At 71.3% G+C, this 43,169-nt stretch carries 39 protein-coding genes; 22 read left to right on the top strand and 17 right to left on the bottom strand.

From position 1 onward, the window contains the following. Positions 1-44: 44 nt before the first annotated feature. From DMH12_RS16710 to DMH12_RS16730, 5 genes are all read left to right on the top strand, one after another. Positions 45-629, top strand: coding sequence for a winged helix-turn-helix domain-containing protein (locus DMH12_RS16710; protein ID WP_125492376.1), 585 nt, complete (start codon positions 45-47; stop codon positions 627-629). A 59-nt stretch (positions 630-688) separates the two neighbouring features. Next, positions 689-1,720, top strand: a complete 1,032-nt coding sequence (locus tag DMH12_RS16715; RefSeq protein WP_125492377.1) for an SDR family oxidoreductase — start codon at positions 689-691, stop codon at positions 1,718-1,720. Between the two features lie 51 nt (positions 1,721-1,771). After that, positions 1,772-3,031, top strand: coding sequence for a sensor histidine kinase (locus DMH12_RS16720; protein WP_125492378.1), 1,260 nt, complete (start codon positions 1,772-1,774; stop codon positions 3,029-3,031). Continuing rightward, positions 3,022-3,675 carry a response regulator transcription factor gene (locus tag DMH12_RS16725; RefSeq protein WP_125492379.1) on the top strand — a complete coding sequence of 218 codons (654 nt, stop codon included), beginning with the start codon at positions 3,022-3,024 and terminating at the stop codon, positions 3,673-3,675. Before DMH12_RS16720 ends, DMH12_RS16725 begins: the two co-directional genes overlap by 10 nt. Before the next feature lie 144 nt (positions 3,676-3,819). After that, entirely contained in the window at positions 3,820-5,370 is a 1,551-nt protein-coding gene (locus tag DMH12_RS16730) for a DUF1996 domain-containing protein (RefSeq protein WP_125492380.1), read from the top strand. Between the two features lie 82 nt (positions 5,371-5,452). Here DMH12_RS16730 and DMH12_RS16735 read toward each other — a convergent pair whose 3' ends face one another. Next, positions 5,453-5,893: a hypothetical protein gene (locus DMH12_RS16735; RefSeq protein ID WP_125492381.1), complete on the bottom strand. Its 441-nt coding sequence runs from the start codon at positions 5,891-5,893 to the stop codon at positions 5,453-5,455. Between the two features lie 94 nt (positions 5,894-5,987). On the opposite strand from DMH12_RS16735, the gene DMH12_RS16740 reads away from it, so the two are divergent. The 5 genes from DMH12_RS16740 (at position 5,988) to DMH12_RS16760 (ending at position 11,318) form a co-directional block, all read left to right on the top strand. Next, positions 5,988-6,539: a tetratricopeptide repeat protein gene (locus tag DMH12_RS16740; protein WP_125492382.1), complete on the top strand. Its 552-nt coding sequence runs from the start codon at positions 5,988-5,990 to the stop codon at positions 6,537-6,539. 62 nt (positions 6,540-6,601) lie between these two features. Continuing rightward, a complete protein-coding gene (locus DMH12_RS16745; RefSeq protein ID WP_125492383.1) occupies positions 6,602-8,533 on the top strand; it encodes a hypothetical protein in 1,932 nt (643 codons plus the stop codon). A gap of 101 nt (positions 8,534-8,634) precedes the next feature. Next, positions 8,635-9,516 (top strand): metal-dependent hydrolase, encoded by an 882-nt coding sequence (locus tag DMH12_RS16750; RefSeq protein ID WP_125492384.1) that lies wholly within the window; start codon positions 8,635-8,637, stop codon positions 9,514-9,516. Next, entirely contained in the window at positions 9,513-10,571 is a 1,059-nt protein-coding gene (locus DMH12_RS16755; protein ID WP_125492385.1) for a PDR/VanB family oxidoreductase, read from the top strand. The genes DMH12_RS16750 and DMH12_RS16755 overlap by 4 nt, the downstream gene beginning before the upstream one ends. 81 nt (positions 10,572-10,652) lie before the next feature. Continuing rightward, a complete protein-coding gene (locus tag DMH12_RS16760; protein WP_185832360.1) occupies positions 10,653-11,318 on the top strand; it encodes a TetR/AcrR family transcriptional regulator in 666 nt (221 codons plus the stop codon). 9 nt (positions 11,319-11,327) lie between these two features. Here DMH12_RS16760 and DMH12_RS16765 read toward each other — a convergent pair whose 3' ends face one another. From DMH12_RS16765 to DMH12_RS16795, 7 genes are all read right to left on the bottom strand, one after another. Next, the gene (locus DMH12_RS16765) at positions 11,328-11,681 is read right to left on the bottom strand and encodes a 5-carboxymethyl-2-hydroxymuconate Delta-isomerase (RefSeq protein ID WP_125492387.1); all 354 of its coding nucleotides are present in this window, start codon (positions 11,679-11,681) and stop codon (positions 11,328-11,330) included. Positions 11,682-11,731: 50 nt separating this feature from the next. Further along, positions 11,732-17,149, bottom strand: a complete 5,418-nt coding sequence (gene pulA / locus DMH12_RS16770) for a pullulanase-type alpha-1,6-glucosidase (RefSeq protein WP_185832357.1) — start codon at positions 17,147-17,149, stop codon at positions 11,732-11,734. 133 nt (positions 17,150-17,282) lie between these two features. Then, positions 17,283-18,653 (bottom strand): alpha-amylase family protein, encoded by a 1,371-nt coding sequence (locus DMH12_RS16775; RefSeq protein ID WP_185832358.1) that lies wholly within the window; start codon positions 18,651-18,653, stop codon positions 17,283-17,285. Positions 18,654-18,797: 144 nt separating this feature from the next. Further along, entirely contained in the window at positions 18,798-20,492 is a 1,695-nt protein-coding gene (locus tag DMH12_RS16780) for a glycoside hydrolase family 13 protein (protein WP_125492389.1), read from the bottom strand. 119 nt (positions 20,493-20,611) lie between these two features. After that, the gene (locus DMH12_RS16785) at positions 20,612-21,523 is read right to left on the bottom strand and encodes a sugar ABC transporter permease (protein ID WP_125492390.1); all 912 of its coding nucleotides are present in this window, start codon (positions 21,521-21,523) and stop codon (positions 20,612-20,614) included. A gap of 13 nt (positions 21,524-21,536) precedes the next feature. Next, the gene (locus DMH12_RS16790) at positions 21,537-22,541 is read right to left on the bottom strand and encodes a carbohydrate ABC transporter permease (protein WP_125492391.1); all 1,005 of its coding nucleotides are present in this window, start codon (positions 22,539-22,541) and stop codon (positions 21,537-21,539) included. Between the two features lie 106 nt (positions 22,542-22,647). Further along, entirely contained in the window at positions 22,648-23,919 is a 1,272-nt protein-coding gene (locus DMH12_RS16795) for an extracellular solute-binding protein (RefSeq protein ID WP_125492392.1), read from the bottom strand. 378 nt (positions 23,920-24,297) lie between these two features. Here DMH12_RS16795 and DMH12_RS16800 point away from each other — a divergent pair, with 378 nt between their 5' ends. Continuing rightward, positions 24,298-25,332: a LacI family DNA-binding transcriptional regulator gene (locus DMH12_RS16800; protein ID WP_125492393.1), complete on the top strand. Its 1,035-nt coding sequence runs from the start codon at positions 24,298-24,300 to the stop codon at positions 25,330-25,332. Positions 25,333-25,418: 86 nt separating this feature from the next. After that, positions 25,419-26,273 carry a phosphatase PAP2 family protein gene (locus DMH12_RS16805; RefSeq protein WP_125492394.1) on the top strand — a complete coding sequence of 285 codons (855 nt, stop codon included), beginning with the start codon at positions 25,419-25,421 and terminating at the stop codon, positions 26,271-26,273. Positions 26,274-26,297: 24 nt separating this feature from the next. Here DMH12_RS16805 and DMH12_RS16810 read toward each other — a convergent pair whose 3' ends face one another. Beyond that, positions 26,298-29,291, bottom strand: coding sequence for a bifunctional [glutamine synthetase] adenylyltransferase/[glutamine synthetase]-adenylyl-L-tyrosine phosphorylase (locus tag DMH12_RS16810; protein ID WP_125492395.1), 2,994 nt, complete (start codon positions 29,289-29,291; stop codon positions 26,298-26,300). A gap of 208 nt (positions 29,292-29,499) precedes the next feature. Between DMH12_RS16810 and DMH12_RS16815 the strand changes: the two genes are divergently transcribed. Then, on the top strand, positions 29,500-29,946 hold the full coding sequence (locus DMH12_RS16815) for a VOC family protein (protein ID WP_125492396.1): 447 nt from the start codon (positions 29,500-29,502) through the stop codon (positions 29,944-29,946). 19 nt (positions 29,947-29,965) lie between these two features. Here the strand turns inward: DMH12_RS16815 and DMH12_RS16820 are convergent, their stop codons facing one another. The 3 genes from DMH12_RS16820 to DMH12_RS16830 all read right to left on the bottom strand — a co-directional run bounded on the left by DMH12_RS16820 (position 29,966) and on the right by DMH12_RS16830 (position 33,107). Next, a complete protein-coding gene (locus DMH12_RS16820; RefSeq protein ID WP_185832359.1) occupies positions 29,966-31,720 on the bottom strand; it encodes an NAD+ synthase in 1,755 nt (584 codons plus the stop codon). Between the two features lie 95 nt (positions 31,721-31,815). Beyond that, a complete protein-coding gene (locus DMH12_RS16825) occupies positions 31,816-32,442 on the bottom strand; it encodes a DUF305 domain-containing protein (protein ID WP_125492398.1) in 627 nt (208 codons plus the stop codon). Beyond that, positions 32,439-33,107: a DUF3105 domain-containing protein gene (locus DMH12_RS16830; RefSeq protein ID WP_125492399.1), complete on the bottom strand. Its 669-nt coding sequence runs from the start codon at positions 33,105-33,107 to the stop codon at positions 32,439-32,441. The genes DMH12_RS16825 and DMH12_RS16830 overlap by 4 nt, the downstream gene beginning before the upstream one ends. A gap of 292 nt (positions 33,108-33,399) precedes the next feature. Between DMH12_RS16830 and glnA the strand changes: the two genes are divergently transcribed. After that, the gene (gene glnA, locus DMH12_RS16835; protein WP_125492400.1) at positions 33,400-34,761 is read left to right on the top strand and encodes a type I glutamate--ammonia ligase; all 1,362 of its coding nucleotides are present in this window, start codon (positions 33,400-33,402) and stop codon (positions 34,759-34,761) included. Positions 34,762-34,874: 113 nt separating this feature from the next. Here glnA and DMH12_RS16840 read toward each other — a convergent pair whose 3' ends face one another. From DMH12_RS16840 to DMH12_RS16850, 3 genes are all read right to left on the bottom strand, one after another. Beyond that, positions 34,875-35,705: an NmrA/HSCARG family protein gene (locus DMH12_RS16840; RefSeq protein WP_125492401.1), complete on the bottom strand. Its 831-nt coding sequence runs from the start codon at positions 35,703-35,705 to the stop codon at positions 34,875-34,877. 145 nt (positions 35,706-35,850) lie between these two features. Next, on the bottom strand, positions 35,851-36,057 hold the full coding sequence (locus DMH12_RS16845; RefSeq protein ID WP_125492402.1) for a hypothetical protein: 207 nt from the start codon (positions 36,055-36,057) through the stop codon (positions 35,851-35,853). Positions 36,058-36,206: 149 nt separating this feature from the next. Further along, positions 36,207-36,449 (bottom strand): hypothetical protein, encoded by a 243-nt coding sequence (locus DMH12_RS16850; RefSeq protein ID WP_221763130.1) that lies wholly within the window; start codon positions 36,447-36,449, stop codon positions 36,207-36,209. Positions 36,450-36,790: 341 nt separating this feature from the next. On the opposite strand from DMH12_RS16850, the gene DMH12_RS16855 reads away from it, so the two are divergent. After that, positions 36,791-37,000: a hypothetical protein gene (locus DMH12_RS16855; protein WP_125492403.1), complete on the top strand. Its 210-nt coding sequence runs from the start codon at positions 36,791-36,793 to the stop codon at positions 36,998-37,000. A gap of 30 nt (positions 37,001-37,030) precedes the next feature. Here the strand turns inward: DMH12_RS16855 and DMH12_RS40250 are convergent, their stop codons facing one another. Then, the gene (locus DMH12_RS40250) at positions 37,031-37,354 is read right to left on the bottom strand and encodes a DUF397 domain-containing protein (RefSeq protein WP_125492404.1); all 324 of its coding nucleotides are present in this window, start codon (positions 37,352-37,354) and stop codon (positions 37,031-37,033) included. Between the two features lie 776 nt (positions 37,355-38,130). Next, the gene (locus DMH12_RS16875) at positions 38,131-38,673 is read right to left on the bottom strand and encodes a flavoprotein (protein ID WP_125492405.1); all 543 of its coding nucleotides are present in this window, start codon (positions 38,671-38,673) and stop codon (positions 38,131-38,133) included. Between the two features lie 116 nt (positions 38,674-38,789). Here DMH12_RS16875 and DMH12_RS16880 point away from each other — a divergent pair, with 116 nt between their 5' ends. From DMH12_RS16880 to DMH12_RS16910, 7 genes are all read left to right on the top strand, one after another. Continuing rightward, positions 38,790-39,974, top strand: a complete 1,185-nt coding sequence (locus DMH12_RS16880; RefSeq protein WP_125492406.1) for a helix-turn-helix domain-containing protein — start codon at positions 38,790-38,792, stop codon at positions 39,972-39,974. 225 nt (positions 39,975-40,199) lie between these two features. Further along, positions 40,200-40,397, top strand: a complete 198-nt coding sequence (locus tag DMH12_RS16885) for a hypothetical protein (protein ID WP_125492407.1) — start codon at positions 40,200-40,202, stop codon at positions 40,395-40,397. Then, positions 40,394-40,762: a DUF6415 family natural product biosynthesis protein gene (locus tag DMH12_RS16890; protein ID WP_125492408.1), complete on the top strand. Its 369-nt coding sequence runs from the start codon at positions 40,394-40,396 to the stop codon at positions 40,760-40,762. The genes DMH12_RS16885 and DMH12_RS16890 overlap by 4 nt, the downstream gene beginning before the upstream one ends. Next, on the top strand, positions 40,759-40,971 hold the full coding sequence (locus tag DMH12_RS16895) for a hypothetical protein (RefSeq protein ID WP_125492409.1): 213 nt from the start codon (positions 40,759-40,761) through the stop codon (positions 40,969-40,971). Before DMH12_RS16890 ends, DMH12_RS16895 begins: the two co-directional genes overlap by 4 nt. Before the next feature lie 218 nt (positions 40,972-41,189). Continuing rightward, positions 41,190-41,426 (top strand): DUF397 domain-containing protein, encoded by a 237-nt coding sequence (locus tag DMH12_RS16900; RefSeq protein ID WP_125492410.1) that lies wholly within the window; start codon positions 41,190-41,192, stop codon positions 41,424-41,426. A gap of 73 nt (positions 41,427-41,499) precedes the next feature. Then, the gene (locus DMH12_RS16905) at positions 41,500-42,027 is read left to right on the top strand and encodes a hypothetical protein (protein WP_260474232.1); all 528 of its coding nucleotides are present in this window, start codon (positions 41,500-41,502) and stop codon (positions 42,025-42,027) included. A 117-nt stretch (positions 42,028-42,144) separates the two neighbouring features. Next, positions 42,145-42,933 (top strand): JmjC domain-containing protein, encoded by a 789-nt coding sequence (locus tag DMH12_RS16910; protein ID WP_312023939.1) that lies wholly within the window; start codon positions 42,145-42,147, stop codon positions 42,931-42,933. Positions 42,934-43,169: the final 236 nt, after the last annotated feature.

The raw sequence follows: 43,169 nt of genomic DNA on the forward strand, positions 1-43,169 counted from the left end.
GGAAACGCACCCGGGTCTTCTCCTTGTTCGCTTGGCGGGGCGCGATGCCCTTGTCCGGGTCCGGCGTTGCCCCCACCCCCGCCGCCGGCCTGCCCGGCTCCGGCGGTCCCCGGCACCGGCTGCGCGCCGTCGACCGCGACGAGGTGGTGGACGTCGCGGACCTGCTGCCGCCGGGCGCCACCTGGCTGCCCGCACCCCCGCACGCCCTGCCGTCGCTGCCGGGGCGCCCGCCGATGGTCGGCTACCTGGTGCTCGTCCCGGCCGACCAGCAGGCGCCGTTCCCGCCCGAGACCGGACCGACGGCCGTGCCGTCCCGGCCGGACGCGCAGGACGGCGACGCGCTCGTCCGGATCGACGCCGCCCGGCGCACCGCGTCCGTGGACGGACGGGAACTCGACCTGACGTACCTGGAGTTCGAACTGCTCGCCCACCTCGTGACGCATCCTCACCGGGTGCACACCCGCGACCAGCTGGTCACCACGGTGTGGGGCTACGGGCACGTGGGCGACGGCCGGACCGTCGACGTGCACGTGGCCCGGCTGCGGCGCAAGCTCGGCGCGGCGCACCGGCAGACGATCCAGACCGTGCGGCGCGTCGGCTACAAGTACACGCCGTCCACGGGGCGCTGAGCGTCTGCTGTCGGCAGAGCCCCGTTCCCCGCGGGCGGCGGGCCGGGCACAGTGACCGCATGAGGCTACTGGTGCTGGGCGGTACGGAGTTCGTGGGGCGGGCCGTGGTGGAGGCGGCGCTCGGGCGCGGCTGGGAGGTGACCGTCTTCCACCGCGGGCTCCACGCGCCGCCGCCCGGGGTGCGGGCGCTGCACGGTGACCGCACCGCGCCCGACGGGCTCTCCGCCCTGGCCGACGGCTCCTGGGACGCCGTCGTCGACACCTGGTCGGCGGCGCCCCACGCGGTGCGGGACACGGCGCGGCTGCTGCGCGAGCGCGTCGGCCGGTACGTGTACGTGTCGAGCTGCTCGGTCTACGCCTGGGCCCCGCCCGCCGGGTACACCGAGGAGGCGCCGCTGGTCGACGGCGCCTCGGCGGACGCCGGCCGGCTCGACTACGCCCGGGACAAGCGCGGCGCCGAACTCGCCGTGTCGGCCGCCTTCGGCGCGGACCGCTCGGTGCTCGTCAGGGCCGGGCTGATCCTCGGCCGCTACGAGAACATCGGCCGCCTCCCCTGGTGGCTGAACCGCGTCGCGCGCGGCGGCCCGGTCCTCGCGCCCGGCCCGCACGGCCTGCCCCTCCAGTACATCGACGTCCGCGACCTCGCCGACTGGGTGCTCGGCGCGGTCGAGCGGGAGCTGAGCGGCCCCTACAACCTGGTCTCCCCGCCGGGGCACACCACCATGGGCGCCCTGCTCGAAGCCTGCGTGCGGACGACGGGCGGCGCCGCGGAGCTGCGCTGGACCGACCCCGGCACCCTGCTCGCCGCCGGTGTCGAGCCCTGGAGCCAGCTGCCGGTGTGGACACCGCCGGGCAGCGAGCTGCACGACGCCGTGCAGAGCGCGGACGTCTCCCGGGCGCTGGCGGCGGGCCTGCGCTGCCGGCCCGCCGAGGACACCGTCGCCGACACCTGGAGCTGGCTGCGCGACATCGGCGGCACGGCACCCCACCGCCCCGACCGCCCGCCGGTCGGCCTGGACCCGCAGACGGAGGCGGAGATCCTCGCCGTGGCGGACGGGCCCGGCGCAGGTGTACCTGGCACCACCCCCTGAGCGGGTGCCCGGCCCAGTGACCGGCGCCGCCGCCTCCGCAAGACTGACGGCATGAGCATCGAGACGAAGAACGGGAACCGTTCGGAACGCACCCGGGGTGTGGCGCTGTCGGCCGTGCGGGGACTCGCGGTCGCACTGATCGCCCTGCCCGGGGCGGTGCTGTGCTTCTGCCTGGCGCTGGTGTCGATCGCCCTCGTCCCGATCGGCGTCGGCATCGTCACCACGCCGTGGGTGCTGACCGGGGTACGGGCGTTCGCGGACTGGCGGCGGCTGCTCGCCGCCCGGTGGGGCGGGGTGCGGATCCCGCGGGCGTACCGGCCGCTGCCCGCGGACGCCAACCCGTGGGCGCGCACCTTCGGGATGCTCCGTGACCCGGCGACCTGGCGGGACCTGCTGTGGCTGCCCGTCGACATGACGGCGGGCTTCGTCACCGCGCTGCTGGCCTTCGCGCTGGCGCTCTACCCGCTGGAGGGCTTCGCGATCGCCGCCGGGCTGTGGCGGGTGCTGCCCGAGGGGTACTGGTACGGGTTCGTCCGGGTCACCGACCAGACGTCCGCCCTCTACGCCGCCGGCCTCGGGGCGGTGCTGCTGGCCGCCGCCTACTGGCTCACCCCGCTCCTGCTGCGCGCCCACTTCCGGCTCACCGGCGCGGTCCTCGGCTCCGGCCAGGGGGAACTGGCCGAGCGGGTGCGGGTGCTGACCGAGACCCGTCGCGACGCCGTCGACACCTCCGCCGCCGAACTGCGCCGCATCGAGCGGGACCTGCACGACGGGGCGCAGGCCCGGCTGGTCGCCATGGGCATGGACCTCGGCACCGTCGAGGCGCTGCTGGAGAAGGACCCGGCCAAGGCCCGGGAACTGCTCGCGCAGACCCGTGCCTCCTCCGCCGAGGCCCTGACCGAGCTGCGCGAACTCGTGCGGGGCATCCACCCGCCGGTGCTCGCCGAACGGGGTCTCGGCGACGCCGTGCGGGCCCTGGCGCTGCGGCTGCCCGTAGCGTCCGAGGTGAACGTGGACCTGCCCGGCCGCGCCGAGGCACCGGTGGAGGCCGCCGCCTACTTCGCGGTCAGCGAGGTCCTCACCAACGCCGTGAAGCACTCCGGCGCCGACCGGCTCTGGATCGACATGCACCGGGCCGAGGGACGGCTGCGCGTCACCGTCACCGACAACGGCAAGGGCGGCGCGGTGGTCGGAGCGGGGTCGGGGCTGGCCGGAGTGGAGCGGCGGCTCGGTACATTCGACGGCGTCCTGGCCGTCAGCTCGCCCGCGGGCGGCCCCACCATGGTCACCATGGAGATCCCTTGCGCGTAGTCCTGGCCGAAGACCTGTTCCTGCTGCGCGACGGCCTGGTCCGGCTCCTCGAGGCCCACGACTTCGAGATCGCCGCGGCCGTCGAGACCGGCCCCGAGCTGTCCCGGGCCCTGGCCGAACTGGAACCGGACGTCGCGGTGGTCGACGTACGGCTGCCGCCCACGCTCACCGACGAGGGGCTCCAGTGCGCCCTGAAGGCCCGCCGCGACCGCCCGGGGCTGCCGGTCCTGGTGCTCTCCCAGCACGTGGAACAGCTCTACGCGCGCGAGCTGCTGGCCGACGGCAACGGCGGGGTGGGGTATCTGCTCAAGGACCGGGTGTTCGACGCCGAGCAGTTCGTGGACGCCGTGCGGCGGGTGGCGGCGGGCGGTACGGCCATGGACCCGCAGGTCATCCAGCAGCTGCTCAGCCGGCGTGCGGCGGAGGACCGGCCGCTGGAGCTGCTGACGCCCCGGGAGCTGGAGGTGCTGGAACTGATGGCGCAGGGCCGGACCAACGCGGCGATCGCCGGGCGGCTCGTCGTGACGGAGCGGGCGATCGCGAAACACACCGCGAACATCTTCGCCAAGTTGAGCCTCGAGGTTTCGGACGACGACAACCGCCGTGTCCTGGCGGTTCTCGCCTATCTGGACCGCGGACGCTGACCTTTTCACCCCTCTCACGCGTCCCACGGGCCCCGGCAATCTCCGTGACGGGTGAACACCCCTGCGGCGGCTTCCGTATCCATGGGAGCCGCTTCACTCCTGTCGGGCGCCCTCGATGCCCCGCAAGGAAGTCAGAGGAGTTCCATGGGACGCAATACAAGAAAACGCCGTTCGCCGCTGGCCACCAAGGTCGTAGCCGGGGCGGCGGCCCTGGCGGTCGGCGGGGGCGGGCTGGTCTGGGCCAACTTCTACGCCTCGGCGCACGAGTCGGAGTCGTCGCACAACCGCACCAGGTCCGCGGGGGCGCAGGTCGCCACGATCCAGTGCCCGGACGTCGGCCAGAAGCTGCGGAAGGTGCCGAGGGGAGCGCGGGCCGGCGTCGACAAGGAACTGGCGCAGCTCGACAAGCAGATCACCGAGGCATACGCACGGCTCGCGTCGACGCGCCAGGCACAGTCCGGTGACGCGAGCTACGTCCAGAACGCCATCCTCGGCCCCCTCAAGTCCAAGCGGACCGCCGCCCTGGACCGGATCGGGACCAACATCCGGCGGGTGGGCGGCAACGCCCCGCAGGGTCTCGACCGCTTCGCCGAGTGCCGGGGCATGGGCGTCGACCAGCCGAACGACGGCAACGGGAACGGCGACGAAGGGAACGGCCAGGACGACCAGAACAACGGCGGCCAGGGCCAGGACGACGGTCAGGACGGCGGCCAGGGCCAGGACGACGGTCAGGACGGCGGTCAGAACCAGGACGACAACGGCAACGGTGCCGCGGGTCCGGTGGCCGACGACTTCATCGACATCAACGATGTCCAGCCGGGCACCCGCGACAGCCAGAACGGTCTGGCCGCCAACGGCGACAGCGGCTCAACCGGCTCCTTCACCACGGACTGCGGCGTCAACGAGAACAACCTGTTCAACAGCGACAACCTGATCGCCGCCCCGGGTGTCGACAACGGCGCGCACCACGTGCACGACTACGTCGGCAACCAGGACAACGACGCCTTCTCCAGCGACCAGGACCTGGCCAACGCCGACACCTCGTGCCAGAACCAGGGCGACAAGTCCACCTACTACTGGCCGGTGCTGCGGCTCCAGGACGGCACCGAGGAATTCGACGCCAACGACCAGGGCGGTGGCGCCGAGGGCAACATCGGCAGGATCCTGAAGCCGGCTCAGGCGGAGCTGAAGTTCGCCGGCAACCAGCAGGGCGACGTGGTCGCGATGCCGCAGTTCCTGCGCATCATCACCGGCGACGCCAAGTCCCTGACCAACGGCGAGGCGAACTCCAACAGTTCGTGGAGCTGCACCGGCTTCGAGGACCGGCAGGTCACCGACAAGTACCCGCTGTGCCCCGAGGGCAGCCAGGTGGTGCGCACGTCCAACTTCCAGAGCTGCTGGGACGGGCAGAACATCGACAGCGCCAACCACCGCGACCACATGGCGTTCGTCCAGCAGGACGGCAGCTGCCCGAACGGCTTCCAGGCCATCCCGCAGCTCCAGGTCCGCCTGGTGTACGACATCCCCACCCCGACCGTCGAGAACGGCCAGGTGCAGAATCCGTACGCCGTGGACAGCTTCCCGGAGCAGCTGCACAAGCCCATCACCGATCACAACGACTTCATCAACGTCATGGACGAGAACCTGATGAACGAGGTGGTCGACTGCATCAACGCCGGTGAGGACTGCCAGTAGTCCCACCTGGAGCCGGGTGAGCAGGCAAGCGGGCCGGTGGCGGATCTTCCGCCACCGGCCCGCTTCGTCCTCCCCGGATCGGTCAGCCGCCGTGCCCGGCGTGTTCGCCGCCTCCGCCCGAATGGCCACCGCCGCCGTGCACCGTTCCCTGCTCCAAGGTTCCGCCGAGCCTGCCGCGCAGGCCGGCCACCACGTCCTCGTGGCCGACGGCGACCCACTTGCGGCCGACGAGGTAGAAACCGCCGTAGTCCTTGGCCGTGTTGATCCACTCCCGCTGGCCGCGGTCGGTGGAGAAGGTCGCGAGGACGTACTTCTCGTCGCCCTGCTCGCAGATGGCCTGACGGATGGTGTCTGCGTCGGTCTGCATGTTCGGGGCGCACTTCGCCTCGGCGGCCAGGTGTTCCAGGCTGCCGGTCGCCGTCTCCGGCACGGCGGCCTCGCCGTCACCGCCGGATCCGCAGCCCGTCAGCGCCAGTACCGCCGCCAGGGCGGCCGTCGCGAGCATCGGTCGGGTCAGCCTCATGTGTTCCTCCGGTCCGTTCCGGCGACATGCCGCACGGAGCCCCGGCGAGGGGCTCTGGTCATCGGTACGGGCGCGGGGCCCGAAGTATTCACGGATGCGGGTGACCTTCTGGTGGCACCCGTGCGAAAGTGGCGCCGTGGACCAGGACTGGGAAGACCGCGTGAACGCCGCCTGGACGGCGTTCGACGCCTACGCCGAAGACGACGCCGCCGAGTTCCGGGCGGTGATCGACGCCCTCGCCGACGAACTGCCGGCGGACAGTCCGCTCGCCCTGTTCGAGAGGGCCTGCGCCTGGGACTCCACCGGTCACTCCGACCGCGCCGTGCCCCTGTACCGGGAGGCCCTGGAGCGCGGACTGGGCGACGCGAGCGCGTACAAGGGGCGCCGGGCGAAGATCCAGCTCTCCAGTTCCCTGCGCAACACCGGGCACCCGGAGGAGGGCGTGAAGCTGCTCTCGCCGGAACTGGTCGCGCCCTCGGACGAGTTGGACGACGCCGTACGGGCCACGCTGGCGCTCTGCCTGTCGAGCATGGGCCGCGACCGGGAGGGCCTGTCGCTGGTGCTCGGCGCCCTGGCCCCCCATCTCCCGCGCTACCAGCGGTCGATGGCCGCCTACGCCCGGCTGCTGGTGGAGCCGGAGGAGTAGCCCTCCCCCGCGCCGGTGACGGCCCACGGTGACCATCGCCCCGTTCGCTCGTTCTGCTGAACGTGCAGCCACAGGATGTCGCCCCGCGCCCCGCACCGCCCGCAACCTCCTCGGCCGACCCGGTCGTCGACGTCGAGCAGGCCGAGGCGGCGCTCGTCGAGCACTATCCGCGCCTGGCCCGGCTGGCCTATCTGGTGCTGCCGCCGGGGCTCGGCCGCGGCCGCCGCGTCCTGACCGCGCACGCCCTCACCCAGCGCGCGCTGCCCCGCGGCCGGACGACGACCCCGGTGATCCCGGCCCAGTCGACCGGTCAGGAGGTCGACCCCGGCTACGCCCTGGTCCGCCTGCGGGTCGTCCGTACGGCACTGGAGGCGGGCCGTCCGCTGCGTCGGCGGGCCTGGCCCACGCGGGCCCAGCTGCCGCCCCTGCTGCCGCACGTCCGCGGTCTCAAGCTGTTCCCGCGTTCCGGCGGCGCCGACGAACTCGCCCTGGACCAGCGGCTGTCCGCGCTCTCCGGACCGGCCCGGGCGGCCTACGCGCTGCGGGGCCTGGAGGGGCTCTCCGAGGACGGTGTCCGCCAGGTGCTCCGGGCCGCCGGGGCCGAGGACGTGGACGGCGCCCTGCGGGAGGCCGGCGCGCTGCCGGACGCGTACGCGCTGCTCGGCTCCCCCGAGTTCGACCCCTGCTCCCTCCAGGCCCGGCCGACCGATCTGCTGCGCCGGCGTCGGCACACGAAGGCCGCGCTGGTCGCCGGTGCGGCCCTGGTGGTGTGCGGGGCGCTGCTGGGGCTGCCCGGCGACGGCTGGGGTCCGGACGGTGCCGCCGCCCCGGCGTACGCGCAGAACCCGGCGGCCCGGGCGGCCCTCGATCCCGGCAGGCTCACGAAGGTGGCCCCCACCGCGTGGGAGACGTCCGCGCGCACGGACTTCTCGGTGTGGCCGGCCCGCGGTGACCGCACCGGCGACGAGGAGCTGCTGCGCCGCGCCCTGGCCGTCTGGGCGCGGCCCGGCGAGAGCGTGGGGGTGTCCGCGACGCCGGGCACCGCGACCGGCGGCCCGGCCGGGCCGCCGCAGCTGCTGTACGCCGGGGACGTCGACAACGCGCGCGTGGTGATCCTCCACGACGGTCTGCGCCTCGTCCGGTACGCCGAGCCGAAGGACGGCACGGCCGGTGCCGCCCTGGACCTGGCGCGGACCGACGGGGCCGACCGGGCGGGGGCGACCGCGGTGGTCCTGGGCCGGACCGACGGCAACGTCCGCTACCTGACGGCGCCCTGGGTGACGAGGGCGGCCGGGCGGGACCTCGGCAAGCCGGACGCCGGGGCGCGGCAGCTGGCGCTCACCGACGGTGTCACCGCGCCGCTGGCCAGCCCGGTGCAGCAGCGGTCGGGCGCGTGCGCGTCCTGGAACGTGCTGGAGCTGACCGACGGCGCGGGCACCCGCGTGGTGACCGACCTCGGCGAGCTGGTCCCGGCCCGTCTGACCACCGGCCGACCCGGCTCGGTGCGGGACGCCTCGGGCCCTGAGGCGCTGCGCTCCTGGGCGCCGTACGCCTGCTCGTTGGGCGCGGTGCGCGGGCAGGGGGTGCGGTCGGTGAACGCCTGGGAGTTCGCGAAGCAGCCGCTGCCCGACTCGACCGGGTCGGGCGCCTGGGTGTGCACCCGCGCCGAGACCTGGCGCGGCGACGGGGCCCGGGTGCTGGCCCAGTTCCGCACGCCGGGCGGCACGCAGGGGGCGGTGGCGGCCAAGGCGCAGTCCGTGCCCGCCTGCGGCGAACGCGACCCGCACGTGCTGGCCGGGGTGCTGTGGAAGTCGGCCGGCGGGCACTGGTACCTGCTCGCCGCAGGCAGCCGCGACACCGAGTCGATCGAGGCGACGGGCGGCATCAGCGACTCGGCGGACGGCAACCTGCTGACGGCGAAGGCCGAGCAGGGTGCCCGCGCCGAGCTGAAGGGCATGCTGGAGGGCGGCCGGACCATCGGCGGGCTGCGCTAGCGGCCCCCGGGCCACCGCCCCCACCACGTCTGCTGACATCCGCGTCAACAAGTGGCGGCACGAGGGTTCCCCAGACCCTTACCCGTCAGTACATTGACGCCATGTCTAACACGCATGTCCCGCTCAAGGCCCGCAAGGTGTCCTTCGCCTGGGAGGCCACCCCGCTGCACTGGGTGCCGGGGGACCCGTTCACGACGCACACCATCAACGTGCTGCACCTGCTGCTGCCCGCCGGGGAACGCTGGTTCGTGCACGTCTACAAGCAGGTGCTGCCGCTCATCCGGGACGAGCGGCTGCGCGAGGACGTCATCGGGTTCATCGGGCAGGAGGCGATGCACTCCCAGGCCCACGACGAGGTGCTGCCGCACCTGCGGGACCAGGGGCTCGACCCGACGCCGTACACCGCGCAGGTCGACTGGCTCTTCGAGAAGCTGCTCGGCGACCGCACCCTGCCGCCGGGCCGGCCGCGCCGCTGGTGGCTGATGGAGCGGGTGGCGCTGATCGCGGCCATCGAGCACTACACGGCGTTCCTCGGCGACTGGGTGCTCAACGCCGAGGCGCTCGACCGGCACGGCGCCGACCCGACCATGCTGGACCTGCTGCGCTGGCACGGCGCCGAGGAGGTCGAGCACCGGTCGGTGGCCTTCGACCTCTTCGAGCACCTCGACGGGGGGTACGCGCGGCGGGCCCGCACCTGGGCGACCGCGTTCGCGGCCCTGGTGTTCCTGTGGCAGCGCGGTGCCCGGTTCTTCATGGCGAACGACCCGACGCTGACCGACGGCCGCGCCACCTTCGGCGACTTCCACCGGCGCGGGCGCAGTGGCCTGCTCCCCGCCACCGGCGCCGTACTGCGCTCCATACCCGGCTATCTGAGCCGGGACTACCACCCGTCCCGCTTCGGCTCCACCGAGCAGGCCGTGGCCTATCTCGCGGCCTCCCCCGCCGCCGTGGCCGCCGAGAAGACCCAGGAGGCGTCCGCATGAGGACCAGAACGACGGCTCTGCTGCTCGCGGCCGGTGCCGCGCTCGTCGCCCGGCGCGCGCTGCGGCGCCGCGTCCAGGGCTCTCCGCTGTGGCCGATGCCCGCCCTGGACCCGCCGGTCTCGGGACGGCCGCGCTCGCGCGCGCTGACGCTGCTGGTCACCTCGCGGGAGCTGGTGGCCGACGGGGTGGTCCGGATCCGCCTGGAGGGTCACGACCTGCCGCGCTGGGAGCCGGGGGCGCACCTGGACCTGGTGCTGCCGTCGGGTCTGGTGCGGCAGTACTCGCTGTGCGGCGACCCCGAGGACACCTCGTCGTACACCGTCGCCACACGGCTGGCCGAGGACGGGCGGGGCGGTTCGCGCGAGGTGCACGAGCAGGTGCAGGAGGGCACGGAGCTGGAGGTGCGCGGGCCGCGCAACCGCTTCCCGCTGGTCGAGGCGCCCGCGTACGTCTTCGTCGCCGGCGGCATCGGCATCACGCCGGTGCTGCCGATGCTGCGGGCGCTGCCGGAGGGCGCCGAGTGGCGGTTGCTGTACGGCGGCCGGACACGGGCCTCGATGCCGTTCCTGGAGGAGATCGAGAAGCTGGACCGGGACGGCGGGAGGGTCACCGTGGTCGCCGAGGACGAGGACGGGCGGCCCGGGCTCGACGCCTTCCTGGCTCAGCTGCCCGAGGGCACGGCCGTGTACTGCTGCGGCCCGGAGGGGCTGATCGCGGCCGTCGAGGAACGCCTCCCGGCGGGCACCGCCCTGCACCTGGAGCGGTTCGCGCCGCGCACGACGGCGGGCGGTGACGCGGAGTTCGAGGTCGAACTGCACCGCAGCGGGCGCACGCTGACCGTGCCCGGCGACTCGTCGGTGCTGGCCGCCGTACGGGCCGAGCTGCCGGGCACCCCGTACTCCTGCGAGCAGGGCTGGTGCGGGACCTGCCAACAGAAGGTGCTGGAGGGCGAGATCGATCACCGGGACGAGCTGCTGACCGACTCCGAGCGCGACGACTCGATGCTCATCTGCGTGTCCCGTGCCCGCGGCACCCGGCTGGTGCTCGACATGTGAACGCCGATGTCCGGTCCGGCCCGTTCGGGGGCTGGATTCGATCGGTAAGGTGTTCGTATGACTACCGGGGTACGCCGCAGAATGGGCGTCGAGGAGCGGCGGCAGCAGTTGATCGGCGTCGCGCTCGAACTGTTCAGCCGCCGCTCGCCGGACGAGGTGTCCATCGACGAGATAGCGTCGGCCGCGGGCATCTCGCGCCCGCTGGTGTACCACTACTTCCCCGGCAAACTCAGCCTGTACGAGGCCGCGTTGCAACGTGCCTCGGACGATCTTGCGGCCCGGTTCGTGGAGCCGGCGGAGGGTCCGCTGGGGGCCCGGCTGCTTCGGGTGATGGGGCGCTACTTCGACTTCGTCGAGGAGCACGGGCCCGGTTTCTCGGCCCTGATGCGCGGCGGTCCGGCGGTGGGCTCCTCGACGACCAACGCCCTCGTGGACTCCGTACGGCAGGCCGCGTATGTCCAGATCCTTTCGCACCTGGACGTCACGGATCCGCCCGCACGGCTGGAACTGGTCGTCCGCTCCTGGATCTCGCTCGCCGAGTCGACGGCCCTGATCTGGCTGGACGGACGCCGCATCCCGCGCGCCGAACTGGAGACGCAGCTCGTGCACGACTTCGCCGCGCTGACCGCGGTGAGCGCCGCCTACGACGAGGAGATGGGCGCCCTGCTGCGCCGCGTCATCGAGGCCGAACCGGCCGACGGCCCGTTCGGGGACCTGGTCGGCCGGCTGATCGCGCTGGCGTCCTGAGCCCCTGTCTCAGACCTCGGCCTTGCGGTAGGACGGGTCGAGGTCGCGCACCTCGGCCGACAGGTGCAGGGTGACGCCGTCCCTGGGCCCGACGTGCTTGCGGAGCAGCTCCACCACGGCCTCGGTGAGCCGCGCCTTGGCCTCGTCGGAGCGTCCGGCGAGCAGCGCGATCGACACGTCCACGATGGCGTGCCGCTCCTTCTCGGCGCCGACGGCCGCGTCCTCGGCGCGCAGGACGCGCGTCTTGCACGCCTCCAGCCGGGCGGCCACCGTTTCCACGATCACCGGGTGCAGGGCGAGGGCGAACTCCTCCCAGTCGACGTCGTCGACGTGTCCGGAACGCTCGATGGTGATCTGCGGCATGGGTGCTCCTGTTCTACGGCGGACAGGAGCACCCTAACCGCAGCGTTCCGCTAGCCCGCGCGGGTGAAGACCGCGACCGTGCGCGCCGGGACCGTGAAGGTCCCCGACGCCTTCGCGTAGGCGGCGTCCCGGACGACCGGGTCCGCTCCGGACGCCTGGGCCGGGTGCAGCCGGTAGCCGGTCCCGGCCGACCCGCTCAGCCGCTGCCGCTGCTCCTGCGGGGTCGCGTTGAAGACGACCACCAGGTCACCGAGGCGCATGGTGATCACGCCGGGTGTCTCGTCCTTCCCGGAGAGCGGGAAGGACAGCCGGGACTGCACCTGGCCCGCCGTGGCGAGGGAGAAGTCCCGTTCGCCGGTACGGATCTTCAGCAGGTCCTGGTACGCCGCCGAGGCCCCGGTGATCTGGGGGCAGCCGACCCGCACCGCGCCCAGCAGGGGCTTGGCGTACGGCCACTTGTCCTGGTTGTCGGCGGCCGGCGGCAGCCCGCGTCCGAAGCCGTTGCCGTCGGCGCAGCTCCAGTGGATGGCGTTGAACCAGTCCCCGCTGTCGTAGGAGTTGCGGTCCAGCGACTTGGAGCGCAGCAGGTCGGTGCCCGCCTGGGAGAGCGCCGGGCCCTGCGAGAGCGCGGCGGTCGCCATGGCGAGGACCTGCATGCGGGCCCGGTCGGCGGCGGACGTGTCCTTCGGCAGCTTGAAGGCGAGCGCGTCGAACAGGGACTCGTTGTCGTGCGCGTCGGCGTAGGCGAGGGCGTCGCCGGGTGCCGCCGCATATCCGGCGGGGGCGCCGTTGTAGTCGACCTCGGAGCCCTTGACCTCCTTGCCGCCGGTGTCGGTGAAGCGGTATCCGGCCAGGTTCCCGGAGAGGCCGACCTTGATCAGGTCCTGGTAGTGCAGCAGGCGGGCCTTCTGCTCGGCCTCGGTGCCGTTGGCCTGCGAGGAGTTGGGGTCGGTGAACAGGCCCGAGGCGAAGCCCTGGACGCCGGGGTCCTCGTCGAAGGGGCCGCCGCCGCGCACGGCGTCGCGGGCGCGGTCGGAGAAGGTGGCGACGCCGGTGCCGGCCATGTTCTTCTGGGTGGCCTGGGTGAAGCGGGCGTCGTCGGCGACCTCGCCGAAGTTCCAGCCCTCGCCGTACAGGACGATCTTCTTGCCGTCGACGCCGTCCTTCTTGAGGGTCAGCGCGTCGAGGGCCTCGCGGACGGCGAGGATGTTGGCCTTCGGGTGGTGGCCCATGAGGTCGAAGCGGAAGCCGTCGACCTTGTACTCCTTGGCCCAGGTGACGATCGAGTCGACGACGAGCTTGCCCATCATGGCGTTCTCGGTGGCGGTGCCCGCGCAGCAGGTGCTGTTCGCGACCGAGCCGTCGGCGAGGAGCCGCTGGTAGTAGCCGGGCACGATCCGGTCGAGGACGCTGGTCCTCGCCTGACCGCTCGCGGCGGTGTGGTTGTAGACGACGTCCATGACGACGCGCAGCCCGTCGTCGTTGAGGGCCTTGACCATCTCGCGGAACTCGACCGTGCGGGCGGTGCCGTCCGGGTCGGTGGCGTAGGAGCCCTCGGGGACCGTGTAGTGGTACGGGTCGTAGCCCCAGTTGTAGGCGTCCTTGGCGGCGGCCCGGGCCACGCACTCCTGCTGCTTGCCGGAGTCGGCCGGCAGCGCGGCCAGGTCGCAGTCGACGGTGGTCTGGTCGGACTTCTTCTCGGGGATCGTGGCGATGTCGAAGGCCGGGAGCAGGTGGACGTACGAGGTGCCCGCCTCGGCCAGTTCGCGCAGGTGCTTCGAGCCGTCGCTCCGCTTGTCGGTGAAGGCGAGGTAGGTGCCGCGGTGGCCGGCGTCCGCCGTCCGGTCCGCGACGGAGAAGTCACGGACGTGCAGTTCCTGGATCTGGGCGTCCCTGAGCGGCACGGCCCTGGGCTTGTCGTAGCTGTTCCAGCCGCGCGGGGCGAGGTCGCGGTCGGTCAGGTCGACGACGAGGCTGCGCTCCGAGTCGGTGGTCAGGGCGAGCGAGTAGGGGTCGGTGACCTTGTTGGTGACGACCTCGCCCGCCTCGGGCGCCCACACCGTCACGGCGTACCGGTAGGCCTCGCCCTTCCAGGAGCGGGGGCCGGTGACGGACCAGACGCCGGAGTCGTCGTCGCGCCGCATCCGGACCGTGCGGTCGCCGATCTCCAGCCGCACGTCCTGCGCGGTCGGCGCCCACAGGGAGAGCGTGGGGCGGCCGTGCCGGAAGACGGCGCCGAGGTCGGCCCCGGTCGCGTCGTCCGCGTACAGGTCGTCCAGGGCGCCGGCGATCTGCACGCCGGTCGCCGCGAGGACGGCGCCGGTGGCGGCGCGCTGGGCGGCGACGACCTGGCCGCGCAGGGCCTCGCGGACCCGGTCGCGGTCGCGCGGGTCGACCGACCAGGCGGCGTACTCCTTCAGGTGCGGGTACTTCGCCTTCTGGGCGTCGGTGAGGGCGGTCTTGGTGAGGCGGAGCCAGGTGGCCTCGTCGTCGCCGGTCAGTCTGCCGTTCGCGGCCTTGACCGAGCCGGTGCGGGAGGCGAGCAGCTGGGTGGAGGCGGCGCCCTCGGCGCCGTTCCAGGCGATGGTGTCCCGGTCGATCCAGACCGCCTTGGAGGTGGCGAGGTCGACGGCCGCCGCCGAACCCGCGGGCTGTGGCAGCAGGTACTTCTCCTGGCCGCTCAGCAGCCACACCTCGTGGCCGTCGGCGGTGAGGTCCAGGGCCTGGTCGGTGGGCAGGTCCTTTTCGTCGCCCTTGTGGATGATGTAGCCGAGGCCGGTGGCGCCCTCGGTGAGCGGTACCTCGAAGACCGCGCCGTAGGAGTCGGTCCGCACCGGCTGGAGCGGTTTCGCCCAGTCGGTGGGGTTCGCGGCGCCGCTCCAGACGTGCAGGCCCCAGCCGTCGTAGTTCCCGTCGGCGCGGTGGTAGTTGAGGACGGCCTTGGTCTTGTCCTGGGCCGGGTACTCGGGCCGTTCGGTGACGACCTGCTCCTTGCCCTGCTCGATCCAGACCTCGCCGCTCCGGGTGACGTCGATGGTGCGGTCGGCGGCGACGTCCTTGTTGCCGTCCTTGTCGACGACGAGGAAGCTGACGTCGCTCGCGCCGGGCTTGAGCTTGACGTGGGCGAAGGCGCCGTAGGCGTCCCGGCCGATGAAGGGGTGGCCGGCCGGCCACTCGGTGGCCTCGCCGTCGGCGAGGTCGCCCCAGGCGTACAGGCCCCAGTCCTCGTAGTTCCCGTCCGCCCGCTTGTAGTGGACGATCGCGTGGTCGCGGGAGGCGGCGGCGGGCGGCTCCTCGACCGGCGGGGTGCCGGTCGTCGAAGCGGCCACGGCGCTCGCGGTGCGGCCCGCCGAGTCGACGGCGACCGCCTTGTAGCGCAGGGCGGTGCCGGCCGGGGTGTCCTCGCCGATGGTGTGGGTGACCTTGTAGGGGGCGTGGTCGGCGGAGCCGAGGGTGCGCCACTGGCCGTCGCCGGTCTGGGCGGCGAAGACGACGCGGTTGAGCTGTCCGCCTTCGACATCGGCGGTCAGGTCGACGGTGCCGGTGGCGCCGGGGTCGGGGGCGGTGAGGGTGATCGTGGGCTTGGTGGCGGGCTCGGGGAGCCTGCCCGCGGCCTTGAGGACGACGGCCGACCCGGCGGGCACGGTGACCGTGACCTTCTTGTCGGCGCCGGACCTGGCGTCGTCGTCGGTGCCGTAGAGGGCGCGGAAGGTCATGTCCGCCGAGCCGGTGGCGAAGGTGGCCGTCCGCGCCTCGTCGGCGTTGTTGAAGGCGACGACGTACTCGGTGCCGCGTGCGGCGTCGGTACGCGAGAAGGCGTAGACGCCGGCGCCGTCGGCCGCGTAGCGCTCGGTCTGGACGCCGTCGGCGAGGGCGGGGTGGGCCTTGCGCAGCTTGGCGAGGGTGCTGATCTGCCGGTACAGCGGCGCGTTCGGGTCGTAGGCCGACTCGGCGTGGGTGCGGTCGGTGCCGAGCTGGTCGTCGTCCAGGTAGTCGGCGGTGCGGGAGGCGAACATCGGCTGGCGGGCGTCCTTGTCGCCGCCCGCGCCGGTGAAGCCCTGCTCGTCGCCGTAGTAGACCACCGGGTTGCCGCGGCTGAGGAACATCAGCTCGTTGGCGAGCCGGTCCTTCCTCAGCAGTTCGGCGTCGGTGGCCTCCGGGTCGTCCTGCCTGAGGAAGGTGCCGACGCGGCCCATGTCGTGGTTGCCGAGGAAGGTGACCTGCTCGTACGCGTTGGCCTTGTCGGTCGTGTACTTGTAGTCGTCGCCGAAGACCGAGGCGAGCTTCTGCGCGCTGCCGCCCTGGGAGGCGTACGCGCGGGCCGCGTCCTGGAAGGGGAAGTCCAGCGTGGAGTCCAGGCGGCCCTCGGTGACGTACGGGGAGGTGACGGAGGTGTCGGCGGAGTAGACCTCGCCGAACATGAAGAAGTCGTCGCGGCCCTTCTTCGCGGCGTACGCGTCCAGCGCGGTCGCCCACTGGGTCCAGAACTCCATGTTGACGTGCTTGACCGTGTCGATGCGGAAGCCGTCGATGGCGAAGTCCTTCACCCACCGCTGGTAGATCTTCTCCATGCCGCTGACGACCTCGGGCCGTTCGGTCCACAGGTCGTCGAGGCCGGAGAAGTCGCCGTACGTGGTGGACTCGCCGGCCCAGGTGGAGTCGCCCCGGTTGTGGTACATCGCCGGGTCGTTGAGCCACTGCGGAACCTTGAGGTTCCTCTTCGCGGCGGGGACGGTGGGTGTGCGCGGGAAGGAGCCGGTGTCCACGCGGGGGAAGGCGCGGTCGCCGTCCGCGTAGTCGGCGTCGTCGAAGGGCTTCCCGTCCTCGGTCAGGTAGGGGAAGGCGCCCTTGGAGAGGTAGTCGTACGACTTCTCCTCGTAGTCCACGACGTCGGCGGTGTGGTTGGTGATGACGTCGAAGAAGACCTTCATGCCCTTGGCGTGCGCCTTGGAGACGAGGTTCTTGAGGTCCTGGTTGGTGCCGAAGTGCGGGTCGACCTGGGTGAAGTCGGTGATCCAGTAGCCGTGGTAGCCGGCCGAGGCGTTCTCCCCGGTGCCCTGCACGGGCTGGTTCTTGAAGATGGGCGCCATCCAGATGGCGGTGGTGCCCATGCCCTTGATGTAGTCCAGCCGGTCGGTCAGTCCCTTGAGGTCGCCGCCCTGGTAGAAGCCCTTGTCGGTGGGGTCGTAGCCGGTGGCGAGCCGGGTGCCGGTCAGGCCGCCCTTGTCGTTGCGGGTGTCGCCGTTGGCGAAGCGGTCCGGCAGGACGAAGTAGAACTGCTCCCGGGTGAGGTCGTGCCGGGCGTCCGCCTTCGCGAGCTTCGCGTCGGACGGGGGCGCGGGCGGAGTGTCGGCCCGCGCGGCCAGCGGCGGGAGGAGGGCTGCGGCGAGCGCGGTCACGGTGACGGCCGCGACCCGTCTCACTCGTGCGGTGCGGCGCGCGACAGGCACCGGCCATCTGGGTATCACGGGCGTGAACTCCTTGTGCTGACGGCTCGATCGGGTCCGACCCCGGCGTGACCGTAACGCTGCCGCAAGTCTTGCGGCAAGGGTCGTGAAAGTACCGGTAAGAATTTTCACGACCCTTGCCCATGGGGCGGGTTCAGCAGGCGGACCTGCCCGCGTACAGGGCGAGCGCGGTGTGGGCGCCCAGCGTCGCCGTGAACCGCCCCGAGCCGTTGACGCTCACGGACTTTCCGCTCTGGACGTCGCAGTACGTCCCGGCGGGCAGCGAGGTCTGGTAGGTGCGGTTCAGCGCGCCCGACTCGTGGTTGACGGCGACGAAGCCCTTGTTGCCGCGCCCGAAGGCGATGGCGTCGTTGCCGTTGTCCCACCAGTTCGTGACCGCCTGCCCCCGGGTGGCGTTGCGGAAGGCGACCATCGACTTGATCTCGGGCCAGGCGTGCTGGCACTTCCAGCCGTTCTGCCAGCAGGCGTCCACCCGTCCGCCGTTGGGCGGTCCGGCGTCGGCGTCCGACCACTCGTAGCCGGAGTTGACGTCGGGAGCGCCGTAGGGCCAGGCGAGCATGAAGACGTTGGCCAGGGTGTAGGTGGCGTTGTCCTTGTAGCTGAGCGTGGAGCCGTTGCGCTCGGTGTCGTGGTTGTCGACGAAGACGCCGGAGACGCCGCTGCTCATGTACCCCCAGCCCTCGCCGTAGTTCTTCAGGTAGGCGAGGTTCTCGTTGTTGAAGACGCGCTTGAGGTCGTAGGCGTACCGGAACTCCTGGACGTCCCCGGTGCCGGTGTACTCGCTCGGCTGGACGGCCTCCCCGGCGCCGAAGATGGCCTCCTGCTTCCAGTACACGCCCGGGTTGCTCAGCCGCGACTTGATGTTGGCGAGGTCGGCGGCCGGGATGTGCTTGGCCGCGTCGATCCGGAAGCCGTCGACGCCGAGCGAGAGCAGGTCGTTCAGGTACCCGGCGACGGTCTTGCGGACGTACTCCTCGCCGGTGTCGAGGTCGGCGAGGCCGACCAGTTCGCAGTGCTGGACGTTGTAGCGGTCCTGGTAGTTGCCGATCTGGGAGCGGCAGTCGTCGAAGTCGGGCGACGAGTAGAGCCCGGGGTAGTCGTACTTCGCGTACGTGGAGCCGCCGGTGCCGGTGCCGCCGCCCGCCGACATGTGGTTGACCACGGCGTCGGCGACGACCTTCACACCGGCCGCGTGGCAGGTGTCCACCATGCTCTTGAACGCGGCCCGGTCCCCGAGCCGCCCGGCGATCCGGTAACTGACGGGCTGGTACGAGGTCCACCACTGCCCGCCCCGTATGTGCTCGGCGGGCGGCGAGACCTGCACGTAGCCGTAGCCGGCGGGGCCGAGGGTGCTGGTGCACTCCTTGGCGACGGAGGCGAAGTTCCACTCGAAGAGGACGGCGGTGACGTCCTTGGCGCCGGGCGGGGAGGCCTGCGCTCCAGTCGGGGTCATGACAAAGGCAGCCGCGAGAGCGACGGCCGCCGTGAGAAGTCTGCGTGCCATGTGGGGGTTCCTTCTTCTTTGAAGGCTCTTGCTGCAAGCTTCAGCAAGATTGCGGGTGACGCAGATGGTAGAGGCCCGCCGCCCGAAAGGGCAGCGGGCCGTACCAACTTCAAAGAAAAAAGCCGTTCGCGGAGCGGCGGGCCGTCAGGCCGTCGTCCACCACACGGTCGTATCCCCCGGCACCTTCGTCTCGCCGTCGGCCTCGGTGATCTCGCCGCTGGACAGCAGCACGCGGCCGTGGGCGGGTACCGTCACCGACTCACCGGTGGTGTTGGCGACGCACACGAAGTCGCCGCGGCGGAAGGCGAGGACGCCCTCGGGGGCGCGGAGCCACTCCACCGCGTCGCCCGCGCCCAGGTCGGGCTGGTCGCGGCGGGTCGCCAGTGCGGCGCGGTACAGCTCCAGGGTCGAGCCGGGCTCGCCGGTCTGGGCCTCGACGCTCAGCTCGGCCCAGCCCGCCGGCTGCGGGAGCCAGCTGCCGCCCGCGCCGAAGCCGTACGACGTTCCCGTGCGCGTCCAGGGGATCGGCACCCGGCAGCCGTCGCGGAAGCCGTCCTGGCCGGCGCCCCGGAAGTAGGCCGGGTCCTGGCGTACCTCGTCGGGGAGGTCGACGACGTCCGGCAGGCCCAGCTCCTCGCCCTGGTAGACGTAGGCCGAGCCGGGCAGGGCCAGCATGAGGAGGGTGGCGGCGCGGGCGCGGCGCAGGCCGAGCGCGCGGTCGCCGGCCAGGCGGATCTGGGTGCCGAGGCCCGCCGGGTTGGCGAAACGGGTGGCGTGGCGGGTGACGTCGTGGTTGGAGAGGACCCAGGTGGCGGGGGCGCCGACGGGGCGCATCGCGTCCAGGGTCCGGTCGATGACCGTGCGCAGTTCCTCGGCGTCCCAGTGGGTGCCCAGGTACTGGAAGTTGAAGGCCTGGTGCAGCTCGTCGGGGCGGACGTAGTTCGCGGTGCGCTCGACGGTCGGGGTCCACGCCTCGGCGACGAAGATCCTCTCGCCGCTGTACTCGTCGAGGATCAGCCGCCACTGGCGGTAGATGTCATGGACGCCGTCCTGGTCGAAGAACGGCATGACATCGTTGCCCAGCAGCTTCAGTTGCTCATGGGATCCCAGGTCCGGGAGGCCCTGCGCCTTCACCATGCCGTGCGCGACGTCGATGCGGAAGCCGTCGACGCCCATGTCCAGCCAGAAGCGCAGGATGGAGCGGAACTCGTCGCCGACCGCCGGGTGCTCCCAGTTGAAGTCGGGCTGCTCGGGCGCGAAGAGGTGCAGGTACCACTCCCCCGGCGTGCCGTCGGGCTCGGTGACCCGGGTCCAGGCCGGCCCGCCGAAGATGGACTCCCAGTCGTTGGGCGGCAGTTCGCCGTTCTTCCCCTTGCCGGGGCGGAAGTGGTAACGGTCCCGGGAGGGGGAGCCGGGGCCCTCGGCGAGGGCGCGCCTGAACCACTCGTACTGGTCCGAGGAGTGGTTGGGGACCAGGTCGACGATGATGCGCAGGCCGAGACCGTGGGCGTCGCGGATCAGCGCGTCGGCGTCCAGGAGGGAGCCGAACATGGGGTCGACGGCCCGGTAGTCGGCGACGTCGTACCCGGCGTCGGCCTGCGGCGAGGCGTAGAAGGGGCTGAGCCACACGGCGTCCACGCCCAGGTCGCGCAGGTACGGCAGACGGGTGCGGACACCCTCCAGGTCGCCCATGCCGTCACCGTTGCTGTCGGCGAAGCTGCGCGGGTACACCTGGTAGATGACCGCGTCCCGCCACCAGTCGCGGCGCCCCGCGACGGTGGCCGTGGCGGAGGAGGTGACGGAGGTGGGGGCCGGTGCGGCGGAAGGCTGCTGGCTCATGGCGTCCTTGATGTGTAACGGAGTTCCGGTCATGGAGGCATGGGTGGGGGACGAGGCGGCCGGCCGCGGTGCTGCGGGGTCGGATGGGCACCGCGGCCGGACGTTCTCCCGGTCGGGCGTCAGCCCTTCGTGCCGCCGGCGGTGAGGCCGGCCACCAGGTTCTTCTGCACGAGGTAGAAGAAGGCGGAGACGGGTATCGCCACGAGCACGGCGGTGGCCGCCATCAGGTGGCGCTGCGCGTCGTGTTCGCTGACGAAGCTCTGCAGGCCGACCGCGAAGGTGTACTTCGTGTCGCTGAGCATGAACGTCGAGGCGAAGGCCACCTCGCCGAAGGCGGTGATGAAGCTGTAGAAGCCGGCGACCGCCAGGCCCGGCCGGGCGAGCGGCAGGATCAGCCGGAAGAAGGTCCCGAACGGGCTCAGTCCGTCCACCCGTCCGGCCTCGTCGATCTCGAACGGGATGGTGTCGAAGTAGCCCTTGAGCAGCCACGCGCAGTACGGCACCGCGGTCGAGCAGTAGACGAGGACCAGACCGAGGTAGCTGTCGACGAGCTGGAGGTCGGACAGGATCTGGTACATCGGCACGATCAGCACCGCGATGGGGAACATCTGGGTGACCAGCAGCACCCACATCAGCTTGCGGTAGCCGGGGAAGCGCATCCGGGAGACGGCGTAGCCGGTGGTGGCGGCGACCAGGACGCCGATGACCGTGGTGCCCAGCGAGACGATCAGCGAGCTCTTCAGCCACTCGAAGAAGTTCGTGTGCTGGAGCACGAAGGCGTAGTTGTCGAAGGTCATCTTCGACCAGATGCGCCCGGGGTGCAGGTAGTCGTCTTTGTCCGGGCCGAGGGACAGGTAGACCAGCCACGCGACCGGGAAGAGCGCGATCAGGCTCGCGACGGTCAGGATGCCGTGGGAGGCGGCGCTCGCGGTACGGCTTCGTTCGCCGCGCCTCCTGGCCCGGGGCGGCTTCGCCGCGGACTCGGCGACCTGCTCGGCGGGCGCGGTGGTCGGCACTGCGGTCGTGCTCATGGTGGCTCCTGCCTCAGATCGCGAGCTGCTGCTCATTGCGGTTCAGCCAGCGGCGGTAGAAGGAGGTGAAGACGATCAGGATGGCCAGCAGCAGGATCCCGTACGCCGCGGACTGTGCGAAGTCGCGCGGCTGCTGCCCGAAGCCGAGGTGGTAGGCCCAGGTGACCAGGATCTGCGCGTCGGGGGCGGAGTTGCCGAAGAGCAGGAAGATCACGGCGAACTGGTTGAAGGTCCAGATGATGCCCAGCAGGACGACGGTGGAGCTGACCGACCTGAGGCCCGGCAGGGTGACGTACCGGAAGCGCTGCCAGGCGCTCGCGCCGTCCATCTCGGCCGCCTCGTAGAGGCTGTTGTCGATGGACTGGAGGCCGCCGAGGAGCGAGACCATCATGAACGGCACACCGCACCAGGTGTTCACCATGATCGCGGAGAACCGCTGCCAGAAGGTGTCCTCCAGCCACGCGGGCGTCGGCAGGTGCAGCCAGTCCAGGGCCGAGTTGATGATGCCGGCGTCGGCGAGCATGAAGCGCCAGCCGAAGACGGTGACGAAGGTGGGCACGGCCCAGGGCAGGACCAGCAGCAGGCGGTAGAAGGTGCGGCCGCGCAGGTTCTGGTTGAGCAGCAGCGCCAGACCGAGCCCGATGAAGAAGTGCAGGCCGACGCAGACGGCCGTCCACACGATGGTCCAGATGAAGTGCGACCAGAAGCGGTCGTAGGCCGTCGGGCCCCACAGGATGTCGGCGTAGTTGTCCAGGCCGATGAACTTGTAGGTGGCCTCGATCTCGTTGACGCCAATCGTGCGCGCCGTGTTGAGGCTGTTGGCGTCGGTGAGGGTGAGGTAGAGGCCGTACCCGAGCGGGTACAGCACGAGGACGCCGATCACGACGGCCACCGGCGCGATCATGGCGTAGGCGTACCAGTACTTCTGGTAACCGTCTCTCAGACGGCGGCCGAGGCCGGGCCGCGGTGTGCGGTCACCGCGGCGCTTGCCGGTCGCGCGGTCGATGGTGACTGTCATGGTTCGGCACCTTCGGGAGCATCGGGCTGGGCGGGACGATCGAGGGGTACGGCGCACCGGCCGCCGGGTCCCCTCCCCCCACGCGGGGGACCCGGCGGCCGCGGACTCACTTGGAGAAGTCCGGCACCAGCTTGGCGATCGCGGCCTCCGCGTCGCCCAGCCCCTCGTCCAGGGACTTCTTGCCGCCGGCGATCTGCGGGAGCTGCTCGTCCAGCGGCGCCCAGAGGGAGCCGTACTCCGGCAGCGCCGGGCGCGGCTGGGCGGCGGGCAGGACCGTCTGGTAGCCGGCGATGCCCGGGTCGGCCTTGACCTTGTCGGTGTAGGCGTCGTCGCGGGTCGGCAGCGTGGAGTTCTTCAGGGCGATGGTCTCCTGGGACTTCGCCGAGGTCATGAACTTCACGAGCTTCAGCGACGCCTCCTGGTGCGCCTTGTCCGAACCGGCGTAGACCGACAGGTTGTGGCCGCCGGTCGGGGCGCCCGCCTTGCCGGTGGAGCCGGCCGGGACGGTGGCGATGCCGAGGTTGTTCTTGTCCTTGAACGCCGAGCCCTTGTAGAAGTTGGTGATCTCCCACGGGCCCTGGACGATCGAGGCGACCTTGCCGCTGACGAACGCCTCCTGGATGTGGGCGTAGGCGTCGGCGGTGGTGTCGGCCTTGTGCAGGCCCTTGCCGTCGAACAGGCCCAGCCAGGTGCCGTACGCCTTCTTCGCCTCGGGCGAGTTGACGGTGACCTTCTTGCCCTCGGCGTCGACGGTGTCGGTGCCCTCGCCGAACAGGAACGGCTGGCCGTAGTAGCCGGCGGTGGAACCCCAGAAGCCGTCGGCGCCGGTCTTGTCCTTGATGGTGGCGGCGGCCTTCTTCAGGTCGTCCCAGGTCTTGGGGGCCTCGACGCCGGCCTTCTCGAACAGTTCCTTGTTGTAGACGAAGGCGAGGGTGTCGGTGACCAGCGGGACGCCGTAGGTCTTGCCCTCGTACTTGGCCTGCTCGATCAGGTTGGGCTGGAACTTGTCCTGCTCGGCGAGGGCCTCGGTGCCGTCCAGCGGCAGGAAGAAGCCCTTCTTGGCGAAGGCGGGCGTCCAGCCGACCTCGGAGCGCAGCACGTCGGGGGCACCCTTGGAACCGGCGGCGGTGTCGAACTTGTTCTGCGCCTGGTCGAAGGGGACGTTGACGAAGTCGACCTTGATGTCCTTGTTGGCGGCCTCGAACTCCTCGACCAGCGCCTTGTAGGTCGGCGCCTCGTTGGTCGCGTTCGAGGTGTCCCAGTAGGTGATGGTGACCGGTCCGCCGGACTCGCTGTCGCTGTCGCCGTCCCCGCCGCACGCCGTCGCCGCCAGGGCGAGGGACGCCACCAGCGCGGTGGCCGCTATGCCACGCCGCATGAGTTCTCCTTGAGGGTGAAAGCCCGTGTGGTGCAGGGTGCGGGCCCGTCCGCCGCTCCTGCCGCTGCCGACCGCGTCGTTGCTGCCGTCGGGCGACGTGAACGTAACAGCGTTGTAAGCGCGGCGAAAGGTCTTGCAGCAAAAAAGTGCAAGACATCTCCGAAGTTATCCGGGCGTGACCTCTTGGCGACCACCGTGAGACGCTTGTTTACAGGGGCCGAGCGGTATCCGGCCGGTTGTGCAAGACTCTGCAAGCTCTTGCCGCCACTTTCTCGAGGGAGCGCGATGACGCAGCAGCCCGCGCCGGGCCGTCCAACAGGCCGTCCACGGCGTCCGATCGGTGGGCAAGGCGGCGGCCGACAGGTACAGTCCACCCCTGTGACCACACGGCTTGCCGACATCGCCGCCCAGGCGGGGGTGAGCGAAGCGACGGTCAGCCGGGTCCTCAACGGAAAACCGGGCGTCGCCGCCACCACCCGCCAGTCCGTACTCGCCGCCCTGGACGTCCTGGGCTACGAACGCCCCGTGCGGCTGCGTCAGCGCAGCGAGGGCCTGGTGGGCCTGATCACCCCGGAGCTGGAGAACCCGATATTCCCGGCGCTGGCCCAGGTCATCGGCCAGGCGCTGACCCGCCAGGGGTACACGCCGGTCCTCGCCACCCAGACCCCGGGCGGCTCCACGGAGGACGAGCTGACCGAGATGCTGGTCGACCGCGGGGTGGCCGGCATCATCTACGTCTCCGGACTGCACGCCGACACCACCGCCGACATGCAGCGCTACGAACGGCTGCGCGCCCAGGGCGTGCCCTTCGTCCTCGTCGACGGCTTCTCGTCGAAGGTGCAGGCGCCGTTCATCTCCCCGGACGACCGGGCCGCGATGAGCCTCGCGGTCACGCACCTCGTCTCGCTCGGCCACACCCGGATCGGGCTGGCCCTGGGGCCGAAGCGGTTCGTGCCCGTGCAGCGCAAGATCGAGGGCTTCGTCCGCACCGTCCAGGACCAGCTGAACCTCGGTGCGGACATCGTGGAGAAGGAACTCGTCCAGCACTCGCTGTACACCCTGGAGGGCGGCCAGGCGGCGGCCACCGCGCTCATCGCCCGTGACTGCACGGCGGTGGTCTGCGCGAGCGACATGATGGCGCTCGGCGCGATACGGGCGGCCCGGCAGCAGGGGCTCGACGTACCCAAGGACATCTCGGTCGTCGGCTTCGACGACTCGCCGCTGATCGCCTTCACCGACCCGCCGCTGACGACCGTCCGCAAGCCGGTCCCCGCGATGGGGCAGGCGGCCGTGCGCACGCTGCTGGAGGAGATCGCCGGGACGCCCGCGCCGCACAGCGAGTTCGTGTTCATGCCGGAGCTGGTCGTCCGCGGCTCCACGGCTTCCGCTCCGGGCGAGCGCAACCGCTCCTGACGTCCGCCCTCCGCGCGGCGGATGCGGGCCACAGCGGACGGGGGGATGATCGGTGGAAGATGTCTTTTCTGGCAGACTCCATGCCTATGGGTGACGCGACCGTGAGGACTCCGGAACGCCGCGCAGAGGCCGTTCCGCACCCCGTCACTGAGGGGACGGGGCAGGGGCTCCTGCGCCGGCTCCGTGCGCCGCGCCGGCCCCGTCTGTGGTTCGAGATCCTGCTGATCGCGGTGAGTTACTGGACGTACTCCCTGATCCGCAACGCGGTGCCGGAACAGCGGTCGCAGGCGTTGCGCAACGCCGACTGGATCTGGCGGGTGGAGCAGCAACTGGGCGTCGCCGTGGAGGAGTCGGTGAACCACGCCGTGAACTCGGTGACTTGGCTCATCATCGGGATGAACTACTACTACGCCACGTTGCACTTCGTGGTGACCCTCGGTGTGCTGGTGTGGCTGTACCGCAGCCATCCCGGTCGCTACGCCGCGACCCGTCTCGTCCTCTTCGCGACCACGGGCGTGGCCCTGGTCGGTTACTACCTGTATCCCCTCGCCCCGCCCCGTCTGATGAACGGCGGCCGGTTCATCGACACCGTCATGGTCCACCAGACGTGGGGGTCGATGGCGTCCGGTGACCTGAAGAACATGTCCAACCAGTACGCGGCGATGCCCTCGATGCACATCGGGTGGTCCGTCTGGTGCGGACTGACGATCTTCGCACTGGCGTCCGTGCCGTGGGTGAAGGTGCTGGGGCTGCTGTACCCGGCGCTGACGCTGGTGGTGATCGTGGCGACCGCCAACCACTTCTGGCTGGACGCGGTGGGGGGCGTGCTGTGCCTGGCGTTCGGCTACCTGGTGGCGGCGGCCTGGTACGGCAGCCTGCCGTACGCGCTGCCGCGGGTGGCGGCGGCACGGAAGCGGGCGTGGTTGCCCACGCGGGCGTGACCGCCAGGCATCACGCGCCCGGCATCACGCGTAGAACAGCTCCTCCACCACCGCGCGTGCCCTGCGCGCCGTGCGCCGGTACTCGTCCAGCATGTCGCCCGCGTGGCCCGGGCCGTGGCCGAGGTAGCGGCCGACCGCGGCCAGCTCGCGCGGGTCGGTGGGGAACGTGTCGCCGGCCCGGCCGCGGACCAGCATCACGGCGTTGCGCACCCGCGTCGCCAGCACCCACGCCTCGTCCAGGATCCCGGCCTGCTCCGCCGGGATGAGCCCGGCGCCGGACGCGGCGGCCAGCGCGGCGCGCGTCCGGGTGGTGCGCAGCCCGGCCTCGGTGTGGCCGTGCCGCAACTGGACCAGCTGCACGGTCCACTCCACGTCGGAGAGCCCGCCCGGCCCCAGTTTGGCGTGCAGCTTGGGGTCCGCGCCGCGCGGCAGCCGCTCGGACTCCATCCGGGCCTTGAGCCGCCGGATCTCCCGTACGTCCTCCTCGCCGAGCCCGTCCGCCGGGTACCGCAGCGGGTCGACCAGCTCGGTGAACCGCCGCCCCAGGTCGGCGTCGCCGGCCACGAACTCGGCCCGCAGCAGCGCGTGCCGCTCCCACACCAGCGACCAGCGCCGGTAGTACGCCTCGTACGACTTCAGCGTCCGCACCAGCGGCCCGGACTTGCCCTCGGGCCGCAGGTCGGCGTCGATCAGCAGCGGCGGGTCGGCGCTCGGCACCTGGAGCAGGCGGCGCAGCTCGGCGACGACCTTGTTGGCCGCGTCCCCGGCCTCCCGCTCGTCCACGCCCTCGCGGGGCTCGTGCACGAACAGCACGTCCGCGTCCGAGCCGTAGCCCAGCTCGTGGCCGCCGAACCGGCCCATGCCGATGATCGCGAACCGGGTCGGCAGCGTGTCGCCCCACCCCTCCCGCACGACCGCCCGCAGCGTCCCCGCCAGCGTCGCCGCCGTCAGGTCGGAGACCGCGTCGCCCACCAGGTCCACCAGGGCGCCCTGGTCGGCCTCGACGGGCTGCGCCTCGGTGCCGTAGGAGCCGACGATGTCCGCGGCGGCCGTACGGAACAGCTCCCTGCGCCGCACCCCGCGGGCCGCGGTGACCGCCTGTTCGCCTCCGTCGGCGCGCCGGACCGCGGCCAGTATCTCCTGCTCGAGCTGGGGGCGCCCGCGCGGCGCCAGGCCGCCGGTCGCACCGTCTCCGAGCAGCGCGACCGCCTCGGGGGCCCGCATCAGCAGGTCGGGGGCGAGCCGGCCGGCGGAGAGCACGCGGGCGAGGTTCTCGGCGGCCGCGCCCTCGTCCCGCAGCAGCCTGAGGTACCACGGGGTCTTGCCGAGCGCGTCGGAGACCTTGCGGAAGTTGAGCAGGCCCGCGTCCGGGTCGGCGGAGTCCGCGAACCAGCCGAGGAGTACGGGCAGCAGCGTGCGCTGGATGGCCGCCTTGCGGGTGACCCCGGACGCCAGCGCCTCCAGGTGCCGCAGCGCGGCGGCCGGGTCGGCGTACCCGAGGGCGACCATGCGTTCGCGGGCCGCCTCGGGGCTGAGCCGGGCCTCGCCGGGCGCGAGCTGGGCGACGGCGTCGAGCAGCGGCCGGTAGAACAGCTTCTCGTGCAGCCGCCGCACCACGGAGGCGTGCCGCTTCCAGGCGCGCTGCAACCCGGCCACCGGGTCGGTGCGCAGGCCCAGGGAGCGGCCCAGGCGGCGCAGGTCGGCCGGGTCCTCGGGCACCAGGTGGGTGCGCCGCAGGCGGTGCAGCTGGATGCGGTGCTCCATGGAGCGCAGGAAGCGGTACGCCTCGTCGAGCTGGGCGGCGTCCGCGCGCCCCACGTACCCGCCCGCGGCGAGCGCCTCCAGGGCGTCCAGCGTCGTACCGCTGTGCAGGGAGGTGTCGGACCGCCCGTGCACCAGCTGGAGCAGCTGCACGGCGAACTCGACGTCCCGCAGGCCGCCGGGGCCGAGCTTGAGCTGGCGGTCCACCTCGGCGGCGGGGATGTTCTCCACCACCCGGCGGCGCATCTTCTGCACGTCGGCGACGAAGTTCTCGCGGTCGGCGACCTGCCACACCAGGGGCTGGAGGGCGGCCACGTACTCGGCGCCGAGGCCCGGGTCGCCGGCCACCGGGCGGGCCTTGAGCAGCGCCTGGAACTCCCAGGTCTTGGCCCACCGCTGGTAGTAGGCGACGTGGCTGCTGAGGGTGCGCACCAGCGGCCCGTTGCGGCCCTCGGGGCGCAGGTTGGCGTCGACGGGCCAGATGGAGCCCTCGACGGTCGTCTCGGAGCAGATCCGCATCATGTGCGAGGCCAGCGAGGTCGCGGCCCGCAGCGCCTTGGTCTCGTCGGCGTCGCCGACCGCCTCGCCCACGAAGATGACGTCCACGTCGGAGACGTAGTTCAGTTCGTGACCGCCGCACTTGCCCATCGCGATCACGGCCAGCCGGCACAGCGCGGCGTCCCCGGGCGCGGCCTCCTCGGCGATGGCCAGGGCGGCGCGCAGGGTGGCGGTGGCGAGGTCGGCCAGCTCGGCGGCGGTCTCGGCGAGGTCGATGGTGCCGCACACGTCGCGGGCGGCGATGGAGAGCAGGCAGCGCCGGTAGGCGACGCGCAGCGCGACGGGGTCGGTGGCCTCGGCCAGGCCGCGTTCGAACTCCTCGACTCCGGGGTGCAGGTCGCGGGGTTCGTAGGTGACCAGGGCCTGCCAGTCGCCGGCGTGCCGGGCCAGGTGGTCGGCGAGGGCCTCGGAGGCGCCGAGCACACCGAGCAGCCGGTCGCGCAGCGGCTTGGCCGCCACCAGGGTGTCCAGCAGCTCCCGGCGGGCGGTGGGGTCGGGCTGCGCCTCCAGGAGCCGGACCAGGCCGTGCAGGGCGAGGTCGGGGTCGGCGGTGGCGCCCAGTGCCTCGAGGAGTACGGGGTCGGAGCGGACCTCGGCCAGCTCGGCGCCGTCCAGCAGCTCCTCGGCGGCCGAGGGATCGGTGAAGCCGTGCCGCAGCAGCCGTGTGAAGGTACTGCTCCTGCGCCCCGGCGCCGTCATCTCGGCCTCCTGTCGGACCTGTGGGATGGACTTGTGGGATGGACCTGGGGGACATGTGGGATCAAGGTCGTACGGCCGAGCGTAACCGGGGATCGCCCGCGGGGCACCGAACGGGCGGCGCCCCGGGCGGGAAGCCGCTAGCTTGTTGGACACCGCGGCCGGCGCCGAGGCCGGCACGGATGCCGCAGGAAGCCGAAGGAGTCATGCCATGGACTTCACCCTCGAGGTCGTTCCGCTGCCCGTGAGTGACATCGACCGGGCCCGGGACTTCTACCGGGACAAGGTCGGCTTCCACGTCGACATCGACCAGGAGGTCATGCCAGGGATGCGCATCGTCCAGCTGACGCCCCCGGGCTCCGGCTGCTCGATCGCCCTCGGTGACGCCATCTGGGACATGGCGCAGGGGCAGACCCGGCCGGAGCCCGGTTCGTACCAGGGCCTCCAGCTGTGCGTCGCCGACATCAAGGCGGCCCACGCGGAGCTGTCCGGGCGCGGCCTGGAGGTCTCCGAGCCGGTGCAGTACGCGCCGGACGACGGCGCGACCTTCATGTACTTCAAGGACCCGGACGGAAACGGCTGGGCGGTCCAGGAGTACCGGCGCCGGGTGGCGGAGCCGCTGCACAAGGTCCTCGCGGACCAGCGGCCCCAGGGCTGACCCCTGCCGTGCCGCCGTCTCAGCCGGTCTCCCGCCAGCGGTTGGTGACCGGCAGGCGGCGGTCCTTGCCGAAGCCCTTGGCCGAGATCTTGGTCCCCGGCGGGTACTGCCGCCGCTTGTACTCGGCGGTGTCCACCATGCGCAGCGTCCGCGTCACCAGGTCGCGGTCGAACCCGGCGGCGACGATCTCGTCCGCGCCCCGGTCCCGGTCGACGTACAGCTCGAGGACGGCGTCCAGCACGGGGTAGTCCGGCAGCGAGTCCGTGTCGACCTGGCCGGGGCGCAGCTCCGCGCTGGGCGGCTTGGTGATCGAGTTCTCCGGGATCGGCGGGGTCTGCCCGCGGGCTCCGGCCGCGCGGTTGCGCCATTCGGCGAGGCGGAAGACCGACGTCTTGTACACGTCCTTGATGGGCCCGTACGCGCCCACCGAGTCGCCGTACAGCGTCGAGTAGCCCACCGCCAGTTCCGACTTGTTGCCGGGCGCCAGCACCAGGTGGCCCTCCTGGTTGGAGAGCGCCATGAGCAGCGTGCCGCGCAGCCGGGACTGGAGGTTCTCCTCGGCCAGGCCGGTCAGTCCCAGCGCACCCATGTAGGCGTCGAACATGGGCGCGATCGCGACGGTCCGGTAGTGCAGGCCGGTGCGCCGCGCCAGCTCGGCGGCGTCGTCCTTGGAGTGCTCGGAGGAGTACCTGGACGGCATCGACACGCCGTACACGTGCTCGGCGCCCAGCGCGTCGCAGGCGATCGCCGCGACCAGCGCGGAGTCGATGCCGCCGGACAGGCCGATCAGCACGGAGCGGAAGCCGTTCTTGGTGACGTACGCGCGCAGTCCGGCCACCAGCGCCGAGTAGACCTCCTCGTCGTCGTCCAGCGGCTCGGCGCGGCCGCCGGACAGCGGGGTCCCGTCGGCCGGTACCGGGTCCTCGGACAGCACGACCCGCTCGATGCGCAGACCGTCGTCCACCACGCCGGCGGGCGCCTCCGGCTCGGCGGCCGGCAGGTCGAGGTCCAGGACCACGCACTCCTCGGTGAACTGCGGGGCGCGGGCCACGACCGCCCCGTCCCGGTCGACGACGATCGAGTCGCCGTCGAAGACCAGTTCGTCCTGCCCGCCGGTCATGGCGAGGTAGGCGGTGGTGCACCCGGCCTCCTGGGCGCGCTTGCGCACCAGCTCCAGCCGGGTGTCGTCCTTGTCGCGCTCGTACGGGGAGGCGTTGACGGAGAGCAGCAGTCCGGCGCGTGCCGAGCGGGCGGCGGGCACCCGGCCGCCGTCCTGCCACAGGTCCTCGCAGATGGCCAGCGCCACGTCGACGCCGCGCACCCGGACCACGGGCATGGTGTCGCCGGGGACGAAGTAGCGGAACTCGTCGAAGACGCCGTAGTTGGGCAGGTGGTGCTTGGCGAAGGCGAGCGCCACCTCGCCGCCGTACAGCACGGCCGCCGCGTTCTGCGGGGCGCCGGCCGGCTGGCCGTACTTCGGCTGGGCGGTCGCCGAGCGGTCCAGGTAGCCGACGACCACCGGAAGGCCACCGAGGCCCTCCTCGGCGAGGCGCGCCGCGAGGGCGCGCAGGGCGGTGCGGGACGCCTCCACGAACGACGACCTGAGGGCCAGGTCCTCCACGGGATACCCGGTGAGCATCATCTCGGGGAACGCCACCAGATGGGCTCCCCGGTCGGCGGAGTGCCGGGTCCAGCGCAGGACCGCCTCCGCGTTCGCGTCGAGGTCGCCGACGGTGGAGTCGATCTGGTTCAGGGCGAGTCGTAGTCGAGGCACCCGGCCAGTGTAATCGTCAGAACGACACAATGGGGTGACGTATCGGTGTCCGGCGCATGTCCGGGGCTTCGCGCTCGTGTCCCGGGGCCTCGCGCTCACATCCGGGGCTTGGCGCCCCGCTCCGCCAGCAGGTCCGCCATCAGCCGGATCTCCGACTCCTGCGACTCCACCATCCCGCCGGCCAGGCGCTTCTCCACGCCGACCGTGCACTTCTCGACGCAGCCCCGGGCCATGTGGACGCCGCCCTTGTGGTGCTCGGTCATCAGCTGGAGGTAGTAGACCTCCGCCCGCTTCCCGTTCAGCGTGCCGAGCTTCGCCATCTCGGCGTCGGTGGCCATCCCCGGCATCAGCGAGCCCTCACCGGCCGACGGCGCCCCGCCCATCCCCATCCAGCTCATCGGCGGGTCGGACGACACCTTCGGCAGCCCCCACAGGTCGAGCCAGCCGATCATCATGCCGCGCTGGTTGGCCTGGGTCTGCGCGATGTCGTAGGCGAGCCGCCGGACCTCCTCGTCGCCGGTGCGGTCGCGCACGACGTACGACATCTCCACGGCCTGCTGGTGGTGGACCGACATGTCGCGCGCGAACCCGGCGTCCGCGGAGTCGGCGGACGGCACCCGGCTCGCCCCGTCGTCGCCCGCGACGGCGTAGGTGATCCCGCCGGCCGCGACGAGGACCGCGGCGGCGGCCCCCGCGGTCCAGCCGGCCCGCTTCGGTGTCACTGGGAGAGCCCGCCCGTGCACGCGGCCCCCGGCTCGGGGGTCTGCTCGCCCTGGACGAACTTCTCGAAGAACTTGTCCACGTTCGGGTCGTCGGCGCCCGTCACCGTGCGCTGGTGGCCCCAGGCGGTGAGCATGATCGGGTCCTGCTGCTTCTCGTCCGGGCTCATCAGCGAGTACGGCGTCTTCTTGACCTTGGCGGCCAGCTTCTCCACTTCGGCCTTCGGGGCCGCCTCGGTGTACGTCACCCACACCGCTCCGTGCTCCAGCGAGTGCACGGCGTTCTCGTTGTTCAGCGGCTTGGTGTAGACGTCGCCGTTGCAGTTCATCCAGACCTGGTTGTGGTCGCCGCCGACCGGCGGGTCCACGGGGTAGCTGACCTTCTTGGCGACGTGGTTGCGGGCCAGGTCGCCCTTCCAGGTCTTCACCCCGTCCTCGCCGGTGACGAACTTCCCGGAGTTCTTGCCGTCGGACGCGGTGTCGCCGGAGGAGTCGTCCGACTGCCCCCGGATCAGGATGACGCCGCCGACGACGAGACCGGCGACCACCACGGTGCTGACCGCGATGGTGAGGATCCGGTTCCGGCGCTCACGCGCCTCCTCGGCACGCCGCATCTCGGCTATGCGGGCCTGTCGCGCCGTGTTGCTGTTCTTCTTCGCGGAACCCATGGGGTGCAGCCCTTCTGGGAAGTCTTCTGCCGTCGAGCGGGGTGGCCGGGTCCGCTGATCGTAAGGGTGGAAGGCGGCTCCTTCGTAGGGAGATCACAGGATCCGCCCCGGCCGGATCCCCGGAATGGCCCGATCGAACAGGTGGCCTCTACCCTGCGGTCATGGGGTGGGCCGGCCGGCCGGGGTCCGCAACGCGTTCGAAACGGCGCTGTGGTGTGATGCTCAGGTGCGGGGCCGCCTCCCGCCGTACCGGAGACAGGCGGCCTGACCAGCGAGGATGGGGATACGGAAGATGGACAAGCAGCAGGAGTTCGTGATCCGGACGCTGGAGGAGCGCGACATCCGGTTCGTACGCCTTTGGTTCACGGACGTACTGGGCTTCCTCAAGTCCGTCGCCGTGGCCCCCGCCGAGCTGGAGCAGGCCTTCGACGAGGGCATCGGCTTCGACGGCTCGGCCATCGAGGGCTTCGCCCGGGTGTACGAGTCCGACATGATCGCCAAGCCCGACCCGTCGACCTTCCAGGTCCTGCCCTGGCGCGCGGAGGCGCCCGGCACGGCCCGCATGTTCTGCGACATCCTGATGCCGGACGGTTCCCCGTCCTTCGCGGACCCTCGCTACGTCCTCAAGCGCGCCCTGGCCCGCACCTCCGACCTGGGCTTCACCTTCTACACCCACCCGGAGATCGAGTTCTTCCTGCTGAAGGACAAGCCGGTCGACGGCTCGATCCCCACCCCCGCCGACAACTCCGGCTACTTCGACCACACCCCGCAGAACATCGGCATGGACTTCCGCCGCCAGGCGATCACGATGCTGGAGTCGATGGGCATCTCGGTGGAGTTCTCCCACCACGAGGGCGCCCCGGGCCAGCAGGAGATCGACCTCCGCTACGCCGACGCGCTCTCGACGGCGGACAACATCATGACGTTCCGCCTGGTCATGAAGCAGGTGGCGCTGGAGCAGGGCCTCCAGGCCACCTTCATGCCGAAGCCCTTCTCGGAGTACCCGGGCTCGGGCATGCACTCGCACCTCTCGCTCTTCGAGGGCGACCGCAACGCGTTCTACGAGTCCGGCGCGGAGTACCAGCTCTCCAAGGTCGGCCGCTCCTTCATCGCGGGCCTGCTGCGGCACGCGGCGGAGATCTCGGCGGTCACCAACCAGTGGGTGAACTCGTACAAGCGGATCTGGGGCGGCTCCGAGCGCACGGCCGGCGCGGGCGGCGAGGCCCCCTCCTACATCTGCTGGGGCCACAACAACCGCTCCGCGCTGGTCCGCGTCCCCATGTACAAGCCCGGCAAGACCGGCTCGGCCCGCGTCGAGGTCCGCTCCATCGACTCCGGCGCCAACCCGTACCTCACCTACGCCGTCCTGCTGGCCGCCGGCCTCAAGGGCATCGAGGAGGGCTACGAACTCCCGCCGGGCGCGGAGGACGACGTCTGGGCCCTCTCCGACTCCGAACGCCGCGCCCTGGGCATCGAGCCCCTCCCCCAGAACCTCGGCGAGGCCCTCGCCCTGATGGAACGCAGCGACCTGGTCGCCGAGACGCTCGGCGAACACGTCTTCGACTTCTTCCTGCGCAACAAGCGGCAGGAGTGGGAGGAGTACCGGTCCCAGGTCACGGCGTTCGAGCTGCGGAAGTCGCTGCCGGTGCTGTAGACGACCTCAGAGCGTGCCCTACGTGGCATTGGGTCACGGTGCTCCGTGTCCCACCCTCCCTGTGAGGCTCCGGCGACCTTCGCCGGAGCCTCACAGGGCTTGCCCGTCCGCTTTCAGGAGGCGGCGAGGCGCTGGGCCAGGAACTGCTCGAATGTCAGCAGGCCCGGGTGGAGCTTGCGCAGGGCAGGGATGTCCGCCTGGTAGCCGTCCTCGGCGAACCACTCGAACATGCGCTCCTCGATGGGAGTGGTCTCCAGGCGGGTCGGGGTGCCGGTGATCCGCTCGTAGATCTCGGCCACCCGCGGGAAGGTGATCTCGTCACCCGCGAGCTCGATCTCCTTGCCGATGAACTCGGCCGGATTGTCGAACGCGTTGGCAGCGAAGACGCCGATGTCGTCGGAGGCGATGAACTGCATCGGCTTGTCCGGCTTGACCGGCAACGACATCACGCGCTCGCCCTCGGCGTCGGCGAAGTGGAGCAGGTTGTTCATGAAGAACACCGGCCGCAGAACGGTGGCCGGCAGACCGAGCTTCTTGATGTGCTCCTCAATCTCGGCCTTGCTCTCGAAGTGGTCGATGCCCGTGTTGCGCTCGGCACCGCCCACGGAGCTGTAGACGAAGTGCGCGACCTCTGCCTCCTTCGCGGCATCAGCGACGGCCTTGCCGTGGCGTACCTCGGCGGCAAGCGTCTCCGGCTCGTAGGCCAGCGCCTGCACGCTGTAGATGCCGTACACCCCGGCCACGGCCTCGCGCAGCGAGCCGACGTCCTCAAGGTCGCCCTTGACGAGCACCGCGCCCTGCTCCTCGAGCGCCTGGGCCTCGGGTTTGTCGGGGTTCCGGACGAGCGCGTGCACCGTCCAGCCGCGGGACAGCAGTTCACGAGCGGTGGCACCGCCCTGGTTGCCGGTGCCACCGAGGACGAGGACGATCTTGTTGTCGGTCAACGCGTGCTCCCTATCGGGTCGTTCGCAGGCCGGTGCGGGTGGGTTGGCGACGGATCGCCATGACCGAGTCTTGAACCTCAAGCGCAATTGAGGTCAAGCACGATGGGTTGCGTCACTCGGTGAAGGCCCCGAGCCGGGGGGGCGATCACGTCCGGTCCGGGCTCGTCGCTTCCGCCCCCGGGCTGAGCCGGATGACGGCCGGGTCGGTCCATTCGGCCAGGGACAGGGTGAGGTCGGTACCCCGGGTGGTGCACGCGGCAGCCGTCACCATGCCGATGCCCCTGAGGACGTCAGGCCAGGCCGATGGTGAGGGCGGGGTGTCGACGTACTCGCGGGTGGTCTGTTGGTTCACCGAGCAGCCGAACGGAACCCTGCGCTGAGTCAGAACCCAGCGAGACCGTAGCCCCTAGAACAAGCTGGGCCGTCGAAGGGCGGCCAAGGAGGCAGGCCGGCGGGGTGCCGCCGGCCGAGACGATCCGCAAGACGAGGCAACCCGGCCGCTCAGGCGGGGAGGGGTTCCGGGCCGGCGTCGTCAACTGGTGGACAGGTCTCGTTGCTCATTCGCTCGGCCGCGCCGATGTACTCGGCAAGAGCGCCGCGGGATTGAGCGAGCCCGTCCATCTGATCGTCCAGTCGCCGCAGCCGTGACCGCATCGCGGCCAGCGACTCGGGGCACCCGAGCAGGTGCCGGATCCGCTTCACCCGCAGCACGGCGTTCTCGCCGTACTCGCGGGATCCGTTCACACCGCGGTCTGCCGGCACCCGGGCAGGCCCGGACGAACTGACGGTCACTCACCCGGTGCCGGGGCCGCGCCGAATATTCGTCGGACCTGCACACCGTGCCTCGCGACGGCGCATGGACGGGGTGCGGCGGAGGGAGAGCGGTCCGGCCAGCCGCCTTTCAGGTCCCGGAGCGGCGGGAAGCGTGAAGAGGCGAGTGCTTTCCCCGACCACATCCGCACACTGGTGAACGCGGCGGCGATGAGAGCGGAGTAGGTAATTCCACTCCGTGCTTTGATCGGTGCGCGGCACGCCGGTGACCGGTTCCGCTCCCCCTCTCGTCGGTACGAAAGGCAAGTCCTGTCATGAATTTCGTCCCCCAGGCCGAAACCGCTGAGCTCTCCGACGCGGACCTGGACCAGGTGTCCGGCGGCAACATCGCCATCGGCGCGGCCCTCATAGCGGGCGACGGCCAGTTCGGCGCCGGCCTCCACGCGGAGACCGGCCACCTCGCCGTCACGACCGGCCTCGGCGCCTCCGCGATCCACGGCAACGCGCACACGACGGTGGCCTGAGCCACCCGACCTATGCGTGCGGGCCCCGGATCACCGTGTCCGGGGCCCTACGAATGCCGTCCAGACGGCCGGGGGCACGGCGAGGTGAGCGCCGTCGGGGCGCTTGGAGTCGCGGATGTGGATGGTGGCGGGGGTTTCGCGACCGACGCAGTCGTTTCCGTTTTCGCGCTGCTGCTGTAGCTGCTCTTGAATCAGACGATCATGTCTCCCCAGCACTTGCTCGATGAAGACCGAGGATTCCTTGGTCGTCAGAGCCTCGGCGCGGATGGTGTCGTAGCGCACTTCGAGGATCCGCAGTTGACGGGGGTCGCTGACCGGTCGGCTGTCGTAGGTGTTGTCGGCGCGGCCGACCACCGTCCGGCCCGCCGGGACCCTCCGGCAGTCCCGGAGAGCTGGGTGAATCGATCACTGGGCCGCCCGGCCGCTCCGGGACGCAGGGCGCCACTGGCCCATCCCGGGCCCTCCGGCCCGTCCTGCCCCGACGGCTATAGCCTTCAGGCGCCCTCCTGGGATCCAGACGCCCTGGTCTGGCGCCGCGGCGACCCACCGAGCAACGGCGGGGGGAGCCCTGATCCCTCACCGAGCCCGCTCGCCCTCGCCTTGCCCCCTTGAGCCCCCGCCGGCCCTGTGCCTGCGGGGCTCCCTTGCATTCCAAGGGGTTGTGATTTCCAGCCACACTGGCGCATCGTTGGCGCTCCACCGCCTCACCCGTGCCCCCGCAAGGGTCCGGCGACTCCCGGGGGCGGTGGGCCTGCTCCGGACTGCTTCCCAGGCGTTGGTTGCGCCGCCTCCGCTGTGCACCCCTCAGCGGGGGGCACTCGTGTTCAGCGTTCCCAGGTGTCCCGCCCCCGCCCCGCCACTCGATCAGCGCCGAGCCGGCCACGTCCAGCTCGTCCCAGCCCTCCAAGCCGGCGCTCTGGAGGAGGCTGTCAGGTCGCGCAGCGAGTAGACGGTGTCCAGGATCGTGCCGTCGATCCGGACGTGGCGGCCGCCGGTCTCAGTGGGCGGGCACACGACGACGGGTGGGTTGCTGGCCATGATCCCAGCGTGTCCCCGTCATCGGGGGGATGCGCGGTGGGGGCTCCCTACGGGCGAGACGTGGCCGCTCTTCTGCTGGGCCGTCCGTGTGGTCAGCCCTGGTGCATCTCCAGGACGGCTTCGAGGACCAGGTGCCACGGGTACTCGCTGGGGTGGCCCTGGCCCGGCTGGTTCGGCTGGAAGCCGTCCTCTCCGTAGAGGACGCGTACGCCCATCGCGCGCAGCTCGCTGACGCTGCGCTCGAACTGGCGGTGCTGTACGTACGCGGCGTTGACGCACGGCATGGTCACGGTGGGGATGCGCTTGCCGATGCCTTCGGCGACTACGCCCACCACGAAGTCGTGGGTCAGGCCGAGAGCCCACGAGTTCACCGTGTTGAAGGTGGCCGGGGCGAGAGCGATGACGTCGGCCTTCGGCCACACGTCCGGCGTCCCGGGCATCTTGTACTCGCTGCGGACCGGGTGGCCCGTGAGCCGCTCCAGCTCGGTCAGTTGCGGTGCGAGCCAGCGAGCGGCGGTCGGTGTGAGCCCGAGGCACACGTCGAAGCCGCGGTGCTGCGCGTCCGTGATGACGCCGGCGACGTCGGCGACGGGCGGGGCGGCCGAACCGAACAGGTACAGGACGGGTGTGGTCATGCAGTCCATCGGATCACACAACCGCCCCCGCTCACGGATGAGTCGGGAGCGGAAGCGGTGCTCCGCCCGAAGGGCGGGGGTACTGTTCCAAGTGGCTGCTTGGAACGGAGACCAGTATGCACTCACTGGACGACAACCACACGGGCGCCCGCATCAAGGAGCAGCGCAGACTCGCCAGGCTGACACAGCGCCAGCTCGCCGATCTGCTGCCGTACTCCTACAGTCTGCTCAACCAGGTGGAGTGCGCGGCCCGACCTGCGACAGCCGACTTCGTCGCTGCTGTGGCGCAGGCCCTGAACATCGACGTCACGGTCCTGACCGGCCAGCCGTACGTGTCCGAATTGCAGCGTGACCGGCTCGCCGAACTGGTCCGGCCCATCCGGGAGGCGCTGGACCTCTACGACCTGGGCTCGAACCCGGACTTGACCGTACGGCCGGCCGACGAGCTGATCGCCGGCGCAGAGCGCATGTGCGCGGACGTACGAGCAACGCACCTTCGGGCCGCTGCCCGGAAGCTGCCGGGCCTCATGGCGGAACTGACGCACGCCGCCTGGTCGTCGCCGTCCACCGAGTTGTGGCAGGCCCTCGCGTCGACCTACCGCACCGCCCACGACATCAGCATCAAGCTCGGGTACTACGACCTCTCCTCCGTGGCGTTGGACCGCATGGACTGGGCGGCCGAGCGCGCCTCCGATCCGTGTCTGGCCGCCGTCCGCCAGTACATGCGCGCCTTGGTCTACTTCCGCGAGGGCGAGTACCGGATCGGGAAGCGCCTGGTCGCCTCCGGGCACGGCATCGTCGGCCAGGCGGAGCAGACGCGGGAGGCCCTGGCGGTGTCCGGGCAGCTGCACCTGGGTGCGTCGGTCCTGTCCGCGCGGGCGGCGGACCAGGCGGCCGTGGACCTCCACATCGGGGAGGCCCGCCGGATCGCCAAGCGCATCGGTGACGCCAGCGATGTGCACTGGCTCAGCTTCGGGCCGGCCAACGTGGCGCTGCACAAGATGTCCGCCGCAGTCGAGATGCGCCGCTACGACGACGCGCTGAAGCAGGCGAGGAAGATCAAGCTTCCGGCGCAGCTGGCGACGTCCCGCCGCGCGCACTTCCTGGTGGACAAGGCCCGCACAGAGGTGGAGACCGGTCACACCGACGGGGCATTGAAGTCGCTGGTCGAAGCGCGGCGGCTGGCGCCCGAGCAGACCCGCTACCACCCGGCCGCCCGGGAGACGATCACGGGCTTGGTGCACCTGTCGCGCCGGACGCCCGACACGTTGTCGCACATGGCGGCCTGGGTCGGTCTATAGACGCTCACAGGCGCTCACAGATCTGTGAGCGTTCCGCCCTTCCCGGAGGGTCACGCTGTACTCACACCAAGTTAACGACGGTGTGAGGACGGCGCGATGACCCACCGCTGGAACTTTCCGAACAACAGGTCCTTCGCAGCCGCGCCCCAGCAGTCGTTACCTGGTGCGCCCCGGCAGCCGCGCGAACGACTCCGGGGCCGGCCAACGCTGCGAAGGAGCGTCGACATGAGGAACGCTACAGCCCCGCGAACGTCCGGCGTCAAGATGACCCTGCACGTGTACCGGGTCAACCAGGACGGCGCGGTTACCGAGGACTGCGGCACGGTGAACGTGAAGGGCGGCAGGATGCCGCCGCCCCTGCGGGACGTCTACCCGCCGTGCGGCTGCCCCCGCCACCGCGCGGAGCGGGCGGCAGCCCGGTGAGTGCCACAGAGCAGAACAGCGCCCCCGTCGACCTGGAGGCCATGCGCAAGTCCGTGCGAGCGGTCCTCCTGCCCGACGGCGGAAGCCCCATAGAACTGGAGGCGGAAGACGCTGCAATGGCGGTGATCGAAGAACTCCGCAGCCACCTGGAACGGCTGATCCCCGACGTGGAGTCCAGGGCCGACAAGGCGTCGGGCAGCATCGCCCGGTACTGCACCCTCGCCTGCGTCGGAGAGGCCCGCGGCAAGCTCCGCGCACAGCCGCTGCCGCGCCCCGGCGGGCCCCTCCGATACGCCAGACGCCTCGCCCGGGTCCTGACCGCCCTCTGCGACCACCACGAGCGGATGGGCGGCGAGTCCAAGTGACGGCCGAGGCGCACGTCTGCCAGCACTGCGACGAACCGATCACCGATCCGGACGACGCGGTCCTCGTCGCTCAGGAGGCCGGCAACTCCGGGCCCGGCTGGAACGTGTGGGCGCACAGTGCTCACGTCGGCCAGCTGGAGATGCACCCGGTGGCCGTCCGCGCCATGGCCCGCATCCTGCGCGCGCGGGTCTTCCCCCAGGGCGGCTGACCGCCCCGCCAGCCTCGGCGTACGGGGCCCCACGGCGACCGTCGGGTCAGGGTCGCACCCATGAACGCCCCTCCCGTCGGAGGTCCGCAAACCTCCAGCGGGGCGGATGCCAAGAACCCCCGCCCCAGGCCCCCGAACCCTGGACAGGTCGAGCACTGGGGCGGGTTGCACAACGGCCGGAGACCGCTTCTCCATCATCAGATCACTGGAGGTCAGTGATGAGGAACCTGTACGAGTTGCCGGTGGCCGACGCGCCCACCAGGAAGTGGTGCGGAGGCAACCTCGGAGGCGACAACGAGACCTGCATGACCACCGCGCCGCTGGCGGGCGTGGTGGATGCGTTCGCCGTCGGCGACTCCAAGTCCGAGGCGAAGGGCAGCGAGCTGCGCATGACCGGGGCGGAGCTCGACTCGTTCGCCATCGAGTGGGTCCGGAACCGGGGCCTGGCGCTCTAGGCTGACCGCTCTCCCACCCTCCTCACCACGGGCCGCTCCAGCGCGCGGGGCGGCCCACTTCCGGAAGGTCCCCATGACCGCTATCGCACCCGAACGGGTGAGCATGACCAGCCAGACGTGGACTGGCCACTGGCACGGCTTCGGCCCCTGGACCGGCTCACCCGAGACCTACTTCAAAGAGGGCAACCGGCGGCCCGCCCACGATGTCCTGCCCGACGCCGGTGCGACCTGTGCTGACCGGTACCGGGAGGCCGCCAGCGAGTTCACCAACGGCGCCCTCCCCCCGCTGATGACCGGGCACTGGCTGCTGAAGCGTGGACAGGCCACGAAGGCTCGTACCTGGGCGGATGTCGGTGACGCGACAGCTTGGCTGAAGCAGCAGTACATCGGCAGTCCGCCCTTCGAACGGGCTGATGGTCTGCGAGCGTACGCGGGCCTCGACGTCAAGCTCGCCTACGTCCGCAACGTCCTCCCCCGAGGTGTTGACGTCTCCTGGGTTCACTACACGCCGTCTCGCACCCTCTTCGCCGTCCAGGTCGTGTGCTGCCCGAACTTGCACCACACAGACCTTGCCTGTCCGCTACTCCCTCATGATCTGTGAGGAGACACCATGTCGCTTCGCTTACTGCTTCCTCGCAACGGAGTAGCTGACCTCCTGGCCGCCTGGCCCGACGAGCCCCGTGTGTACGACCGGGGACGGACCGAGGTGGACGAGGCCATGAGCCTGGAATCCTTCAACGAACTGATCGACACCGGCTGTGCGCCTCCTGGTGAGATCGCCGTGATCAAGGCCGGCCCCTCCAACCGGACCGCGTTCCTCACGGACGGCCGCACCGACCCGTCCAAGTTGAGCCGACTGCGCGATCAGGGATACACGATCCGGTTCGGCAACATGCAGCGCTGGCTGCCCGCCTTCCACCGCATCTCCCAGGGCATTCAGCGCGAGACGGGCTACTCGAACTACATGCACGGCTTCCTCACCCCGGGGCGGGAGCAAGGACTGCTCCATCACTGGGACCAACAAATGGCCGTCATCGTGCAGGTGGCCGGCACCAAGACCTGGCAGCTGTGGAAGCCGCCCATCGAGTCTCCGATGCGCGGGTACAACGAGTCGTTCCGCGTGTGGCGCGAGGAGTACATCGCCGCCTGGGAGGCCGCAGGGCCGGATCTGACTGTCGAGCTGACGGCTGGACAGACCCTGATCCTGCCACGTGGCTGGGTCCACAACCCGCACGCCCTGCATCACGACGAAGCCAGCCTTCACCTGACCTTCGCCATACGGGAGCGCACCCCGCTCTGGCTCGCTGAACAGCTCATCGCACGGGCGATCGAAGAGCCAGAATTCCGGCGTGTTCTCCTACCTGCGGAACTGGAGCCCCCGGTTCTCGCTGAGCGGCTGAGGGAGACGACACGTGCTCTCATGGCGCTCCTGGGCGCACTGGACATGACCGAGATGGCGAACCGAGTACGTAAGGCGGCTGTGACCGAGCTGGAGTACACGACCTGACCGAACGCCGCGGGCACCCATGCCGGCCCCGCTCGTCTGCTCCCCCCGTGGAAGATGAGCGGGGCCTTCCCGTGCCAGTCGTTGATGAGCACGGTCACCCGCGGCAGCGATCCGCATCAACTCGCCGACCATGTTTGGTCCTCCCCGAGGAGGCGGGCGCCCCTACTGCCGGTCTTCGCTGCCGCGCGGGACGCCCCTCACCCCCGCACCCTCTCCCTGTCTCTTGTAACACTCGT

The sequence above is a fragment of the Streptomyces sp. WAC 04229 genome (genome assembly GCF_003947455.1).
GTDB lineage: Bacteria > Actinomycetota > Actinomycetes > Streptomycetales > Streptomycetaceae > Streptomyces.

Bases quoted from the DNA above. Each gene is read 5' to 3' on its own strand.
- DMH12_RS16905 (WP_260474232.1), top strand. From the start codon at position 41,500: ATGACCGCTATCGCACCCGAACGGGTGAGCATGACCAGCCAGACGTGG.
- DMH12_RS16720 (WP_125492378.1), top strand. From the start codon at position 1,772: ATGAGCATCGAGACGAAGAACGGGAACCGTTCGGAACGCACCCGGGGT.
- DMH12_RS16750 (WP_125492384.1), top strand. From the start codon at position 8,635: ATGTCTAACACGCATGTCCCGCTCAAGGCCCGCAAGGTGTCCTTCGCC.
- DMH12_RS16760 (WP_185832360.1), top strand. From the start codon at position 10,653: ATGGGCGTCGAGGAGCGGCGGCAGCAGTTGATCGGCGTCGCGCTCGAA.
- DMH12_RS16785 (WP_125492390.1), bottom strand. From the start codon at position 21,523: ATGAGCACGACCGCAGTGCCGACCACCGCGCCCGCCGAGCAGGTCGCC.
- DMH12_RS16830 (WP_125492399.1), bottom strand. From the start codon at position 33,107: ATGGGTTCCGCGAAGAAGAACAGCAACACGGCGCGACAGGCCCGCATA.
- DMH12_RS16755 (WP_125492385.1), top strand. From the start codon at position 9,513: ATGAGGACCAGAACGACGGCTCTGCTGCTCGCGGCCGGTGCCGCGCTC.
- DMH12_RS16795 (WP_125492392.1), bottom strand. From the start codon at position 23,919: ATGCGGCGTGGCATAGCGGCCACCGCGCTGGTGGCGTCCCTCGCCCTG.
- DMH12_RS16815 (WP_125492396.1), top strand. From the start codon at position 29,500: ATGGACTTCACCCTCGAGGTCGTTCCGCTGCCCGTGAGTGACATCGAC.
- DMH12_RS16855 (WP_125492403.1), top strand. From the start codon at position 36,791: ATGAATTTCGTCCCCCAGGCCGAAACCGCTGAGCTCTCCGACGCGGAC.
- DMH12_RS16735 (WP_125492381.1), bottom strand. From the start codon at position 5,893: ATGAGGCTGACCCGACCGATGCTCGCGACGGCCGCCCTGGCGGCGGTA.
- DMH12_RS16780 (WP_125492389.1), bottom strand. From the start codon at position 20,492: ATGAGCCAGCAGCCTTCCGCCGCACCGGCCCCCACCTCCGTCACCTCC.
- DMH12_RS16875 (WP_125492405.1), bottom strand. From the start codon at position 38,673: ATGACCACACCCGTCCTGTACCTGTTCGGTTCGGCCGCCCCGCCCGTC.
- DMH12_RS16740 (WP_125492382.1), top strand. From the start codon at position 5,988: ATGCGGGTGACCTTCTGGTGGCACCCGTGCGAAAGTGGCGCCGTGGAC.
- DMH12_RS16810 (WP_125492395.1), bottom strand. From the start codon at position 29,291: ATGACGGCGCCGGGGCGCAGGAGCAGTACCTTCACACGGCTGCTGCGG.
- glnA (WP_125492400.1), top strand. From the start codon at position 33,400: ATGGACAAGCAGCAGGAGTTCGTGATCCGGACGCTGGAGGAGCGCGAC.
- DMH12_RS16805 (WP_125492394.1), top strand. From the start codon at position 25,419: ATGGGTGACGCGACCGTGAGGACTCCGGAACGCCGCGCAGAGGCCGTT.
- DMH12_RS16790 (WP_125492391.1), bottom strand. From the start codon at position 22,541: ATGACAGTCACCATCGACCGCGCGACCGGCAAGCGCCGCGGTGACCGC.
- DMH12_RS16880 (WP_125492406.1), top strand. From the start codon at position 38,790: ATGCACTCACTGGACGACAACCACACGGGCGCCCGCATCAAGGAGCAG.
- DMH12_RS16775 (WP_185832358.1), bottom strand. From the start codon at position 18,653: ATGGCACGCAGACTTCTCACGGCGGCCGTCGCTCTCGCGGCTGCCTTT.
- DMH12_RS16710 (WP_125492376.1), top strand. From the start codon at position 45: ATGCCCTTGTCCGGGTCCGGCGTTGCCCCCACCCCCGCCGCCGGCCTG.
- DMH12_RS16910 (WP_312023939.1), top strand. From the start codon at position 42,145: ATGAGCCTGGAATCCTTCAACGAACTGATCGACACCGGCTGTGCGCCT.
- DMH12_RS16900 (WP_125492410.1), top strand. From the start codon at position 41,190: ATGAGGAACCTGTACGAGTTGCCGGTGGCCGACGCGCCCACCAGGAAG.
- DMH12_RS16715 (WP_125492377.1), top strand. From the start codon at position 689: ATGAGGCTACTGGTGCTGGGCGGTACGGAGTTCGTGGGGCGGGCCGTG.
- DMH12_RS16765 (WP_125492387.1), bottom strand. From the start codon at position 11,681: ATGCCGCAGATCACCATCGAGCGTTCCGGACACGTCGACGACGTCGAC.
- DMH12_RS16730 (WP_125492380.1), top strand. From the start codon at position 3,820: ATGGGACGCAATACAAGAAAACGCCGTTCGCCGCTGGCCACCAAGGTC.
- DMH12_RS16885 (WP_125492407.1), top strand. From the start codon at position 40,200: ATGAGGAACGCTACAGCCCCGCGAACGTCCGGCGTCAAGATGACCCTG.